Here is a 57040-nt window from a genome sequence, read left to right as displayed (position 1 = left end):
GGATGCACGAGACGGGCTCGAGCCTGTGGCGGCGGACACCCCCGCCGAGTCCGTCCAGGCGCCCGTGTCGGGTGGTGTCCTGGCCCGGGTCCGCGCCCTGTCCGGCGCCCGGCGCGGGCGGCTCGGTCTCGCGCTGCTGCTCGGAAGTCTCGCACTCGGCAGTGCCGTCGGGCTCATGGCCACCTCCGGGTGGCTGATCTCGCGGGCCTCGCAGCAGCCGCCCGTGCTGTATCTGATGGTGGCCGTGACGGCGACGCGAGCCTTCGGGATCGGGCGGGCCGTCTTCCGGTACGCCGAGCGGCTCGTGTCGCACGATGCCGTCCTGCGGATGCTGGCCGACACCAGGGTCGCCGTGTACCGGCGGCTGGAGCGGCTGGCGCCCACCGGGCTGCGCGGGACCCGGCGTGGCGATCTGCTCTCGCGGCTGGTCGCCGATGTGGACGCGCTGCAGGACTACTGGCTGCGGTGGCTGCTGCCGGCCGGTGCGGCCGTCGCCGTCTGCGCCGGTTCGGTCGGCTTCACGGCCTGGCTGCTGCCCGAGGCCGGTGCCGTGCTCGCGGCCGGACTGCTGGCGGCGGGGGCGGGCGTGCCGCTGGTCACCGGTGCCGTGGCCCGGCGCGCCGAGCGCAGGCTGGCCCCGGCCCGGGGGCTGCTCGCCACGCGGGTGACCGATCTGCTCACCGGCACCGCGGAACTGACCGTCGCCGGTGCCCTGCCCGCGCGGACCGCTGCGGCACGGCGGGCCGACGGAAGCCTCACCCGGATCGCCTCGCGCGCGGCCACCGCCACCGCCCTCGGTGATGGGCTCACCGCGCTGGTCTCCGGCCTGACCGTCACGGCCGCCGCCCTCGTCGGCGCCCAGGCGGTCGCCGCCGGGCGGCTGGACGGCGTGACGATGGCCGTGGTCGTCCTCACCCCGCTGGCCGCCTTCGAAGCCGTCCTCGGACTGCCGCTCGCCGTGCAGTACCGGCAGCGGGTGCGCAAGAGCGCCGAGCGCGTGTACGAGGTCCTCGACGCCCCCGAGCCGGTCCGGGAGCCGGAGCGGCCCCGGCAGGCGCCCGCGTCGCCGTTCCCGCTCGTCGTCAGGGGACTGGCCGCCCGCCACGCCGGGCAGGACCGGCAGGCGCTGACCGGGCTCGACCTGACCGTGGAGCAGGGCCGCCGTATCGCGGTGGTCGGCCCCTCCGGGTCCGGCAAGACGACGCTGGCCCAGGTGCTGCTGCGGTTCCTCGACCCGGAGGCGGGCTCGTACACCCTGGCCGGTGTGGACGCGTCCGCCCTGGACGGCGACGACGTCCGACGGCTCGTCGGGCTGTGTGCGCAGGACGCGCACCTCTTCGACAGCTCGGTGCGGGAGAACCTGCTGCTGGCCAAGAAGGACGCCACCGAGGACGAGCTGCGTGACGCGCTCGGGCGGGCCCGGCTGCTGGAGTGGGCCGACAGCCTGCCCGACGGACTGGACACGCTGGTCGGTGAGCACGGGGCGCGGCTGTCCGGCGGACAGCGGCAGCGGCTGGCGCTGGCCCGTGCGCTGCTCGCCGACTTCCCCGTCCTGGTGCTCGACGAGCCCGCCGAGCACCTCGACCTGCCGACCGCCGACGCGCTCACCGCGGACCTGCTGGCCGCCACCGAGGGCCGTACGACGCTGCTCATCACCCACCGGCTGGCGGGACTCGAGGCGGTGGACGAGGTGCTCGTGCTGGACGAGGGGCGTGTGGTGCAGCGTGGACCGTACGCGGAACTGGCCGTGGTGGACGGGCCGCTGCGGGACATGGCGGAGCGGGAGGCGGAGTCGGAGGCGCTGGTGGGAGCGACCCGGCCGAGCGCTCTCGGATGACGGCGCGTCAGCGCCGAGTGGACGGACACCTGTTCGGCCGAACCGCTGGTCCATTGGTGGCGAGAGTTCCCCCAGCCGCACGACGTGAACAGGCCCTCGGCCCCGGTGCGGGCCACGATCGCTGGCATGCGCCTTTCCCGCCGCCATCCCCTGCTCGTCGCGGTGCTGCTGTGCGCGCTCGCCGTGCTCGCGGCCCGGCCGGCCGACGTCGAGGAGGACGGCTCGCACGGCTCAGGCTCCGGCATCAGCGCGCAGGTGGCGCGGCTGTACGAGGACGCGGCCGTGGCGACGCGGCGCTACGAGGCGGGCTGGCGGGAGGCCGAGGTGCAGCGTGCGCGGGCCCAGCGGCTGGAGAAACTCCTCGACCGGCAACGCCGGGAGATCGCCGTCCTGCGTGAGGACATGGGCCGCATCGCCAGCGCGCAGTACCGCAGCGGCGGCGGGCTGCCGATCGCCGCGCAGATCATCCTCGCCGACACCCCGGACGATCTGATGCGCGGTCAGCACGCCTTTTCCCAGGCGCAGCTCGCCCTCAACAACACCATCGCCAAGAACCGCCGCGCCGAGGCCCGGCTCGCGGCGGACGAGGCGAAGGCCGCGGCGCAGTGGCAGGCGCTGGAGCAGCGCAACGCCGAGCTCGCCGAGGTGAAGCGGGGCATCGAGGAGAAGCTGGAACAGGCGCGGCAGCAGCTCCAGGGGCAGGCGGACGCCTCGGTCGCGGCGGGCGCCTGCCGGGGTGCCGTCCGCCTCGACCAGCCGAAGACGCGCTTCGCGAACCCGTGGGTCGCGCCGGTGGAGACGTACGTGCTGTCCGCGTCCTTCGGCAGCGGCGGCGCGCGGTGGGCGAACCGGCACACCGGGCAGGACTTCGCGGTGCCGATCGGCACGCCGGTGCGGGCCGTCGGACACGGGCGGGTGGTGAAGGTGGCGTGCGGGGGCCCCTTCGGCATCGAGATCGTGCTCCAGCACGCGGGCGGCTACTACACGCAGTACGCCCACCTGGCGGCCGTCGCCGTCGACCAGGGGGAGCAGGTCGCCCCCGGGCAGTGGATCGGCCAGTCGGGCACCACCGGCAACTCGACCGGCCCGCACCTGCACTTCGAGGTGCGGGTCACCCCTCAGACGGGCTCGGCGGTGGATCCGGTGGCGTGGCTGACGCAGCGCGGGGTGCCGATCGGGTAGGGCGCGCGGGGCTCCACCAGCGGCTACCGCCGCTCCGCCACCAGCTGCTCGATCACGACCGCCACCCCGTCCTCGTTGTTGGCGACCGTCTGCCCCGACGCCGCGGCGATCACATCCGGGTGCGCGTTGCCCATCGCGTACGAGCGGCCCGCCCAGGTGAGCATCTCGACGTCGTTCGGCATGTCCCCGAAGGCGACGACCTCCTCGTGCGAGATGCCCCGCTCGGCACAGCACAGGGCGAGTGTGCTCGCCTTGGAGACGCCGGGGCCGCTGATCTCCAGCAGGGCGCTGGGGCTGGAGCGGGTGACGCCGGCCCGGTCGCCGATGGCCAGCCGGGCCAGGGTGAGGAAGGCGTCGGGGTCGAGCTCGGGGTGGTAGGCGAGGATCTTGAGGACCGGCTGGGTGGCGGCGGGACCGTCCTTCGCCAGCAGCTCCTCGGCGGGCGCGAGGTCGTCGGGGATCTCCATGTGCAGCTTCGGGTACGCCGGCTCCTGGTAGAAGCCGTACGTCTGCTCGACCGCGTACACCGTGCCCGGCGCCGCCTCACGCAGCAGCCGTACCGCGTCCAGCGCGTTCTCCCGCGCGAGCTCACGCACCTTCACGAACTGGTGGGCGCCGGGGCCGCCGTGCAGGTCGACCACGGCCGCTCCGTTGCCGCAGATCGCCAGGCCGTGGCCGTGGACGTGGTCGCTGACGACGTCCATCCAGCGGGCCGGTCGGCCGGTGACGAAGAAGACCTCGATGCCCGCCTCCTCGGCGGCGGCCAGCGCGGCGACCGTACGCGGGGACACCGACTTGTCGTCGCGCAGCAGGGTGCCGTCGAGGTCGGTGGCGATCAGCCGCGGCGGAAGCGTGGCGGCCGGGGTCTGGGGCTGTCGGGTCGCTGAGGTCACCCGGCCATTGTCCCGCACATGCCCGCACGGCCGTGCGTGAGTCCGCACACCTGAGTGCGCGCCGCTCCCACCAGGGCCGCTGCCACCAGGGCCGCTGCCACCAGGGCCGCTGCAGACAGGGCCGCTCTCACCAAGGTCGCTCTCACCAGCGGCAGGCGCGGGCCCCGCGCTCAGCCCAGCTGCGCCGGAGCCTCCATGGCGATCTGCTCGAAAACCTTATGGTCCGCCGCGAAGTCCGAGTCGGGAATGGGCCAGTGGATCACGATCTCGGTGAAGCCCAGCTCCTGATGCCGTCCCGCGAAGTCGACGAACGCGTCCAGGGACTCCAGCGGCCGGCCACGGTCCGGTGTGAAGCCGGTGAGCAGGACCCGGTCGAGCTCGGTGACGTCCCGGCCGGCCGCGGCGCACGCGTCGGCCAGTTTCTCGGCCTGTCCGCGGATGGCCTGAACCGACTGTTCGGGTGTGCCGTTCTCATACAGCTTGGGGTCGCCGGTCGTCACCCAGGCCTGCCCGTACCGCGCGGCGAGCCGCAGCCCGCGCGGTCCGGTCGCCGCCACCGCGAACGGCAGCCGGGGCCGCTGCACACAGCCCGGGATGTTGCGGGCCTCGTGCGCCGAGTAGAAGTCGCCCTCGTACGACACCGCGTCCTCGGTGAGCAGCCGGTGGAGCAGCGGAACGAACTCGGCGAAGCGGTCGGCCCGCTCGCGTGGCGTCCACGGCTCCTGGCCGAGCGCCGTGGCGTCGAAGCCGGTTCCGCCCGCACCGATGCCGAGCGTGACGCGCCCGCCGGAGATGTCGTCGAGGGAGATCAGCTCCTTGGCGAGGGTCACCGGGTGCCGGAAGTTCGGCGAGGTCACCAGGGTGCCCAGCCGCAGCCGGCCGGTGACGGCCGCGGCGGCGGTCAGCGTCGGCACGGCACCGAACCACGGGCCGTCCCGGAAGCTGCGCCAGGACAGGTGGTCGTAGGTGTAGGCGGTGTGGAAGCCGAGCTGCTCGGCACGCGTCCAGGCCGAACGGCCGCCCTCGTGCCAGCGGCGGTACGGAAGGATCACGGTGCTCAGGCGCAGACTCATGCCGCCGAGCCTATGCGTCCCGGCACGTTTCACGTGAAACGGTCACCGTACGGGAGCGGTCCATACCAGCGATCATGCAAGGTCAGTGGCTGCCGGGAAAGCGCAGATACTCTGGTGGTACGGCCTTGGTCAGCCACACCCCGTTCGCGCTCACATGGAAGACGTGCCCGTCGCGGTGCATGGCGCCCGCGTCCACCGCCAGGACGACGGGCCGGCCGCGTTGGGCGCCGACGCGGGTCGCCGTTTCACGGTCGGGCGAGAGATGCACGTCGTGCCGGTTCATGGGCCGGAGCCCCTCGGCACGGATCGCGTCCAGGCTGCGGGCCACGGTGCCGTGGTAGAGGTACGGCGGCGGGGTCGCGGGCGGCAGGCCGAGCTCGACCTGGATGCTGTGGCCCTGGCTGGCGCGGATCCGGGTGCCCTCGATCGCGAAGCGCTGCTTGTCGTTCGCGGCCACCACGTGGTCGAGCTCCTCGCGGGTGAACGGGAAGCCGTGGGCGGCCGCGGCGGCCATCAGGACGTCGATCTCGACCCAGCCGCCTTCGTCGAGCGTGAGCCCGATGCGTTCGGGGCGGTGGCGCAGATGCTTCGAGAGGTACTTCGACACCTTCACGGTGCGTCTCTCGTCCATGTCGGCACCGCTCCGTTCGTTTTCGGTCATGCCACCAGCGTGCCGGGAGAGATGTGAATCACGCGATTGATTTAGCTCCAGAGGTTTGATCCACAACCAACTGTAGTTATCCACAGGCTATTTGGTTATCCTGTGGACAACTATCCCGACAACTGCTCTGCACAGCATCGCCGTTGGGTCACAACGGCGGATCGATCCGGGCCAGGGCCCGCAACGCCCCCGGCATCAACCGCGACAGCACATGCGCACCTCGGGCCTCCGGAGTCACGGCCACCACCGCCTCGTTGCGCACCACCGCCCGCAGGATCGCGTCGGCGACCTTCTCCGGCGGGTAGTTGCGCAGCCCGTACAGGCGGGCCGTGCGCTTCTGGCGGCGGCGTTCCTCCGCCGTGTCCACGCCCGCGAAGTGCGCCGTGGACGTGATGTTGGTGTTGACGAAGCCGGGGCAGATCGCCGTCACGCCGATCCCCTGCCCGGCCAGCTCCGCGCGCAGGCACTCGCTCAGCATGAGCACGGCCGCCTTGGAGGTGCTGTAGGCGGGCAGCGCCCTGGACGGCTGGTACGCCGCCGCCGACGCGACGTTGACGATGTGGCCGCCCTGGCCCCGCTCGGCCATGCGCCGCCCGAAGAGCCGGCAGCCGTGGATCACGCCCCACAGGTTGACGTCGAGGATCTTCTTCCAGTCCTCCGGAGTGGTGTCGAAGAAGGAGCCGGACAGACCGATCCCCGCGTTGTTCACCAGGACGTCCACGACGCCGTACTCGGTGGCGACCTTCTCGGCGAGCTTCTCCATGGCCTGCTCGTCGGAGACGTCGACCGTCTCCGGCCAGGCCGCGGGCGCGCCGATCAGGCGGGACAGCTCGGCGGTGCGGGCCGCGGCCTCGGCGTCCCGGTCGACGGCCACCACGCGTGCGCCCGCCTCGGCGAAGGCGAGCGCCGTCGCCCGCCCGATGCCGCTGCCCGCGCCGGTGACCAGGGCGAGCTGCCCGCCGAACCGGTCGGCGTACGTGCCGGACGCCTGCACTTGAGGCGTGCCGCCCTCCACCGATGTCACGAACTGAGTGATCCAGGCCGCCAGCTGGTCGGGCCGGGTGCGCGGGACCCAGTGCCCGGCCGGGAGCGTCCGGCGGGTCAGCCGGGGAGCCCACCGCTCCAGTTCGTCGTAGAGCCGCTCCGACAGAAACGGGTCCCCTATAGGCGTGATGAGCTGCACGGGCGCGTGCGCGTACGCGCCCGTGCGGGGGCGTCGCAGCCGGGCCCGTATGTTGTCCCGGTACAGCCACGCCCCGTGCGCCGCGTCCGCCGGCAGGGACGAGGTCGGGTAGTCGCCGCCGGGGACCTTCTCGACGCGCCGCAGGATTTTCGGCCAGCGCTTGCCGAGCGGGCCCCGCCAGGCCAGTTCGGGCAGCACGGGCGTGTGCAGCAGGTAGACGTACCAGGACTTGGCGCCCTGGCCGAGGAGCTGGCCGACCCGGCGCGGGGTGGGCCGCTTCAGGCGCCGGTCGATCCAGTGGCCGAGGTGGTCCAGGGACGGCCCGGACATCGACGTGAAGGAGGCGATCCGCCCCTCGGTGCGCCGGACGGTGACGAACTCCCAGGCCTGCACCGAGCCCCAGTCGTGCCCCACCAGGTGTACCGGCCGGTGAGGGCTGACCGCGTCCGCGACGGCCAGGAAGTCGTCCGTCAGCTTCTCCAGCGTGAACCCGCCCCGCAGCGGCCGCGGCGCAGTCGACCGGCCGTGACCGCGGACGTCGTACGCCACCACGTGGAAGCGGTCGGCCAGCCGGGCCGCGACCTCGGACCAGACTTCCTTGCTGTCCGGATAGCCGTGCACCAGGATCACCGTCGGCCGGTCCGGGTCTCCCGACTCGGCGACGCACAGCTCGACCCCACCGGTCCGCACCCGGCGCTCCCGCGCACCCCTCGGCAACGTCATGTCTCCTCCGCCCAGCGCCGCACTCTCCCCTGTCCGAACGTACGTGCGCGGGGGGACGTGCGCCCCTCGTGCCCGGCGACAGCCACGCCGCGCCCGCCTCCGCGCACTCGTGGGCGAGGCGTTGCGCCCGAATCTGGCACTTGTTAGAGAGGTCGTCAATAGGGTGGAGCGCAAGCGGACGGATCAAGGGAGCTGAGGCAAGCAAGCCGGATCAAGCCGCATGAAGCTGGATCCAGCCACGTAACTCTCAAGCACCAGATCCCCTACGGGCCCGTACGTCTCGAGTCGGACGCCGAGACAGCTCTGCGGGCTGACGACGGACGTGGCCCGCGTCACTACCTTCGAAACGTGACTGTGATCGCGACCGAAAGCCTGAGCAAGCGGTTCCCCAGGGTGACCGCGCTTGACCGGCTCTCCGTGGACGTCGGGCCCGGTGTGACCGGGCTCGTCGGAGCCAACGGCGCCGGCAAGTCCACACTGATCAAGATTTTGCTGGGTCTGTCCCCGGCCACCGAGGGCCGCGCCGAAGTGCTCGGACTCGACGTCGCCACCAAGGGCGCCGCCATCCGCGAGCGCGTCGGCTACATGCCGGAGCACGACTGCCTGCCGCCCGACGTCTCGGCCACCGAGTTCGTCGTCCACATGGCGCGCATGTCGGGCCTGCCGCCGACGGCCGCGCGCGAGCGCACCGCGGACACGCTGCGCCACGTCGGCCTGTACGAGGAGCGCTACCGCCCCATCGGCGGCTACTCGACCGGCATGAAGCAGCGCGTGAAACTCGCGCAGGCCCTCGTCCACGACCCGCAGCTGGTCTTCCTGGACGAGCCGACCAACGGCCTCGACCCGGTCGGCCGCGACGAGATGCTCGCCCTGATCCGCCGCATCCACACCGACTTCGGCATCTCGGTCCTGGTCACCTCGCACCTGCTGGGCGAGCTGGAGCGCACCTGCGACCACGTCGTCGTCATCGACGGCGGCAAGCTCCTGCGCGCCAGCTCCACCACGGACTTCACGCAGATCACTACGACCCTCGCCATCGAGGTCACCGACACCGACGAGCACCCGGACGGCGCCCGCGCGGTGCGCGACGCGCTGCACGCGCGCGGGGTGACCGTCGAGGAGGGCAGCGGGCTGCCGGGCTCCGGCCATGTCCTGCTGCTCACCGCGCACGGCGAGGAGACGTACGACCTGGTCCGGGACGTGATCGCCGACCTCGGTCTCGGCCTGGTGCGCATGGAGCAGCGCCGGCACCACATCTCGGAGGTCTTCAAGACCGGTGAACACAGCAGTGACGAGCAGCGGAAGGAGGCGGTCGGCCATGGCAGTTGAGCACCCCGTAGCACCGTCGCCGGGTGACCAGACCCGCATCCACAACATCGGCTACCGCAGCTACGACGGTCCGCGCCTGGGCCGCGCCTACGCCCGCCGCTCCCTCTACTCGCAGTCCCTGCGCGGCGCCTACGGCCTCGGCCGCTCGGTGAAGTCCAAGGTCCTGCCGATGCTGCTGTTCGTGGTGATGTGCGTGCCCGCGGCCATCATGGTCGCCGTCGCGGTCGCCACCAAGGCGAAGGACCTGCCGCTCGACTACACGCGCTACGCGATCGTCATGCAGGCCGTCATCAGCCTGTACGTCGCCTCGCAGGCACCCCAGTCCGTCTCGCGCGACCTGCGCTTCAAGACCGTGCCGCTGTACTTCTCGCGGCCCATCGAGACCGCCGACTACGTCCGCGCCAAGTACGCGGCGCTGGCCTCGGCGATGTTCATCCTCACCGCCGCCCCGCTGCTGGTGCTCTACGTCGGCGCGCTGCTGGCCAAGCTCGACTTCACCGACCAGACCAAGGGATTCGCACAGGGACTCGTCTCCGTGGCACTGCTCTCGCTGCTGTTCGCCGGCATCGGCCTGGTCATCGCCTCGGTCACCCCGCGCCGCGGCTTCGGCATCGCGGCCGTGATCGCCGTACTGACCATCACCTACGGCGCGGTCTCCACTCTCCAGGCCATCGCGGACGTGCAGGGCAACGCCGACGCCGTCCCGTGGATCGGCCTGTTCTCGCCGATCACCCTCATCGACGGCGTGCAGTCCGCTTTCCTGGGCGCGAACTCGGCGTTCCCCGGCGGGATCGGACCCTCGACGGGGGAGGGCGCCGTCTACGTCGTCGTCTGCCTCGGCCTGATCGCCGCCGCCTACGGCCTCCTGATGCGCCGCTACAAGAAGGTGGGACTGTGACCACGCTCTCCCTCGACCACGTCTCCCGCTGGTTCGGCAACGTGGTCGCCGTCAACGACATCACCATGACCATCGGCCCCGGCGTCACCGGCCTGCTCGGCCCCAACGGCGCCGGAAAGTCCACCCTCATCAACATGATGGGCGGCTTCCTCGCCCCTTCCACCGGCACCGTCACCCTCGACGGACAGCAGGTGTGGCGCAACGAGGCCATCTACCAGCACATCGGCATCGTCCCCGAGCGGGAGGCGATGTACGACTTCCTCACCGGCCGCGAGTTCGTCCTCGCCAACGCCGAGCTGCACGGCCTGGGTGCGAAGGCCGCCCAGAAGGCGCTCGCCACGGTCGAGATGGAGTACGCGCAGGACCGCAAGATCGCCACGTACTCCAAGGGCATGCGGCAGCGCGTGAAGATGGCCTCCGCCCTGGTCCACGACCCGTCCCTGCTCCTGCTCGACGAGCCGTTCAACGGCATGGACCCGCGCCAGCGCATGCAGCTCATGGACCTGCTGCGGCGCATGGGCGACGAGGGCCGCACGGTGCTGTTCTCGTCCCACATCCTCGAAGAGGTCGAGCAACTCGCCTGGCACATCGAGGTCGTCGTCGCCGGCCGGCACGCGGCCAGCGGCGACTTCCGCAAGATCCGCCGCCTGATGACCGACCGGCCGCATCGCTACCTCGTGCGCTCCAGCGACGACCGCTCCCTCGCGGCCGCGCTGATCGCTGACCCGTCGACGTCCGGCATCGAAGTCGACCTCGCGGAGGGCGCGCTGCGCATCCAGGCCGTCGACTTCGGCCGCTTCACGGCCCTGCTGCCGAGGGTCGCGCGCGACCACGGCATCCGGCTGCTCACGGTCTCGCCGTCCGACGAGTCCCTCGAGTCCGTCTTCTCGTATCTGGTCGCGGCGTAGGAGGCCCTGATGTACGACCCCACAGTCGCCCGGCTCACCTACCGGGCCCTGCTCGGCCGCCGACGGGCCCTCATCCTGGGCGCGTTGCCGCTGTTGATGATCCTGATCGCCGTGATCGTGCGCGGCCTTGTCGGCGCCGACGACCAGACCGCGGCCGACGTGCTCGGCGGGTTCGCGCTCGCCACCATGGTGCCGATCATCGGCGTCATCGCCGGAACCGGCGCGATCGGGCCGGAGATCGACGACGGTTCGGTGGTGTACCTGCTGTCCAAGCCGATCAAACGGCCGACCATCATCTTCACCAAGCTGATCGTCGCCATCGCCGTGACCATGGTCTTCTCGGCCGTGCCCACGCTGATCGCCGGCTTCGTCCTGAACGGTAACGGCCAGCAGATCGCCGTCGCCTACACGGTGGCCGCGCTGGTGGCCTCCATCGCGTACGCGGCGCTCTTCCTGCTGCTCGGCACGGTGTCCCGGCACGCGGTCGTGTTCGGGCTCGTCTACGCGCTGGTCTGGGAGGCCCTGTTCGGCTCCCTGGTGCCGGGCGCGCGCACCCTGAGCGTCCAGCAGTGGTCGCTGGCCGTGGCCCACAAGGTCGCCGACGGCGGGAACCTGGTGACCTCGGACGTGGGGCTGCCGACCGCGACGGTGCTGCTGGTGGCGGTCACCGTGCTCGCCACCTGGTACGCCGGGCAGAAGCTGCGGTCGCTGACGCTCGCCGGGGAGGAGTGACGGGTGATTCGTGACAGGTCCGGGACCTTGACAGGGGCTTGATCCCTGCTTGGGCACACTGGGCGAAGTGGCGCACGGGGGACGTACGGCGAGGAGGAACGGGGATGGCAGGCGAGACACCTCAGCACGACGATCGCGGGCAGTCCGAGGACGACGTCTGGAGCGACGTCGTCCTGGACGAGGACTTCATACGCTCCGCCGAGACCTCCGAGCCGTCCGCCCGCGCCCGGATGCTGGCCGCCCGCTGGCGCCGCGAGGAGCCCGAGCCGCAGCCGTGGCGTTCCGACGAACCACCCGCGGGCTGGTTCTTCAGCAAGGCACGCCGACGCAGGTGGCGCCGCCGCTGAGCCGGTCCTTGGGGGACGCAAGTCGGCCTCCGGTCGCCGTCGGCCGGTCCTCGGGCGGTCCCCGGCCGCTGGGCCAGTCCTCGGGTGACACCAACCGGTCCTCCGTCGCCGTCGCCGGCGGCCGGTCCTCGGCCGCTGTCAGTCTGCCGGTCTCCGGCCGCCGTCAGCCGGTCCTCGGTCGCTGTCAGCCGGTCTTAGGTCACCGTCGGCCGGTCTCAGCTCGCTGCCAGGCCGGTCTCCGGGCGCCTTCAGCCGATCCTCGCCCGCCGCCGAACTGCTCCCCGCCCGCCGCCGATCCGCTCCCCGCCCACCGATTAATTCAGTGGCGCCCAACCCGCCGTCCCGGCAGAGTGGTTGTGTTCACGCCGCCGGACGGTGAGTCCGGCGCCACGTTCTGGGAGAGGAGCCGGACGATGTCCATGCACGGCAGTACGTCCAGCTCCCGACAGGGCAGCCCGCGGCGGGCTCCGGAGTAGTCGCTACCCCTCCGTCGAGCCCGCCCCGCACGGGAAGCTGCCCGGGGCGGCCGCTTCGAGCACGCGAATCCCACGTCGCGTGGGCCGCCCACCCGGAGGATTGGCCGAGTGGTAAGGCACCGGCTTGCTAAGCCGTGGTCGGGGTCACCCCCGCGCACGTTCGATCCGTGCATCCTCCGCCGAAACCGAGCCGAACGGCTCAGCCCAGCAACCGCTCCAGCACCACCGCGATCCCGTCCTCCTCGTTCGAGGACGTCACCTCGTCGGCCACCGCCTTCAACTCCTCGTGGGCGTTGGCCATCGCCACCCCGTAGGACGCCCAGGCGAACATCGGGACGTCGTTGGGCATGTCGCCGAAGGCGATCGTGTCGGCGGCCTTCACCCGGAGACGTCGGGCCGCCAGCGACAGGCCCGTCGCCTTGGACAGGCCGAGGGGGAGGAGCTCGACGATGCCCTCGCCCGCCATGGTGACGGTGACGAAACCGCCGGCGGTGCGTGTGGCCACCTCGCACAGCTCGTCGTCCGTGAGGGTCGGGTGCTGGATGTACAGCTTGTTCAGGGGCGCGGTCCACAGGTCCGACGCGTCCGTGAAGGGCGTCGCGGGGAGCGCGCCCTGCACCTCGTAGCCCGGCCCGACCAGCACCTCGCCGTTCAGGCCGTCTCGGCTCGCCGCCAGGTACAGCGGGCCGGTCTCCGCCTCGATCTTGGCCAGGGCCAGACCGGCCAGCTGCCGGTCCAGCGTCACCGTCGTCAGCAGGCGGTGCGCCCCGGCGTCGTACACCTGGGCGCCCTGGCCGCAGACCGCGAGACCGTCGTAGCCGAGGTCGTCGAGGATGTGCCGGGCCCAGGGCACCGCGCGGCCGGTGACGACGATGTGCGCGGCGCCCACCGCGGTGGCCGCGGCGAGCGCGTCACGGGTGCGCCGCGTGACCGACTCGTCGGAGCGCAGGAGCGTTCCGTCGAGGTCGGTGGCGATCAACTTGTACGGAAAGCCGGTGCTCACCTGGCGACCGGTTCCAGGATCTCCCGGCCGCCCAGGTACGGACGCAGCACCTCGGGCACGCGCACGGAGCCGTCGGCCTGCTGGTGGTTCTCCAGGATCGCCACGATCGTGCGCGGTACGGCGCACAGCGTGCCGTTGAGCGTGGCCAGCGGCCGCACCTGCTTGCCCTCGCGGACGCGGATCGACAGGCGTCGGGACTGGAACTCGGTGCAGTCCGAGGTCGAGGTCAGCTCGCGGTACTTGCCCTGGGTCGGGATCCACGCCTCGCAGTCGAACTTGCGGGAGGCCGAGGAGCCCAGGTCACCCGAGGCGACGTCGATCACGCGGAACGGCAGCTCCAGCGAGGTCAGCCACTGCTTCTCCCACTCCAGCAGACGCCGGTGCTCCTCCTGCGACTCCTCCGGAGTGACGTAGGAGAACATCTCGACCTTGTCGAACTGGTGCACGCGGAAGATGCCCCGCGTGTCCTTGCCGTGTGAGCCGGCCTCGCGGCGGAAGCACGGCGAGAAGCCCGCGTAGCGCAGCGGCAGGCGGTCGGCGTCCAGGATCTCGTCCATGTGGTACGCCGCCAGCGGCACCTCGGACGTGCCGACCAGGTACAGGTCGTCCTTGTCGAGGTGGTAGACGTCCTGGGCGGCCTGGCCGAGGAAGCCGGTGCCCGCCATCGACTGGGGGCGCACCAGCGCCGGGGTCAGCATCGGCGTGAAGCCGGCCGCCGTCGCCTGGGCCATCGCGGCGTTCACGAGCGCGAGCTCCAGAAGCGCGCCCACGCCCGTCAGGAAGTAGAAGCGCGAGCCGGAGACCTTCGCGCCGCGCTCGACGTCGATGGCCCCGAGGAGCTGGCCGAGCTCCAGGTGGTCCCTGGGCTCGAAGCCCTCGGCGGCGAAGTCGCGGATGTCGCCGTGCGTCTCCAGCGTGACGAAGTCCTCCTCGCCGCCCACGGGCACGTCCGGGTGGACGAGGTTGCCGAGCTGGAGCAGCAGCTCCTGGGTCTCGGCGGCGGCCGCGTCGCGCTCCGCGTCGGCCGCCTTGACGTCGGCCGCGAGCTGGCTCGCCTTCTTCAGCAGCTCGGCCTTCTCGTCCCCGGTCGCCTTGGGGATCAGCTTGCCGAGGCCCTTCTGCTCGGCGCGCAGCTCGTCGAAGCGGACGCCGGACGACCTGCGCCGCTCGTCGGCAGACAGGAGGGCGTCGACGAGCGCGACGTCCTCTCCACGGGCGCGCTGCGACGCACGCACACGGTCGGGGTCCTCACGGAGCAGGCGAAGGTCAATCACGCGGTCAAGGCTACCGGTGAAGGATGACGACCCACGACTCACATTTCCGGGGTACGGCCTACGTTCCGCTATGGGGGAATTGCCCCGTGTGCGCGTGTCTGTTCCCAGGTGTCAACAAAAGGTGTCTCACTCCCTGGAACGGGTCAGCCGGAAGGCGCTCCATTGACTCGATTTCCTTGTGGAGAACGGGACTTGGCCTCTGCTTGTCCACAGGGATCCACACCCTCCGAAGAGTTATCCACAGGCTGTGTGGAAGATCTGTGGACTTCGGAATTGATCACTCCGGAACGGGGGATCAGCCCCATGAATTCCCGGAGTAAACCCGCCCTATCCTCACTTTCGAGTGGAAAGCGGTCACCCCAAAGAGTTGCGCAAGGGAAAACAGTGGACGAAGGATGACCTGTGTGCCGGTGGACGGGGCGAGGGCCTGTAGGGCGATTTGTCGACTGAGTCATGCTCCGGTGTCGACTTGTCCCCAGGTCGAGAAGCCCACCTGTGGATAACTCCTGTGGATAACGAAGATATGCAGGTAGGACTGACGGGAACCCGGCGGTCCGGCCGGATCAGAACCGGCCGTCCTGGCAGCGCGCCACCCAGTCCGCCGCCGCGGCGAACTCGTCGTCCGAGGTGCCCGGCAGCGGAGGCTGCACGTCCCCCGGCTTCACGTCCGCGCGCGGATACGAGCCGAGGAACCGCACCTGCAGGCAGATCCGCTTGAGCCCCGTCAGGGCCTCGGCCACCCGGCGGTCGGAGATGTGGCCCTCGGCGTCGATGCAGAAGCAGTAGTTGCCGATGCCCGCTCCGGTGGGCCGGGACTGCAGCAGCATCAGGTTGATGCCCCGGGTGGCGAACTCGCCCAGCAGATCGCGCAGCCCGCCGGGGTGGTCGTCGCGCTGCCACAGCACGACGGACGTCTTGTCCGCGCCGGTCGGCGCCGCGGGCCGGGCGGGCCGGCCGACCAGGACGAACCGGGTCTGGGCGTTCTCCGCGTCGTGGATCCCGGTCTCCAGGGGCACAAGCCCGTACCGGGCGGCGGCGAACTCGCCGGCGAAGGCGGCGTCGTACCGGCCCTCCTGCACGAGGCGGGCGCCGTCCGCGTTCGAGGCGGCCGACTCCCAGATCACGTCCGGGAGATTCCTCTTCAGCCAGTTGCGCACCTGCGGCTGGGCGGCCGGGTGGGCGGTGACCGTCTTGATGTCCGACAGCTTGGTGCCGGGGCGGACCAGCAGCGCGAAGGTGATCGACAGCAGCACCTCGCGGTAGATCATCAACGGCTCGCCGGCGACCAGCTCGTCGAGGGTGGTGGTGATACCGCCCTCGACGGAGTTCTCGATCGGCACGAACGCGGCCTCGGCCTCACCGGCCCGCACGGCGTCGAGCGCGGACTGCACGGACACGTACGGGATCAGCTCCCGGGTCGCCGTCTCGGGAAGCGTGCGCAGGGCGACTTCCGTGAAGGTGCCCTCAGGGCCGAGATACGCATAGCTCGCTGGCATGACCTCACCCTAATGGGCCCGCTGATACGGCATCCCCCACAAGCCACTCATGGGTGACCCCCTTATCCCTCCAGCAACTTCTGCCCCACGTACTCCCCTTCCGCCGCTCCACCCGGCACCGCGAACAGCCCGCTCGCCTCGTGCCGGATGAACGGCGACAGGGCGTCGCCGCGGTCCAGCTTGCGCTGCACCGGCACGAAGCCGCGCAGCGGATCGGCCTGCCAGCAGATGAACAGCAGTCCCGCGTCGGGCACCCCGTCCGCGTCGATGCCGTCGTGGTACGAGAACGGGCGCCGCAGCATCGCCGCGCCACCGTTCTGGTCCGGGCGCGTGATGCGCGCGTGGGCGTTGATCGGGACGACCAGGTTGCCCTTCGCGTCGGTCTTCTCCAGGTCCATCTCGGTCGTCTCGGTGCCCCCGGACAGCGGCGCCCCGTCGGACTTGCGGCGCCCGATGACGTCCTCCTGCTGCTTGACCGACAGCTTCTCCCAGTCGTCCAGCAGCATGCGGATACGGCGTACGACGGCGTAGGAGCCGTTCGCCATCCACGCCGGCTCGCCGTTCTCCGGGATGAAGACGCGCTCGTCGAAGTCCGGCTCGGACGGCTTCGGGTTGCGCGTGCCGTCGATCTGGCCCATCAGGTTGCGGGCGGTCATGGGGTGGGCGGTGGCCCCCGGCGAGCGGTTGAAGCCGTTCATCTGCCAGCGGACCCGGGCGGCCGAGCCCGCGTCCTTCTGGATGGCGCGCAGGGCGTGGAAGGCGACGAGGGCGTCATTGGCGCCGACCTGCACCCACAGGTCACCGTTGCTGCGCGCCTTGTCGAGATGGTCGGAGGAGAAGTCGGGCAGCGGGTCCAGGGCGACCGGGCGCTGCTTCTCCAGGCCGGTTTTGCCGAAGAAGCTGTGCCCGAAGCCGAAGGTGAGCGTCAGTGTGGACGGTCCGGCGTCGCGGGCCACGTCCGTGTCGTCGTGCGGCGCCGGCTCGCCCGCCATCAGCCGCAGGGCCGTCTCCGACCAGCGGCGCATGAGGGCCGCCGCCTCCTTGCGGCCGGCGCCCGGCGCCAGGTCGAAGGCGATCAGGTGGCCACGGGCCTGGAGGCCGTCGGTGATGCCGGGCTGATGTTTCCCGTGAAACATCGCCCGGCCGGCGCCCAGCGAGGTGAGCGGAGTGGCCTCGGCGGGCCGAGCGGCGTACCCCACGGCCCCGCCCGCCGCTCCGAGCACGAGCCCGGTGGCACCGGCGGTGCCGAGCAGCCGCCGCCTCGACAGGCCGAGGGAGGCCGGTTCGGAGACGGCCCCTTCGGAAACGGCCCCTTCGGAAACCGCACCCCCAAGGGTCTCGTCGGGAGTACGGGCCTCCGGAATGGACTGGTCAGCCATGGTGTGGTTCAGCCGATCTGCGCGTTCTTGGAGACGGTCACCTGGTCGATGTCGGAGGTCCGCACGGTCACGTCGACCTTCCAGTCGCCCGCCATGGGGATCTGCACTCCGTTCGCCGACCAGTGTCCGGTGGTGATGTGGTCGGGGACGACGGGCAGCGGCCCGATGTCCTTGGCCTTGAGAGTGAAGGCGACCTTCACCTCGGGGATGTCGAAGGCGCGGCCGTTGGGCCGCTCCACGTAGACGTGCATCTCGTTGGCGCCCACCCGCGCGGGGTCGAGGTCGATGGTGACGACGCCCTTGCCGTCCTCACCGCCGGTGTCGAACGGCATGTTCAGTGTCACCGCGCCCGACGACGAGGCGTCGGCGTAGGAGGACGAGACGGCGGCCCTGGCCTCCTCCTCCGTACGCCCCGGCTCGGTCTGCGTCAGCACGGTGGTGACGGCGAGCAGGACGACGGCGACGCCCGCCTCGGCGAGCACCGAGCGGCGCAGCCCGAAGCGGTTGGGATCGGCGTCCCGGGCCCGCTTCTGCCGGGCGGCCTGAATCGCGGCCCGCTGCCGGGCGAGCTGTGCGGCACGCGCCGGGTCGGGCTCCTCGGCGGCGGTCCCTTCCGCGTCGGCCCCCTCCGCGTCGGCCGATCCGCCGTCGCTGGATCCGTCCTGGTCGCCGTCGCCCGCCCGGGCTTGGCCGTCGGCCGCCAGGGCTTCGCCGTCGGCTCCCTGGCCCTCCCCGGCGGCGGTCCTGGCGCCGACGCGCTCCTTCTCCCGCTCGGCGTGCACCGGAACCGTCTCCGCCAGCCGCCCCGTCCACCGCCGCGAGATCCAGGCGATCCCGACCAGCACCACGACCAGCGCGATCTTGGCGAGCAGCAGCTGCCCGTACCGGGTGTCGGTGAACGCCGACCAGGAGCCGAGCTGCCGCCAGGACTGATAGGTCCCGGTCGCGACCAGCGTCAGCACACTGCCGAAGGCGACACGCGAGAAACGGCGTACGGCCGCCGCCTCCACCGGTGTGTCCGTGGGTGCCCGGAACAGCGCCACGAGCAGGGCGGTCAGCCCGCCGAGCCAGGCGGCGACGGCCAGCAGGTGGACGACGTCGACCGGCATGGCGATGCCCGCCTGGAGTCCCGTCGAGGCGTGCTCGGACATCGCCCAGCTCGCGGCGAGCCCGGCCGCCACGACACTCCCGCCGACCGCGAGCCCGAAGATCAGGTCCCGCTTCTCCTCGGCCTCCTCCCGCTTGTCGTACGCGCCGAAGAGCACGGCGATGAACAGTGCCGCCGCAGCGAGCAGCAGCAGCCGGGACACCAGCGCCGCGCCGGTCTTGGTCTGCAGCACCTGCCCGAGCAGGGTCAGGTCGAAGACGTCGCCGGCCTTCCCGGAGCCGGTGTAGGAGCCCCGCAGGAGCAGCAGCCCGAGGGTGGACGCGGTGAGCGCGACCCACCCGGAGACCACGAGCCGCTGCACCGCCCGTACGCCGGAGCCGCGCGGCCAGCAGGCCAGCACGAAGGCGGCCCCGCCGGCCATCACGATGAACCCGGCGTACGACACGTACCGGCCGAAGCCGTACAGCCAGCCGACCACCCCGCCGCCGGCGCCCTGCTCGGAGACCGCGACGGAGGTCTTGGAGGGGGCGCCGACGGAGAAGGTGTAGGCCCCGGCGACGGGGTGGCTGTCCGCCGACACCACCTGGTAGGTCACGGTGTACGTGCCGTCGGGCAGGCCGCTGTGGAGCTTCACGGCGTACGTGGTGCCGCTGACGTTGGACGGCTTGCCGGTGTCGACCCGCTTGCCCTTGGGGTCGAGCACGCGCAGCGCGCCGTCGGACATCGCGACCTGCTCGGAGAAGGTGAGCGAGACCTGGGTGGGGGCCTTGTCGACCACCGCCCCCTGCTGCGGGTCGCTGCCGGTCAGCGCGGCGTGCGCGGAGGCCGGGCCGGCCCCGGCGAGCAGCGCGCCGGTGACCGCCAGGAACAGCAGCACCAGGATGCGGACGCGGGGAGCGATGGTCTGCGTCACAGGGGTCCCTCCCTCAGTGCCCGGTCGTCGGGGTGTACGTCGCCGGCTTCACCGGCATCCGGACCGTGACGGGGTCGGAGTGGGCGAAGCGGAGTTCGACGAAGACCGTCTGGCCCTCCTTCGGCTGCCGCTTCAGCTTCTCGAACATCAGGTGGTTGCCGCCGCTCTTCAGCACGAGCCGGCCATGGGCGGGGATCTGAAGGCGGTCGACCTCCTGCATCGCCGAGCCGACCGTCTCGTGCACGGTGACCTGCCCGGCGACATCGCTCGTCACCGAGGTCAGCTCGTCCGCCGAACCGCCCTTGTTCGTGATGGTCAGGAAACCGGCGGCCATCTCGTCGGAGACCGGCTGCGGCATGTAGGCGGAGCCGACGGACAGGTCCGCCTTTCCGCCGCCGGAGCCGGAGCCCGACGCGGAATCGGAGTCCGAGCCGCCGCAGCCCGCCAGGGCCAGTGCCCCGGCTATGACGACGGCCGCCGGGGCGAGCCGCCTCACGGGTTCGCTCCCTTCACCAGCTTGGGAAGGTCCTTGGTGTAGTCCTGGACGGTGGCGTCCTCGCCGTAGAGCACGTAACCGCCGTCGGTCTTCGGGGAGAAGGCGATGACCTGGGTGCCGTGCTCGGAGATCAGCTTGCCGTGCTTGTCCTTCTTCGTCGGCTCGATGGAGATGCCGAGGGTGCGGGCGCCGGCCTGGATGGTCGGGAAGTCGCCGGTCAGGCCGACGAACTCGGGGTCGATGCCCTTGAGCCACTTGCCGAGCTCGGCCGGGGTGTCGCGCTTGGGGTCGGTGGTGACGAACACCACGCGCAGCTTGTCCTGCTCGGCCTTGGGCAGCTGCTTCTTGGCCACGGCGATGTTGTTCATCGTCAGCGGGCAGACGTCGGGGCAGTGGGTGTAGCCGAAGTAGATCAGCGTGGGCCTGCCCGCGGTCTCCTCGCGGAGGTCGTACTTCTTGCCCTGCGTGTCGGTGAGGACGAGGTCCGGCTTCTCGAACGGCTTGTCGAGGACGGTGGCGGCCTTGTCCGACGCGGCCTCCTCGGAGACCGCGGCGACGGGCTTGTTGCTGTCGTCGCCGCTGCCGCAGGCGGTCAGGGTCAGGGAGGCGGCGGCGAGCAGTGCGGCCGCGGCGAAGGTCTTGTTGCGCATAGGAAAATGTCCCAGATGTGAGTGCTCCGGCGCGCACCGGGGTGGACGGGATGCGTGGCTCCCGGCGCGCGCCGTGAAGGGAAGCGGGCCTCAGGCGTTGGTGCGCCGGCGACCGGCGAGCACGCCGTACGCCACGCCCGCGGCGCCGATCACGATGCCGACGACGCCCAGGACGCGGGCGGTGGTGTCGGTGTCGTCGGTGCCGGAGGAGGCGGCGGAGGTGCTGGCGGAGGCGTTCTCGGTCGACTTGGCGCTGTCGGAGGGCTCGTCGCTCGGCAGGCCATGGTGTCCGTCCTCGGCGGCGGACAGTTCCAGCACCGGCGCCGGGTTGTCCGGCTCGGCCTGCCCCTCCTGCGGCACCTCGATCCAGCGGACGACCTCCTTGTTGGAGTACGTCTGCAGGGCCTTGAAGACGAGCTGGTCGGTGTTTTCGGGCAGCTGGCCGATGGAGACCGGGAACTTCTCGAAGTAGCCGGGCTCGATGCCCTTGCCGTCGGCGGTCCAGGTGACCTTGGTGACGGCCTCGGTGATCTTCTCGCCGTGCATCTCGATCGGCTTGTCCAGCGTGGACTTGGTGACCTTGATCTCCCAGCCGGGCATCGGCTCCGGCATGACCGAGGCGAGCGGGTGGTCGGTGGGGAAGCTGACCTCGAGCTTGGTGGTCGAGGCGTTGTCCCGCTCGTTGGGGACCTTGAAGTCGACGACCGCGTAGCCGCCCTTCGCGGCCGTGCCCTCGGGCTGCACGGTGACGTGCGCGAAGGCGGGGGCGGACAGGGCGAGGACGGCGGCGCCGGCGACAGCACCGGCGGCGGCGATACGGGAAGCCTTCATGGCAGGAGCACTCCGCTTCGAGTGTGGTGTCGGTGAGGAAGAGGGGTACGCGCGCGTGGGGGTGCCGTCGGCCGGACGGCTCCCGGAACCCGTGGACGGCGTCCAGGGCGAAGGAAAACTCCGGAGACTCCGGGCCAACGACGCCGGCCAGGCCCAGGACGCCACCGAGACCATGAGGCCGGCGAGGCGACAGGCGAGCGGGCGACGCACGCACGCGAGAACGGACGCACACGCGCGTGCCGCCGGCGACGCTCCCTCCCCGGGTGAAGCCAAGTGGTGGTCGCGTCGCGTCAGGCGGCCAGGGCGAATGCGCCGACGGCCGGCGGGCCGCGTCTGATCACCGTGTGCTGGAGTGCGGTGGTGCGGGGCTGCGGCGGTGCGAGCAGGGTGGTGCGCGGCGGGCACGGCCGCGCCTCCGGAGCGCCCGGGAGCCCGGCACGCAGGGCGCGTACCAGCGCGAGCGCCGCGCGCAGCGATCGTACGAGCGCCCCCTCGGCGACTCCGTGCGCCGACTGTGCGGACAGCTCGGTGAGCCGTAGCAGGGCGAGGTCGCCCCGGCGCAGCAGCCAGCCGGCGACGAGCGCCGCGAGGACGTGACCGAGCAGCATCGGCAGGGACGGCAGCAGCGACGCGGAGGAGCCCGCGGCGGTGGACATGGCGTCCGCCGGGTGGTGCGTGTGGGCGCCCGTGGCCGGGTAGAGCCGCGCCTCGGTGAGGATCTTCTGGGCCTGGGCGGGGCTGATCGCCGCCGCCGTCGTGCCGCACAGGAGCCGCGCGGCCTGCTGGACCAGCGCGGCGTCGGACAGCGAGGCCGCCGAGCCCGTGCCCCCCGTCGAGCCCGGCGCAGTGCCGTGCTGCCCCAGCCCGAACAGCGTGTGCAGCACGGTCTGGCCGACCGCGAGCAGGGCCGCGATCCCCGGCAGCGAGCGCTCACGCCCGGCGAGCGGCGCCGCGACCACGACCGTCCCGAGGAGTCCCGCGCCCAGTGTCCACAGCGGAATCGCGGCGCAGGAGGCGAGCGCGTGACCGGCCGCGGCCAGCACGACGCAGACCGCGGCGAACACCGCGGCCCGCAGGATCCGGAGCTCTGTTCCGGAGCGCGCCGTGCGCGGGTGGGGGGCAGACATGGCGGGCTCATCATCGCACTGGCCGCGTCGGCGCCGTACGCCAGGTCCGCAAGATGCCGTACGACCGGAAGGTCACCCTCTGGCCCGAGCCGCCACCACATCCACCGATCAGCACCCCCCCACACCAATCAACACCCCCGCCCATGCCGATCAACGCCCCCACATACGCCGATCAACGCCCCACATACACCGATCAAGCCGAACGCGCATCCGCCGTATGGGCGGCATCACGTCAACTTCGCGCTTACGCGGCGCAACCGGGGGCAATACGTAACGGTATGTCGAGCCGCGGCCAGGAGGCTGGAGCATGAGCATCTGGTGGTCACTCCATCTGCGGCGGGAAGCTGCGAGCGTGCCGCTCGCCCGACGCCTGCTGCTCGGCACGATGGAGACCGCGGGCGTCGATCCCGACATCTCCTACGACCTCTCCGTCGCCCTCAGCGAGGCCTGCGCCAACGCCGTGGAGCACGGCGGGGGCACCGCCCAGGGCGGCTGTTCGGAGGCCTACCGGGTGACCGCGTACCTGGACGGCGAGAAGTGCCGCATCGAGGTCACCGACGCGGGCCCCGGCTTCCCCGCCGGGGCCTCCGGCCGTTCCTCCCGCCCGCCGGCCCGGCCCGCGCCCTCCGACGCGGAGCACGGCCGCGGCCTGTGCCTCATCCAGGAGCTCGCCGACCACGTCCACATCGGCAACAAGCCGGGGCGGGGCGGGGCGGTGGTGAGCTTCGACAAGATCCTCAAGTGGCGGAAGGACGCGCCGCTGATCGCGGTGTAGGGGCGGACCTGCTGCCGGAAGCGGTCAGCACGCCCGCGCGCAGCGCCTGAAAGGGGCCTCAAGCCCCCTCCAGCACCTTCCCCAGCACCTCCAACGCCTCGGGATACACCCGCTCCCGAGGCGTCCCGTACCCCACGACCAGCCCCTGCGGACGCCCCTCGGCCGGCGGGGCCTGCCAGTGATCGCCCAAGCAGCCGACCGCGAGTCCCTCCGCCTCCGCCCGGGCCAGTACCGCCGCCTCGTCGTCGACCTCCACCAGCGCGTGCAGCCCGGCCGCGATCCCCCGGACGCCGCGCCGCGATCCGAGCCGGTCCAGGAGCTGGTCCCGGCGTCTGCGGTAGCGCAGGCGGCACGCGCGCACGTGGCGGTCGTACGCGTGGCTCTCGATGAGCTCGGCGAGCGCCAACTGGCCGATGGACTCGGTCTGGTGGTCGCTGTGCAGTTTGGCGTCGGCGACCTCGTCGACGAGGTGCGGCGGCAGCACCATCCAGCCGAGCCGCAACGCGGGCCCCAGCGTCTTGGAGGCGGTGCCCAGGTAGGCGACCTGCCCCGGCGCCATGCCCTGCAGCGCGCCGACGGGCTGCCGGTCGTAGCGGAACTCCCCGTCGTAGTCGTCCTCGACGATCAGCCCGCCACGCGCGCGTGCCCAGTCGGTGAGCGCCCGCCGCCGCTCCGGGTGCAGGGTCACCCCGGTCGGGTACTGGTGGGCGGGCGTGACGACGACAGCCGCCGCGTCCCCCAAGTCCTCGGCACACGCGCCCCGTTCGTCGACCCGTACGGGCACCATCGTCCCGCCGTTGCGCCGCACCACCTCCCGGTGGAACGGCAGCCCCGGATCCTCCATGGCGACCTCGGCGCCCTCCAGCACGCGCGTGAGGAGCGCCAGTCCCTGCACGTAGCCGGAGGTGATCACGATCCGCTCCGGCGGCGCGATCACCCCGCGCGCCCGGCCCAGATAGCCCGACAGCGCGGTGCGCAGCTCGATCCGGCCGCGCGGATCGCCGTAGTCGTACGCCAGCAAGGGCGCCTTCGCTATGGCCCGGCGCAGCGCCCGCAGCCAGGCCGCCGCCGGGAACGCCCCGACGTCGGGGCTGCCGGGCCGCAGGTCGAAGCGCGGCACGCGCGCGTGTGCCGCCCTGCCCGGCGGTTCCGTGTCGAGGGAGGGCAGCTCGGCGACCCGGGTGCCCGAACCCTGCCGTGCCGTCAGATAGCCCTCCGCGACCAGCTGGTCGTAGGCCGCCTTGGCGGTGCCTCGCGAGATGCCGAGCTCGGCCGCGAGCCGCCGGGTCGCCGGCAACCGCGTCCCGGGCGCCAGCCGCCCGTCCCGCACGGCGTCCCTGAGGGCCCGCTCCAGCCCTGCTCTTCGGCCCTCCGCAGCGTCCGGTTCCAGATGCAGGTCCACTCCGAGAGTGGACCAGAAGTCGTCCACGAAACCCTCCCCCTGGGCGCACGCACGGCGCATCAAAAACCCAGGGGACGCTGTCGTGGTCCCCTGGACACACCAAGGGCCGGGTACCCCGTGCGGTACCCGGCCATCCCTCGTGGGTCACACCGTCGGACCGTCAGCTCTTGAGAGCCGCCATCCACGCCTCGACCTCGTCGGAGCGGCGCGGCAGGGCCGCCGACAGGTTCCGGTTGCCGTCCTCGGTGACCAGGATGTCGTCCTCGATGCGGACGCCGATCCCGCGGTACTCCTCCGGCACGGTCAGGTCGTCGGCCTGGAAGTACAGGCCCGGCTCGACCGTGAGCACCATGCCCGGCTCCAGGACACCGTCCACGTACGTCTCGGTCCGCGCGGCCGCGCAGTCGTGGACGTCCATGCCGAGCATGTGCCCGGTGCCGTGCAGCGTCCAGCGGCGCTGCAGGCCCAGCTCCAGCACCCGCTCCACCGGCCCCTCGACCAGGCCCCACTCGACCAGCTTCTCCGCCAGCACGCGCTGCGCGGCGTCGTGGAAGTCCCGGTACTTGGCGCCCGGCTGCACGGCCGCGATCCCGGCCTCCTGGGCCTCGTACACGGCGTCGTAGATCTTCTTCTGGAGCTCGCTGAAGCGGCCGTTGATCGGCAGCGTGCGCGTGACGTCGGCGGTGTAGTACGTGTGCGTCTCCACGCCCGCGTCGAGCAGCAGCAGCTCGCCCGGCCGCACGGGCCCGTCGTTGCGCACCCAGTGCAGCGTGCAGGCGTGCGGGCCGGCGGCGGCGATGGTGCCGTAGCCGACGTCGTTGCCCTCCACGCGCGCGCGGAGGAAGAACGTGCCCTCGATGTAGCGCTCGCTGGTGGCCTCCGCCTTGTCCAGGACTCGGACGACGTCCTCGAAGCCGCGGACCGTGGAGTCGACGGCCTTCTGCAGCTCGCCGATCTCGAAGTCGTCCTTGACCAGCCGCATCTCGGAGAGGAAGACGCGCAGCTCCTCGTCGCGCTCGGCGGTGACCTTGTCGGTCAGCGCGGCCTCGATACCGGCGTCGTGACCGCGTACGGCCCGCACCGGGCCGGTCGCCTCACGGAGCTTGCCGGCGAGCTCGCGCACGTCGGAGGCGGGGATGCCGTACAGCTTCTCGGCCTCGGTGAGGGAGTGGCGGCGGCCGACCCACAGCTCGCCGTGGCCGTCCAGCCAGAACTCGCCGTTCTCGCGGTTGGAGCGCGGCAGCAGGTAGATCGTCGCCTCATGGCCCTCACCCTTCGGTTCCAGGACCAGGACGCCGTCCTCGGTCTGGTTGCCGGTGAGGTACGCGTACTCGACCGACGCCCGGAAGGGATAGTCGGTGTCGTTCGAGCGCGTCTTCAGATTGCCCGCGGGGATGACCAGACGCTCGCCCGGGAAGCGCGCCGACAGCGCGGCACGGCGGGCGGCGGTCTCGGCGGCCTGGGGGATCGGCTCCAGGTCACGCAGCTCGGTGTCCGCCCAGCCGGACTTCATGTTCTCGGCCAGTTCGTCGGACACGCCGGGGTACAGTCCGTTCTTCCGCTGCTTGATCGGCTCTTCGCTCTCTTCCGGGGTCGCCGGCGTGAGCTCCTCCGCCACGGTCATCCTCCTCGATACGGCGCTGGACCCCCTCCACTGTACGGCCGTACGTAAGGGGGTCCGGGGCGGTGACGAGGTGCGTTACTCGAACCGCGCCGCCAGCAGTACGACGTCCTCCTCGCTGTCGGCGGCGTCCAGGCCGTCCGGCAGTACGGCCCGCAGGACGTGGTCGGCGATCGCGCCGGGGTCGCCGCGCAGCGCCCTGGGTACGCCGGCCGCCGCCGCGTGCAGCCGGGCGAAGGCGCGGTCGGTGGGGTCGCCGGTGCGGTGCAGCAGCCCGTCGGTGTACAGCAGAACCGTCTCTCCGGGCTCCGCGTGCACCTCCACGCTCGGCGCCTCCCAGCAGGCGAGCATGCCCAGGGGCGCGGAGACCGAGGTCTCCACGAACTCCGTGCGCCGCGGGCCGATCAGCAGCGGCGGGCTGTGGCCGGCGCCGGCCAGCGTGATCTTGCGGGCCGCCGGCTCGCAGTAGCCGAACAGGGCGGTGGCCGAGCGGGCGGGCTCGGTCAGCCTGAGCAGCAGTTCCAGGTCGGACAGGACGGCGACCGGGTCCTCGCCCTCCATCACCGCGTACGCCCGCAGGGACGCCCGCAGCCGTCCCATCGCGGTGACCGCGCTGGGCCCCGACCCGGTGACGGATCCGACGGCGAGACCGAGGGCCGCCTCCGGCAGGGGCAGCGCGTCGTACCAGTCGCCGCCGCCGCGCGGGCCGGTGCGGTGCCGGGCGGCCAGCTGGACGCCGAAGATGCGCGGCAGGCGCGAGGGGAGCAGTTCCTCGGACATGGTGGCCAGGCACGCGCGCGTGCGCTCGACTTCGACGAGCCGGGCGAGGTGCTCGGTGGCGTAGCGGGCGTACAGGCCGACGAGGTGGCGACGGCGCTCGTCCGGCTCGGCGGGCTCGTCGTAGAGCCATACGGCGGCACCCAGGCGGCCGGCGGACTCGGTGGACAGGGGGAGGGCGTAGCTGGCGGCGTAGCCGAGCCGGGCGGCGACCTCACGGTGCCGGGGGTCGAGGCCCTCCTCGGCGAACAGGTCGGGCTGAGTGATCTCCCTGTCACCGCCGGGCAGACCGTCGAGGATGCGCCCGTAGGACAGGGACCCGCGCGGCACGGTCTCGATGTGGCCGAGGTCGGCGCGGGTCAGGCCCAGGCCGATGGTGGTGTCCGGGCCGAGGCCGTCGGCGGGTCCCAGGACGACGAGACCGCGCCGGGCGCCCACCAGGGCGGATCCGGCGCACAGCAGTTCTTCGAGCGCCTCGGTGAGCGCGCCCGTGCGGGCTAGGCGTTCGGTGAGTTCGTGGAGGGTCGTGAGATCCGAGACCCAGCCGGCGAGACGGTCCTGGAGTACTGCGGCCGGTGCGTTCAGGGGGTTTGGTGGGGCAGCCGGGGAGGTACCCGCCGCGACGGGCGCGACAGTGTGTGCGGGGGCCGGAACCGTTGAATCGATTCCAGCCACTTTCGGAAGGTGCGGGGCGTTCATGGTGTCCGGCTTTCCGACCGGTGCGTACTGCTCAAAAGCATCGCAAACCCCCATGTCATTCTGCGCCGCTAGCAGTGTCTCCACATGTACACGCACTCGTGAGGAGATGTCCAGCATTGTCCTGCTGGGATTCCTGGTGTCCGTGAGACTTGAGGGAAGTACTCGTCAACCCCTTGCGGAAATGCAAAGTTGGCTTAAAACTGCCGCAGGGGACGGCTTATTGCGGTCGACTGGGCTTGCTCGACGGAGCGTCACAGCGGTCGTGATGGGTACGTACTCGGTGAAGGCCAGGGGTGGTGAGGAACCACCCGGAACCTGGTGACGGACCCGGGCGTCTTAGCCACCGACGGCCGTGCCCCATCCTCCCGTGGTGGAGGCGGAGAGAAATACGCGCGACAGCAAACGCCAGACTTCGCCACCCCACGCCAGCCCATGCTTTTGATAGACGCGGTATGGGCGCAGCGGCCGCGGATGCAGCCAGTGCTCGACCCATAGGGGATCCCCGTGCCTCCGGCTGGGGTGTGATGCGCCAACAGGTACGCACAGTGCAGTGATCGACACATGTTGTGATGTGGACCACGGTGTTGCCAGGCGTGCAACGGAAAGGAACGAGCGCTCATGCGCGAGATCCTCGGAAGGCGACGCAGGCTCTTGTCCCAGCGGAAGGACGGGGGTTCTGAGTTGATCAGCGCGGCCCTGACCTTCGCGACGGAATGGCAGTGGCCCGTACTCCCGGGCGTGGCGGCGGACCCGCAGGGCAGGTCCCGCTGCGGCTGCCCCGACCCGGAGTGCACGGTGCCGGGCGCGCATCCCTTCGACCCCGGCCTGCTCGCGGCCACCACCGACGCGCGCATGGTGCGCTGGTGGTGGACCAACCGGCCCGGCGCGCCGATCATCCTGGCCACCGGCGGCAAGGCGCCCTGCGCGGTGTCCCTGCCCGCGCTGCCGGCCGCCCGCGCCCTCGACGCGCTCGACCGCCGCGGCATGCGGCTCGGCCCGGTCGTCGCCTCGCCCACCCGCTGGTCGATCCTCGTCAAGCCGTACTCCATGGAGCAGCTGGGCGAGCTGCTGTACGCCAAGGACTTCGTGCCCGGCTCCCTCCGCTTCCACGGCGAGGGCGGCTATCTGGCACTGCCCCCCTCGGAGACCGGTCACGGCGAGGTCCGCTGGGAGCGCGCACCGCTGCCCGGCTCGGCCTCGCCGTGGGTGCCCGACGTGGAGGCCGTCGTGGACGCCGTGGTCGAGGCCCTCACTCGCACGGGTGTGAGCGCGCCCGAGTTCTGAGGGTGTCGGGCGCGCACCAGCCCGGCGCCCGCCCCGGGGCGTTATCTTCCGGGGCCATGCCGCGTCATGCCGGGGGCCGAGCCCGGGACCCCCGAAGAGTCCGTCTGCTCGCCCTCGCGAGCGTCGTGATGACGTGCGCGGTCGCCCTGCCCCTGGCCGTGGCGTCCGCGGGTTCCGTGTCGTCCGGGCGGTCGGGGCCTTCCGCACGCGACGAGGCCGGCGCCGTACGTGCGTCCGCGCCCGGTCCCGTACGCAAGTCCGCGCCGGGTTCCGCCCGTGATGCGGTACGGAACTCCCCGCGCGGCGACGACAAGGCGCCCTCCGCCGCACCCGGGAGCTCCCCGCTGCCGCTCGGCCTCGGCCTGTCCACCGCCGTGCGCTGCGGGCCCTACCTCTCCTCCCCCGACGGCATCGAGGCGCAGACCTGTGTGCTGACGCAGGGCGCGGACACCTGGGCGCGGACCTACTACCGCAACGCGACCGGCGACGCGCTGGACGCCGTTCTCAGTCTCATGGGACCTGGTGGCCGGAGCGTGCGGATCCACTGTGCGGTGGGCGCCGAGGACGAGCCGGGGACGTGCGAGACGCCCCGGGAGCGCGGCCGGGGAAGACTTGCGGACCACACCGCGGTCGCGGAGTTCGCGGAGCGGGCCGGACGCGGGCCGCTGCTGCTGCGTTCCGGGAGCAACTCACCGGCGGAAGCAGGCAGTTGACGCGCTGCTGCGGTGCGTGAGCGTCGGCGCGGACGGAAAGACCCGGTTGCTGGCGACGGGGGATGCACCAGCAACCGGGCTACTCGAACGGTAACAAGAGATCGGCGGTTCGCAAATTCCGTCTCGAGCTTTCCGGTCACCGATCGGCTTGTCCGTATGGGGAGTTGCGAGGGCGGTCACCCGTCGGGGACGCCCGGCTGCGGCTGACCGGGCGGTCAGCCGCAACCGGGGGTACGCCGTGCGTCAGCTGAGCGTGACCTGGCGGTTGGTCAGGCCACCGCGTGCGCGGCGCTCGTCGGCCGTGAGCGGAGCGTCCGTGGCCAGGGCCTCGGCGAGGCGCTCGGCGAACTCGGCGGCCGGCTTCTCCACGTCCTGCGCGCCGACCCCGCTCGGCAGGTCCCACACCGGCACGGTGAGCCCGTGGGCGCGGAAGGAACCCACGAGACGGGTGCCCTCGCCGAGGCTGGAGCGGCCCGCCGCGTGCAGCCGCGCGAGGGCGTCCAGAAGCTGCTCCTCGGGGTGCGGCATGACCCAGCGCAGGTGGTTCTTCTCCGGTGTCCGGCACCAGTACGCGGCGTCGACGCCCTGGAGCCGGACGGTCGGGATCGCCGCGGCGTTGGCCCGCTCCAGGGAGGCGGTCACCTCCGCGGTGGCGTTCTCCGGGTCCGGGACCCAGAACTCGAAGCCGCTGTGCACAACTGGCTCGAACGCGCCTTCCGGGTCGATCAGGTCCTGCAGCCGCGGACCGTCGGCCGGGGCGCGGCGGCCCTGCACCGGTGTGCCGGGCTGTGCTTCCAGGGCGCGCTGCAGGGTGTCGGCGAGGTCGCGACTGATGTCGCCCGAGGAGGTGTCGTTCTGCAGGCCGAGCAGCACCGAGCCGTCCTCGCGGCGCAGGGCGGGCCAGGCCATCGGCAGGACCGTGGCCAGCGTGACCGACGGGACGCCCTCGGGCAGGCCGCCCTTCAGCGTCAGCGCGACCGTGGCCGCCGGCACCAGTTCGCGCAGCGCCACCCAGTCGCACTCGCCCGGCAGGCCCTCGAAGGGGCGGTGCACCAGCTCGGTCACCGCGTGCGCGGCGGCCCGGCCGTGGCAGGCCTTGTAGCGGCGGCCGCTGCCGCAGGGGCAGGGCTCGCGGGCGCCGACAACCGGAACGTTCCCATCAGCGCCTGCGGCGCGGGCCCCGTCACTGGTCTGCGGGCGCTTGGCCTTCGTCTGAGGTCGCTTCTTGGCCATCGTGGGTGTCTCCCGGTTACGGCTCGTCTCGTACGGGCGGGAGCCTAGCCGTTCGCGCCGGGAGCGACGGGATGCTGTGGACAGCGTGCCGACCTGTGGACAACGTACGACCGACCCTGTGGTCGGCGTACGACAACGTCCGGTCGTCCCGAGGTGGTCGTCCCGCGCTGGTCGTGCCGCCGGGTCAGTCCACGTCCTCGAACGCGTCCGCGAAGTCCAGCCCGGGTATCTCGGACACCGCCGGGGCCGTGACGCGTGTCGCGAAGTCGTCGCGGCGGTGTCCGGCGTCCGGGTCGTGCACGTCGTCGTGGACGACCACCCACACGGTGACCTCGCCCCGGACGTCGTCCCGTACGCCCCAGTCGTCGGCCAGGGCGGTGATGATGTTCAGCCCACGGCCGCCGTGTGCGGTGACCGAGGGCGTGGCCGGAGCAGGGCGGGTGGGTCCACCTCCGTCGGTGACCTCGACGAGGAGCCGGCCGCTCGGGTCCACGCGCCATGCGGCACGGACGTCGCCGTCCCCGGCCAGGGCGTCGCCCAGAGGCCGGCCGTGCTTGCACGCATTGCTCAAGAGTTCGGAAAGGATCAGTACGGCGTCGTCGATGACCGATTCCGCCACGCCACCCCTGCGCAACTGTTGACGCATGCGGTGTCGTGCTTCCCTCACGCCCGCAGGGCCATGAGGTACGGCCATGCTCGACGACGTGGGCACCTCCTGTGCCACCACCAACGCCACCCCCGAGACCTCCTTTGCCCCACGCCACGGTGTGGATGCCCCATTGGCCTGTACCGGAAACCGGCCAATCCATGTCCGGAGACGCATTCGCAACGATCGAATACGGACCGAACGCGCCGGAGCACTCCCTGTAATCGTGTGGCTGGATTTCGTCGGTGTGGCCGAGACGCGAGGATGGCGCGGGGGCGTCACGAGGGTCAAGAGTCTTGCGGGAACTGTGGGGCAAAAGTGGTCGGTGTGATGATCACCGGGCGAGCTGGTCGATCACGGGCCGAGCGGGTCGTTCAACGGCCGACCCGAGCAGGTCGTTCACTGGCCGGCCGGGCCCGTTCAGCGGCCGGGCGGGTTCGTTCAACGGCCGAGCTGGTCGAGCACCGCGCGCGGGCGGTTGGTGATGATGGCGTCGACGCCCAGGCCGACGCAGAGTTCCACGTCCGCGGGCTCGTTCACCGTCCAGACGTGCACCTGGTGCCCGGCCTCCTTCAGGCGTTCGACGTAGGAGGGGTGGCCCCGCACGATCCGGATCGAGGGGCCCGCGATCCTGACGCCCGCGGGCAGCCGCCCGTCGCGCAGGCGGGGCGAGACGAACTGCATCAGGTAGACCGTCGGCAGCGTCGGCGAGGCGGCACGCACGCGGTGCAGCGAACGCGCCGAGAAGCTCATCACGCGCACCGGGGACTCCTCGGGCGAGGCCGGGGTGTCGAGCCCGAACCGCTTCAGCAGGACCAGTAGCCGCTCCTCGACCTGGCCCGCCCAGCGGGTGGGGTGCTTGGTCTCGATGGCCAGTTCCACCCGGCGTCCGGCGTCGGCGACGAGTTCGAGGAGCCGCTCGAGGGTGAGGACAGAGGTCGCCTCCCGGTCCTCCGGGCGGTGTTCCCAGTCGGGGTCCTCGGTCCGCCCCTTCCACGAGGCGTGCGCCTTCCAGGAGCCGAAGTCCAGGGCGGCGAGGTCGGCGAGCTCCAGCGCCGAGACCGCGCCGCGGCCGTTGGACGTACGGTTGACTCGGCGGTCGTGGACGCACACCAGATGTCCGTCGGCCGTCAGGCGCACATCGCATTCGAGGGCGTCGGCACCGTCCTCGATCGCCTTCTTGTACGCGGCCAGGGTGTGCTCCGGGGCGTCCTCGGAGGCCCCGCGGTGGGCGACGACTTGAATCTGGTGCTGCCGTGCGTGGGTCACCGCGTCATGGTGCCACCACGCGCGGGTAGACGTCCGGTCGGACGGACCCGTTGGATTCGGCGGTCCGTACGGAGGCACTGGGATTGCATCCTTTTTGACGATAATGCCCTATATAAAGAATGGCCCCGGACCCACAGCCACCGCTTATGGTGCCCTGACGGCCGGTGGGAAAAGCTGAAGGCATACAAAAGGACATGCGCAGCTGCATCGCGCCGGACGTCGACCAACGTGACGAGCGTGACGATTGCGACCGAGTGCGATTGAGAACAACAGCCGTGGATCGAGGAGACAAGCTGTGAGCACCGAGAACGAGGGCACCGCGGTACCCCCGGCCCCCTCCGCACCCCCCGTGCCGGTGGATGCTCCCGCTGCTCAGCCGTCCCAGGAGCGCATGGCTCCGGACGGGGGCACGGCCACGCCTCCGGTCCCCCCGGCTCCGTCGAGCGCACCCGGCGCCCACGCGCAGGGGTCCCCGGGCCAGCCGGGCCACGGCTCCGCACCCGGGCCGATGCCCGGTGGCCACGGTTCGGCACCCGACCCCTCCTGGCCTCCGCCCCCACCGCCGGCCACCCCGTCGTACGGCGACGGCGGTGCCGGTTCCGGCGCGGGCGGCTGGGGGTCCTCGTACCAGCCGCCGGCACCGAAGTCCGGCCGAGGCCGTGGCGGTCTCGTCGCCGCGGTCCTGGTGGCCGCGCTGGCCGCGGGCGGCCTGGGCGGCGGCCTCGGCTACACGCTGGCCAAGAACAACGACACCACCGGCTCCACGACGGTCTCCGCCTCCACCAGCGGCGGCGACGTCAAGCGCGACCCGGGCACGGTCGCGGCCGTGGCCGCCAGGGCGCTGCCGAGCACGGTGACCATCGAGGCCGAGAGCGACAGCGGTGAGGGCGGCACCGGCACCGGCTTCGTCTTCGACACGCAGGGCCACATCGTCACCAACAACCACGTGGTGGCGGGTGCCGTCGACGGCGGCAAGCTCACCGCGACCTTCCCGAGCGGCAAGAAGTACGACGCCGAGGTCGTCGGCCACGCGCAGGGCTACGACGTCGCGGTCATCAAGCTCAAGGACGCCCCCTCGGACCTGAAGCCGCTCACCCTGGGCGACTCCGACAAGGTCGCCGTCGGCGACTCCACGATCGCCATCGGCGCCCCCTTCGGCCTGTCCAACACGGTGACGACGGGCATCATCAGCGCGAAGAACCGCCCGGTGGCCTCCAGCGACGGCACCGGCAGCCAGGCCTCGTACATGAGCGCCCTGCAGACCGACGCCTCGATCAACCCGGGCAACTCCGGCGGCCCGCTGCTCGACGCGCAGGGCAATGTCATCGGCATCAACTCCGCGATCCAGTCCACCGGCAACGGAGGCTTCGGCACCGGCCAGTCCGGCTCCATCGGCCTGGGCTTCGCCATCCCGATCAACCAGGCGAAGTACGTCGCCCAGCAGCTGATCAAGACCGGCAAGCCGGTGTATGCCAAGATCGGCGCGTCCGTCTCCCTGGAGGACAGCTCGAACGGCGCGCAGATCACCGACCAGGGCGCCGGCGGCTCGGAGGCGGTCGAGCCGGGCGGCCCCGCCGACAAGGCCGGCCTCAGGCCCGGCGACGTCATCACCAAGCTCGACGACCGGGTGATCGACTCCGGCCCGACCCTGATCGGCGAGATCTGGACCCACAAGCCCGGCGACAAGGTGACGATCACCTACGAGCGCGGCGGCAAGGAGCACACGGTCGAAGTCACCCTGGGCTCCCGCGTCGGCGACAACTGACCCGCACACGCGCGTGCCGACCCGTTACCCTTGTCCCCGCGCCGCCGATCACGGCCGGCGCGGGGAGGTGTGCCCGAGCGGCCGAAGGGAACGGTCTTGAAAACCGTCGTGGCAGCGATGTCACCGTGGGTTCAAATCCCACCGCCTCCGCGCTGAGAGCAGCGAGAACGGATGGCCCCTGACCTGGGTGTTGGTCGGGGGCCGTTCTCATTTCCGGCTACGGCTACCGGATGTCGGCTGTCTCGTCGACGACGTCGTACGCCCACCGCGACGACGTCGTACGCCAACCGCGCCCCGCATGCGCGCGGGCGGTCCGGGCCGCACGCTGGTGCCATGGCCAGTGCGCAGCCGATCGTGATCTACCCGCCCGCCGAGGACGGCGGGCGGCGGGTCCGCGTGGACGGCAGGTTCCGGGGGATCGCCTACGGGCTGCTGGACATCGTCGAGTTCCTGCGCCTCGCGGGCCTGGAGGACGCCGATGACGACTGGGTGCGGCAGTCCGGGCTGATCGAGTGGCGGGGTGGCGGTCCCGATGTGTGGGAGCACTGACGCGAGCGGTCCGTGAGGAGGGGAGGGGGCGGCGGCGCGCGGAGCAGTCGGGCTCCGCGCGCCGCGGTGAGGGTTCAGCAGCGGAGTTCTCAACAGAAGCCCACTTAAGGGAAGTTGGCCGGGCAGGCGTGGTGCTTCCCACGGCCCACCCTGGCGAACGGTGGCGATTGGTCGTTTGCGGGCCGTTCGCTCTGGCGCGCCGGGTACGTTGACGGGAGTTCGGCTCCGTCATGCCAAGACGCCTCTGCTCGTCCCGGGCAGGGGTCCGACTGGTCGGCCGGTTCGACCCGGTCGGAGTGACGAGAGACAGGAGCTGAATCGATGGTGGACCCAAGAAGAGCGGCCGCCGCCGACGCCAGCGCAGAGACTGGATCGAACTGGCGGTCGTGACTCTCGGTGCGGTCACTGCCATCGCGGGGTGTGTCGAGCGGTTCATGCGGTGACCGGGGCATGAGCCGTGGGCGCTCCGGCCGGTGTGGACGGGCATACGTGAGCCCGGCCGCGACGTAGTCGGCCGGGCTCACATGGCCCCGCGCGCGAGGCCTGACTCCGGGTAGCGCCGGAGTCGGGTTCTCGTGGTTCGCGCGGGGGTCTCTGGGTCGCCCCTGGCTGCAGTGCCGCCTCGCTGTCGTGGCGACAGGCACCACCGTGGCGTTGTCCCGATACTAGCGTCGCCCTGGCTGCACGCGACGGCCGTGGATCACGTTTCCGCAGGTCAGCGAGTGGCGCAAAGGCATGGCGCCGGGTGGCGAACGATCTGGCGAATTTCCGGGGGTCCCATCCCTACAGGTCAGGGCGTTGCGGCGTGGCGAGAAAGTGCGGCGGAGGGGTAGCGAAGGGTGGCGAAGTGAGCAGCATGTCCCGAGGTGTGCCTCATCTGGGGCTTCTTGGCACGTCCATGGCGGCGGCTGGCTCGCGAGTGCGTCGCTCGTCCGTGGGTGGCGGTGGTCAGTGGGTGGCGGTCGTACCGAAGAACTCGCGGATGTCCTCGACGAGCAGGTCCGGGGCCTCCATCGCGAGGAAGTGGCCGCCGCGGTCGAGTTCGGTCCACCGTACGACGTTGTGGTCGCGTTCGGCCCAGCGGCGGATGGTGACGTCGTGGGTGGAGAGGAGGACGGCGGTCGGGACCGTGCCGCGCCCGCCGGTCGGCCTGTCGTCCTGCCTGTCGTCCGGCCAGTTGTCCGGACCTTCGTTCTGAGCGTTGTCCACGTCGGTGCCGGGGGCCCAGGCATCGGTTCCCGCCTCGGCCCAGGCGTTCGCCGAGATCTCCTCGTAGTAGATCTGGGCGGCTGAGGCGGCCGTGGCGGTGTGCCAGTACAGGGAGACCTCGGTGAGGATGCGGTCGCGGTCGACGGCGGCCTCGGGGAGGCCGTCCTCCGGGGTGGTGAGTTCCTTGAACTTCTCGACGATCCAGGCCAGCTGGCCGACGGGGGAGTCGGTGAGGGCGTAGGCCACCGTCTGGGGGCGCTTGGAGTTGCACTGGAGGTAGCCGTCGTTGAAGTTCTGCATCCGGTGCCAGCGGCGCTGTTCGGCCTCGGTCAGGTCGTCCGTCTCGCCTTCCGCGCCGACCGGGAAGGTGATCATCGCGTTGACGTGGATGCCGATGACGTGGTCGGAGGCCTGCCTGCCGATTTCGGGGGCGACCCAGGAGCCGGTGTCGTAGCCCTGGACGCCGTAGCGGTCGTAGCCGAGGTGGGACATCAGGCGGAGGAGGAGCGTCGCCATCTTCGCCGCGTTCATGCCCGGGCCGGCCAGCGGGGTGGAGAAGCCGAAGCCCGGGAGGGAGGGGATGACCAGGTGGAAGGCGGGCGCCCCGGCGGCTCCGTGGGCGCGCGGGTCGGACAGGGGGCCGATGACGTCGAGGAAGTCGGCGACCGAGCCCGGCCAGCCGTGCAGCAGCATCAGCGGGGTGGCGTCGGGTTCGGGGGAGCGTACGTGCAGGAAATGCAGGGGCTGGCCGTCGATGGTGGTCCGGTACTGGGGGAGCGCGTTGAGCGTCGCCTCGTGGGCGCGCCAGTCGTACGTGGTGCGCCAGTACTCGGCCAGGTCCTTGAGGTAGGCCGACGGGACGCCGCGGCTCCAGCCGACGCCGGGCAGGTCGGCCGGCCAGCGGGTGGCGGCCAGGCGGGCGTGCAGGTCGTCGAGCTCGGTCTGCGGGATGTCGATGCGGAAGGGGTGGATGTCGGGGCTCGTCGTCTCCATGAAGGGGACGTTAGGGAGCGCTTGGGTCAGGATCGTTCCTAAGGGTTCGGCACTCTGGGGGCATGGTGGAGACCTCCGGGCGGCTGCTGAGGCTGCTGTCCCTGTTGCAGACCCGTCGCGAGCGGTCCGGGGCCGAGCTCGCCGAGCATCTCGGGGTCAGCCGGCGGACCGTGCGCCGTGATGTGGAGCGGTTGCGGGAGCTGGGTTACCCGGTGCACGCCACGCAGGGCACCGCCGGGTACCGGCTCGGCGCCGGGGCCACGCTGCCGCCGCTGCTGCTGGAGGACGACGAGGCCGTCGCCGTCGTGGTCGGGCTGCGTACGGCGGCGGGCGGTTCGGTCGCCGGGATCGAGGAGTCCTCGCTGCGGGCGCTGGCCAAGCTGGAGCAGGTGCTGCCGTCCCGGCTGCGGTATCGGGTGAACACGCTGCACAGGGCCACCGTGCGGGCCGGTACGGCCCCGGCTCCCCGGGTGGCCGCCGACACCCTGATGGCCATCGCCGAGGCGTGCCGCCGGTGCGAGCGGCTGCGCTTCGAGTACACCAGTGCCCGTCACCGGAGTGGCGTGCGTGAGGTGGAGCCGCACAGCCTGGTCAGCTTCGGCCGCCACTGGTACCTGGTCGCCTGGCGCACCTTCCGCGTCGACCGGCTCACCCCGCGCAGCCCGACCGGTCCGCGGTTCACGCCCCGCCCACTCCCCCACGGCGACGTGGCCACCTACCTGGCCCACCAGCTGTCGTGGCGGGCCTGGCCCTTCCAGGCCACCGTCACCCTGCACGAGCCCGCCGCGGCGGTCGCCGACCGGATCTGGCCCGGCATGGGCGTCCTCGAACCCGTTGACGACCACAGCTGCCTGCTGCACCTCGGCGCCGAGAACGCCCGCGGCCTCGCCTGGATGATCACCTCGGTCGACACGGGCTTCACCCTCACCGAGGGCCCACCCGGACTCGCCGAGGCACTGCGGGCCCAGGCCGTGCGCTGCCTTGAGGCGTTGGGACCTCAATGACCGCGACCCCATGGTCTGGGCCCTCAGCGATCAGTGACGACCGGCCCGGCACCCGCTCCTCGCGACGTGGCCCGCAGCAGGCGCAGTCGGCCGGTCTCGGTGGCGTTCTTCGTGAGTTCGGTGTTCACCCAGCCGATCATGTGGCCGACGGCGTGCTCCGGGTCGTTCGGCCACGGGAACGGGGCCGTGGCGTCCAGGCACACCTGTCAGCCGCCACCGACCTGCTCACAGCTCGTCATCCCTGGCCAGACCCGCCCAGTCGATGTCCCGCAGCGCCGGTTCCGCGTCGCAGCCCGACGGTACGTGCGGGGTCGGCTGGAACCAGATGACGGTGAGGCGGGACCGGTACAGGACCGGGTCATGGGCGGGGTCGAGGGCCGTGGAGTGGAAGGTGCCGACGCAGGCCACGGCGGGCAGGACCTCCACAGGGCCGAAGGCGCCCGCGTACTGGTCGGGGTACTCGCGCGCGGGCGGGACGAGGTGCACCGGGCCGGCCGGGAAGGCGCGCTCGGCGGTCCGCAGCAGGGAGTTGATCTTCATGTCGTTGAGGGGCTTGCAGGGGTAGCCCTCCAGCATTCCGCCGTACGTCGACGTGAGCCGCAGGTCGCAGAGGTCGATCGAGCGGCCGGAGGCGAGGACGACGCGGCTGAGTGACATGGTCGGCACTCTAGAGCGGTGGTGCATGGGGGTCTTTCGGTTTTCGGGGGCGGTGTCTGCCCTGCTGGTGCGTGTTCGCGCCCTGCTGGTGCGTGTTCGCGCCGTGCTCGTGCGTGTTTCCCGCCCCGGTGGTGCGGGTTCTCGCCCCGCTGGTGCGTGTGTTCCCGCCCTTCCTCGCGGAGGTTCCTACGGGGCTCGCCCGTGCTGATCACCACCCCTCACGGCCGGTGCCCCGTCATCCGAGCCGCCGACGCGATCGTCGCGCGTGCCTCGCGTTCGGTCAGGCCGGTGTTGAGCGCCGCGTCGACCAGGGACTCCACGAGGGCGGGGCCGATGCCGTCCTCGTAGGCGCGGCAAGCCGCCCAGAAAAGACGGGTGTTGCGCTGGCCCTCGTGCGCCGCGAGGACGAACTGGACGAGGCCCTGACCGTGCCCGCCCGTCGACGCGGGGGTGGGGTGGTGCGCGCGGGGCGGCGGGAGGAGGAGCCGCAGGAGGGCCGACGGGCAGGCGGCGGGGGCCAGGTGCGCGGTGCCCGGGGCGGCGGCGTACACACCCTGGTCCGTACGGGAGCCGGGACCGACGAGGTAGCCGCCGGCGCCGCGGATGTCGATGCCGGGTGCGAGGCGGCCGGCTGAGTTCGGGACCACGATGTCGGGTGGGCCGCTCAGCCACAGGTGGCGGCCGCCGGACGGGGTCAGGACGACCACCGTGGGAGGAATGGTGAACAGGTGACGCAGGGCCAGTTCGCGCAGCGCGGCCGAGGAGTCCGTGCCCGTCTTCACATCCAGGTCGATGCCGATCAGGTGGTGCGGGGGCAGGCCGCAGGCGATGCCGTAGCCGGTCGCCCAGGGCGCGGCGGAGAACAGTTCGCGGATGCGGGCCGGGTCGGTGGAGGCGTCGTAGACCCCGTGGCCGAAGCGGCCGCACTCGCCGTGGCAGGGGCTGGGGTCCGGGTCGTCGCGGTGCGGGGAGCGCAGGGCCGGGAGTTTCGTCCGGGACAGGGGGATGACGGCCAGCCCGCGTTCGGCGGCTGACAGAGCGTGTGCGAGGGCCAGCGTCGTGGCCTGCCGGTCGGTGGTGGCCATGCCTCCATGTTCGTACGTACGTTCGAAAAAAGGAAGGGGGGTCGGGTGTGATGTGCCGGAGCGGGGTGCGGGGCGGGATGTTCGCCGAACGCTTCACCTCTTGTGGCGCTTGGATGGGAACTGACCGCACTGTCCTGATCTGTGACTGACGTGACCCAAAGGGGTTTATCGACTTATTGTCACGCTTGAGGGCGAATAATGGCTTTCGGGTGGTTCGCCGGGAATTGGTGGGCAACTCTGATCTTGCGACGTCGTGCACAGCGCACAGCGCCGGGGTGATCGGCCAACTCCCCGGAAGGCAGCCGTACTTCACGCACTCACGGCCATAAGCCGGTGCGTACTTGGTTCTGGAGGAACAAACATGGCAAGCATCCGTACCGCCCGCCTCATCGCCGCCGTCTCCGCCCTTCCGCTCGCAGCTGCCCTCTTCACCGGTGCCGCGACGGCGGACAGCGGTGCGATCGCGGACAACGGATCGAGCGCGGCCGTGACGAACCCCGTGGCCGGTGTCGTCGGCAGCGGTGTCGGCGGCGACAACTTCGGCAACTCGGCCACCACGCAGCAGCAGGCCGTCGGCTCCGGTGCCTCGAACCAGAGCAACACCGCCCAGGTCAACGGCTCCGCGTTCACGGCCGTCAACCAGGGCAGCGACAACGTGGCCGTCAGCTTCGCGCCGATGTGGTGGTGAGCCGAGGGGGCCGGTGCGCCGGCACCGGCCCCCTCGACTCCTGTATGGGTGTGCTTCGTGGGGTGACAACGTCTGCGCGGCGGTGCTTCGGCGCCGTCGCGCAGACGTTTTTGTCGGTGGGGGTGCGTGGACGTTTCGCGGCCGGGGCTGGGGCTGGGGATCGGGCTGTTGGGGCGGGGCTGGGCCGGGACTGCTGGGGTTGGGGCTACGGCTGGGTCAGGACTGCTGGGGTTGGGGCTGCGGTTTCGGCTGCGTGCGGTCGTGTGGCGAGCGGTGACCTTGACACCCCACCCTATCTGACGGACAGTCAGAAACTCTCGTGGGGACTGTGGGAACCGGATCGGTGGTCGCGGTGTACCAGAAATGTCAGCACGATGCGGCGCGGGACGACGAGGGGGACGCGTGAGTGGCGAACCGGAGGTGAGCGAGGAGCTCGGGGTGCGGCTGAAGGCCTACGAGGGACGGGCGGCCACGGTCGCCGGAGTGGGCAGGGATCCCGTCAACGAGCCCATGATCCGGCACTGGTGCGAGGCGATGGGAGACACCAATCCGGCGTACGCGGGCCCGGACGCCGTCGCCCCGCCCACCATGCTCCAGGCGTGGACCATGGGCGGCCTGTCCGGCCACCGGGGACGCACGCAGACGTTCGACGAACTGCTCGGCCTGCTGGACGAGGCGGGCTGCACCTCGGTGGTCGCCACCGACTGCGAGCAGGAGTATCTGCGGCCGCTCCGCCCCGGCGACGAGATCACCTTCGACTCGGTCATCGAGTCCGTGTCGGACCGCAAGACGACCAAGCTGGGTACGGGGTACTTCGTCACCACGCGCACCGACATCCGGGTCGGTGACACCCTCGCCGGCACCCACCGCTTCCGCATCCTCAAGTACGCCCCCTCCGCCGCACGGCGACAGGGCCGGCCGAAGGAGCGCCGCCCCCGCCCCGTCGTCAACCGGGACAACGCCGGCTTCTGGGAGGGCGTGGCCCGGCACCGACTGCTGATCCAGCGGTGCGCCGAATGCGGCACCCCGCGCTTCCCCTGGCTGCCGGGCTGCGCCACCTGCGGCTGCCCGGAGTGGGACACGATCGAGTCGAGCGGCGAGGGCACGGTCTACTCCTACGTCGTGATGCACCACCCGCCCTTCCCGGCTTTCGACCCTCCCTACGCCGTGGCCCTGATCGAACTCGCGGAGGGCGTGCGGATCGTCAGCAACGTGGTCGGGGTGCCGTACGACAAGGTGCGCGTCGGGATGCCGGTACGGCTCCAATTCCAGCGGTACGACGAGGAGTTGGTGCTGCCGGTGTTCCAGGGGGTGAGCACATGAACCGCGGCGACGAACCGACCCCTCCCGTACGGCACGCCGGTGGCGAACCGCCCACTCCCGCACTGAGGGCAGGCGCCCGCCTCCCACCTCTGGACATCCCGATCACCCGCACCCTGATCGTGGCGGGAGCGATCGCGTCCCGGGACTTCCAGGACGTGCACCACGACGCCGAGCTGGCCCGGCAGAAGGGCTCCCCCGACATCTTCATGAACATCCTCACGACCAACGGCCTGGTCGGCCGCTACATCACGGACCACTTCGGCCCGCGGGCCGTGCTGCGCAAGGTGGCCATTCGGCTGGGCGCGCCCAACTACCCCGGCGACACCATGGTGGTGACGGGCACGGTCGAAGAGGTCGACGGGGACACGGCGACGGTCCGGGTCGTCGGCACGAACGGCATCGGCAGGCATGTGACCGGCACGGTGACGGTCACGGTTCCGGCGGAGGGCCCAGCAGGGACAGGAAGCCCGCCAGGGACAGGAGACACAGGACAACCGGGACCCCCAGCACGGCCAGAAGCCCCAGCACAGCGAGTAGACGCAGCACGGCCAGGAGCCCCCACCACGGCCAGCAGCCCCAGCACAGCCAGGAGACGCAACACAGTCAGGAGCCCCAGCACAGCCAGGAGCCGCACCATGAGCCCGCGCACGCGCAACGCGCTCGGCGGACCGTGCCGTGACCTGGCGGCGATCGCCGGTATCGGAGCCACGGAGTTCTCCAAGAACTCGGGACGCAGCGAGCTGCGACTGGCCGTGGAGGCGGTGCGGGCCGCGCTGGACGACGCGGGGCTTTCACCGGCCGACGTGGACGGGATGGTCACGTTCACCATGGACACCAGCCCGGAGATCACCGTCGCCCAGGCGGCCGGGATGGGCGAGCTGTCCTTCTTCTCCCGTGTCCACTACGGGGGCGGGGCTGCCTGCGCCACCGTTCAGCAGGCGGCCCTGGCGATCGCCGCGGGCGTGGCGGACGTGGTCGTCTGCTATCGGGCGTTCAACGAGCGGTCGGGCCGCCGCTTCGGCTCGGGAGTGCGGCAGCGGGAACCCTCGGCCGAGGGCGTGGCGCTCGGCTGGGCACTGCCGTTCGGGCTGCTGACTCCGGCCTCGTGGGCGGCGATGGCGGCCCAGCGCTACCTGCACGCGTACGGGCTGACACCGGAGGTGTTCGGGCACGTGGCCGTGGTCGACCGCAGGTACGCGGCGACCAACCCGGCGGCGTACTTCCACGGCAGACCCATCACGCTCGCCGACCACGCCGCCTCCCGCTGGATCGTCGAGCCGCTGCGGCTGCTGGACTGCTGCCAGGAGACGGACGGCGGACAGGCGCTCGTCGTCACGTCCGTGGAGCGGGCCCGCGACCTGCCGCACCCGCCGGCCGTCGTCGCGGCGGCAGCCCAGGGCGCGGGACGCGCACAGGAGCAGATGACCAGCTTCTACCGCGACGACCTCACCGGCCTGCCCGAGAGCCGCGTGGTGGCCCGGCAGCTGTGGCGGACGGCGGCGCTCGGACCGCAGGACATCGACGTGGGGATCCTGTACGACCATTTCACCCCGTTCGTGCTGATGCAGCTGGAGGAGTTCGGCTTCTGCGCGCCCGGCGAGGCGGCGGACTTCGTGGCCGAGGAGCGCCTGCCGCTCAACACGCACGGGGGACAGCTCGGGGAGGCGTACCTGCACGGGATGAACGGCATAGCGGAGGCGGTCCGGCAGGTGAGGGGCACTGCGGTGAACCAGATACCGGGGGCGGAGCGGGTCCTGGTGACGGCGGGCACGGGCGTACCGACGTCGGGCCTGGTGCTCTCCACCGACGGCTGACCCCCTAACCCAGGGTGAACCAGTGGGTGGGGAGGGCCCAGGCCACACCCTCCGCGCAGCGGCCTCTCGCGGGTGAACCCCCAGGGGCCCTCCGTACAGCGGCCTCTCGGGGGTGAACCCCCAGGGGGGAACCCGCAGTACGTCTCCCTGTCTCGTCCACCTTCAGGAGGTGCGGCCGGCCCTGCCCCTACAACCTGAGGGGGACTCGTCTTCGGCACCTGCGGCCGATCCGCGACCGGCACCCCCGCTCATAGCGTTGAGCCATGACCACACCCGTCTGCACCAGTGCTTCGAAAGCCGCTGCTCCAGCGCCGCAGACCCTTCCGTACCCGTCGTTCACGTCGTACGTGAGGGCCCGCCAGCCGGTGCTGCTGCGTACCGCCCGGTCGCTGACCGGCAACCCGTGCGACGCGGAGGACCTGCTGCAGACCGCGCTCACCAAGACGTATGTCGCCTGGGAGCGTATCGAGGACCACCGTGCGCTCGACGGCTATGTGCGCCGGGCGCTGCTGAACACGCGGACGTCGCAGTGGCGCAAGCGCAAGGTCGACGAGTTCGCGACCGACGAGCTCCCGGAGCCGGAGCCCGTCGCCGGTCACGACGACGACCCGGCGGAGCGGCAGGCGCTGCACGACGCGATGTGGCGGGCGATCATGCGGCTGCCCGCCCGGCAGCGGGCGATGGTCGTTCTGAGGTACTACGAGGACCTCAGCGAGGCCCAGACCGCCGAGGTGCTCGGCGTCTCGGTCGGCACGGTGAAGTCGGCCGTGTCGCGGGCCCTGGGCAAGCTGCGGGACGATCCTGAGCTGGGGCTTGTTCGGTAGTGAGCCGAAGCGTCGCGTAACGTCACCTGATCGATCACCCGGGAGTAGTGACATACCGCACGGTATGTGCGCAGAATCAGCGCACCCCCTACCGCCACGTAGGCAATGTCGCCATCCGGGAGGACGCCGTGCTGAGCACCATGCAGGACGTACCGTTGTTGATCTCGAGGATCCTGACCCATGGGTCGACGATCCACGGGACATCGCAGGTGACCACCTGGACCGGCGAGGGCGAGCCGCACCGCCGTTCCTACGCCGAGATCGGCGCCCGCGCGGCCCAGCTGGCGCACGCGCTCCGCGAGGACCTGGCAGTCGCCGACGACGAGCGTGTGGCGACGCTGGCCTGGAACAACGCGGAGCATGTGGAGGCGTACTTCGCGATCCCCTCCATGGGCGCGGTCCTGCACACCCTCAACCTCCGTCTCCCGGCCGAGCAGCTGGCCTGGATCGTCAACCACGCCGCCGACCGGGTGATCATCGCCAACGGTTCGCTGCTTCCCCTGCTCGCCCCGCTGCTGCCGCACCTGAAGACGGTCGAGCACGTGGTCGTCACCGGCCCCGGGGACCGTTCCCTACTCGCGGACGCGACGGCGCAGGTGCACGAGTACGAGGACCTGATCGCCGGAAAGCCGACGGCATACGACTGGCCGCAGCTGGACGAGCGCCAGGCCGCCGCCATGTGCTACACCTCCGGCACCACCGGCGACCCCAAGGGCGTGGTCTACAGCCACCGTTCGATCTACCTGCACTCCATGCAGGTCAACATGGCCCAGTCCATGGGCCTGACCGACGAGGACACCTCGCTGATCGTGGTCCCGCAGTTCCACGTCAACGCCTGGGGTCTGCCGCACGCCACCTTCATGACCGGCGTCAACATGCTGATGCCGGACCGTTTCCTCCAGCCGGCCCCCCTCGCCGAGATGATCGAGAGCGAGAAGCCGACGCACGCGGCCGCCGTCCCCACCATCTGGCAGGGCCTGCTCGCCGAGCTGACCGCCAAGCCCCGGGACGTCGCCTCCCTCACCCAGGTCACCATCGGCGGCTCCGCCTGTCCGCCCTCCCTCATGGAGGCGTTCGACAAGCTGGGCATGCGCGTCTGCCACGCCTGGGGCATGACGGAGACCTCCCCGCTCGGCACGGTGGCCCGTCCCCCGGCTCACGCGGTCGGCACGGAGGAGGAGTTCGCCTACCGCCTCACCCAGGGCCGCTTCCCGGCCGGCGTCGAGGCCCGCCTCACCGGCCCGGGCGGCGAGCGCCTCCCCTGGGACGGCAAGTCCGCGGGTGAGCTGGAGGTCCGCGGCCCGTGGATCGCCGGCGCCTACTACAACGGCCCCGACGCCGAACCGCTGCGCCCCGCCGACAAGTTCAGCGAGGACGGCTGGCTGAAGACGGGCGACGTGGGGACGATCTCCCCCGACGGCTACCTCACGCTCACCGACCGCGCCAAGGACGTCATCAAGTCCGGCGGCGAGTGGATCTCGTCGGTCGAGCTCGAGAACGCCCTGATGGCCCACCCGGAGGTCGCCGAGGCGGCGGTCGTCGCCGTCCCCGACGAGAAGTGGGGCGAGCGCCCGCTGGCCACGGTCGTCCTCAAGGAGGGCGCCACCGCCGACTTCGAGACCCTGCGCGCCTTCCTCGCCGACGAGGGCAGGATCGCCAAGTGGCAGCTCCCGGAGCGCTGGTCGGTCATCGAGTCCGTCCCCAAGACCAGCGTGGGCAAGTTCGACAAGAAGGTGCTGCGCAGGCAGTACGCGGAGGGGGAGCTGGGCGTCACCGAGCTCTGACGTAACCGGGCTCCGGCGCCACCGAGCCCCAGCCCGTCCGGGCTTCGGCGTCATCGAGCCCCGGCCCGTCCGGGCTTCGGCGTCATCGAGCCCCAGCGCAACCGCGCTCCGGCGTCATCGAGCCCCGGCCCATCCGGGCTCCGGCGTCATCGAGCCCCAGCGCAACCGCGCTCCGACGTCACCGAGCTCCAACCTCACCCAGCCTCCAAGGCGCCACTGGGGCGTCACCGCCGTACGGCCGTGGCGCCCCACCCCACCATCAGCCACACCCCCGCCACCACGCACACCCCACCCCAGCCGAAGTGGCTGAAGCCGTATCCCGCGAGGGCCGAGGCGGCGGCGCCGCCCGCGAAGCCGCTCACCACGTACGCGGTGTTGGCGGTGGCCGGGGTTGAGGTGGTGGTCAGGGCCAGGGTCTGGTTGGCGACATGTGAGGCGACGAGGGCCGCGTGGATCGTGATCGCGGCGACGAACAGGGCCCCGATCACCTGACCGCCCAGCCAGAACAGCGGCACGGAGAAGGCGGCGAACAGATACGCCGAGCGCACGACCGTGGCGGCGCCGAACCGGTCGACCAGGCCGCCGGCCAGCGGGGCCACCGCGCTCGCCGTGAGACCGAACAGGCCGAACAGCCCGGCGGTCGCGGTGGACAGGCCGTAGGCCGGTCCCGTCAGCAGCAGGGCGAGCGAGGTCCACAGGGCGCTCCACGCCCCGAACATCCCCGCCTGCCGCAGGCACGCGCGCCACAGGTCGGGCGAACGGCGGACGAGGCCGGGCAGGGTGGCGAGGGCCGAGAAGACAGAGCCGTCCCGCCGCCGCTGCTCCGACGGCAGGACGAACGCGGTCGCCAGGCCCAGGACGGCCGTCAGCACGGCCGCGCCCACGAACACCCACCGCCACCCGAAGGCCTGCCCGGCCAGGCCGCCGAGCACGCGGGCCGCGACGATGCCCGTGAACAGCCCGGCGATGACGGCCGCGACATGGCGGGCGCGGCGGTCGGCGGGGGCGCGTTCAGCGACCAGCGGGACCAGCAACTGGGGGACGACGGTCGCGGCCGAGGCGACGAACACGGCCGCCGCGAGCACGGTCGCCCCGGGCGCCGCCGCGCTCGCGGCCAGCGCGACCGTGGTGACCAGTGTGAGGACGGCGACCAGGCGGCGCCGGTTCGCGCTGTCGCCGAGCGGGGCGAAGAAGAGCAGACCGACCGCGTAGCCGAGCTGCGCGACCGAGGCGATCCAGGCCACGGCCGAGGGCGCCGAACCGAAGTCGCGGGCCATCAGGGACAGCAGCGGGGCGGCGAGGTAGATGTTGGCGGCCGTGACCGCGCTGCAGACGGCGAGGAGGGTGAGGAAGAGGGCGGGTGCGGGGGTGCGGCCGGGCGCTCGGCCGCGGCTCCGGCGGTGGGTGGTGGCTGGCGTCGGCGGGGTTGTCGCTGAGGGCATGAGCCGGGGGACTCCTTCGACTCCTTCGAGCCTGCTCTAACAACTAACTGGTTGGTTGGCTGACGGTGGAACAGTCTGCGCCGCCCATCCCTTCCCGTCAACCAAACAGTTGGTTACTTGCCGCGCTACTCTGTCCCCCATGGGAGCAAGGGACCCCGAGGCCACCAAGGCCCGGATCTTCGAGGCGGCGGTCGCCGAGTTCGCCCGGCACGGCATCGCCGGCGCCCGCATCGACCGCATCGCGGCCGAGGCCAAGGCCAACAAGCAGCTCATCTACGCGTACTTCGGCAACAAGGCGGAGCTGTTCGCCCGGGTCCTGGAGAAGGCCATGCTCGACGTGGCCGTCGCCGTCCCCGTCGACCCGGACGACATCGAGGGCTGGATCGACCGCGTCATGGACTACCACGCCGCGCACCCCGAGGTGCTGCGCCTGCTGTTCTGGGAGGGCCTGGAGTACGGCAGCACCGTCGAGCTGCCCGACGAGAGCGAACGCCAGGAGCACTACCGCCGCAAGATCGCCGCCCTGCGCGACGGCCAGGACCGCGGCGTGATCACCGACGCGATCCCGGCCCGCGACCTGCTCTTCCTGCTCATCGCGCTGGCCAACTGGGCCGCCGTGGTCCCGCAGATGCGGCGCATAGTGGTGGGGGCCGAGGACGCCGACCAGGAACGCCTGCGCGCCTCGGTCAGGGAGGCGGCGCGCAGGCTGATCACGCCCTGAGGGCCTTGAGCCTCTGGCCCTTCCCTGGCCCTTCAACCCCTGGCCCTTGAGGCCCCCTGGCCCGTCAATTGGTCCCGATGCGGGCCAGCAGATCCACGATCCGTGTCTGCACCTCGCTGCTGGTGGACCGCTCCGCGAGGAACAGCACCGTCTCGCCCGAGGCCAGCCGCGGCAGGTCGGCCTGGTCGACGGCGGCGGTGTAGACGACGAGCGGGGTGCGGTTGAGCTGACCGTTCGCACGCAGCCAGTCGACGATCCCGGCCCGGCGCCGGTGCACCTGCATCAGATCCATCACGACCAGGTTCGGCCGGAACTGCCCCGCCAGCGTCACCGCGTCGGCATCACTCGCGGCCCGCGCCACCTGCATCCCGCGCCGCTCCAGCGTCGCGGTCAGCGCCAGCGCGATCTCCGCGTGCTCCTCGATGAGCAGCACACGCGGCGGGTGCTGCTCACTGTCCCGCGGCGCCAGCGCCTTCAGCAGTACGGCGGGATCGGCGCCGTACGCCGCGTCCCTCGATGCCTGCCCGAGCCCGGCTGTCACCAGCACCGGCACCTCGGCGGCCACGGCGGCCTGCCGCAGCGCCTGAAGAGCCGTACGCGTGATCGGCCCGGTCAGCGGGTCCACGAACAACGCGGCGGGGAAGGCCGCGATCTGCGCGTCGACCTCCTCACGCGAGTGCACGATCACGGGCCGGTAGCCGCGGTCGCTCAGCGCCTGCTGGGTGCTGACGTCCGGCGCGGGCCACACCAGCAGCCGGCGCGGGTTGTCCAGCGGCTCCGGCGGCAGCTCGTCGTCCATCGGCTGCGGGCGCGGCGGGTCGGCCACCTCGACGGCTCCACCGGGACCGTCCAGCGGCTCGGGCCCCTCGGCGGCGTTCTCGTCCGGCGCGCCTATGGCGTACGACCGTCCGGCGCCCTCGGTCGGCTGCGCGAGCCGCGACTGGCCCGCCGACGAGTGCTGCGGCTGCGGCTGGGCGGGCGGCTGCTCGGCCGGCGGATGCGGACGCGCGCCCTGCTCCGGCCGCGGCGCCTGCTCCTGGCGCGTGGCCGGGTCGGGCGGCGTACCGAGCTTGCGACGTCGGCCCGAACCGCCCGGCGCGTGCGGGGGAGGCGTGGCCGTGGCCGGGGGCTGCTGGACCTGGGCCGCCTGCCGGTTGAACGGTACGCCCTGCCCCAGCGTCCGCACGCTGATGGCCCGCCCCTGCGTCGAGTTCGGGTCGACCGGCGCCGAGGCCTCGGCAGGCAGCGGCTGAGCCACCCGCTGCGCCTGCGCAGCACCTTCGGGCGGCAGGGGCTGCGGCGGAACCGGGGCGGTGGCGCCGTTCGGCGGTACGGGAGCGGCGGCCGCGTTCGGCGGTACGGGCGTACCGGTGCCGGAGGTGTCGGCGGCTGCGGGCCACGGCTGCGGGGCCGGGGAGCCCTGCGCGGAGGTGCCTTGCGCGGGGGTGCCTTGCGGCGGGGTGCCCTGGCCGGGAGCCACCTCCGGGGGAAGCGGCTGGTCGGCGGCGGGCTGTCCCGGTGCCGCGCCCGGGTGCGCGGGGCTGCCTTCGGGCGCGACGGCACCCTGACCGGCAGGTGCCTGACCCGGTGCCCCCTGCTGCGGCAGCGGCTGACCGCCGGCGACGGCCTGCTGGGCAGGCACCCCGACATGCCCGGACACGTGCTGCGCCGGGGCGGGCTGTGCCTGGGGCTGAGCCTGTGCCGGTGGCTGGTGCTGGAGGTGCGGCTGGGGCTGGGGGACCTGCCCGGGGGCAGTCGCCTGCACACCGTGACCGGGCGCGCTGTGGATAGGCACAGCGGCTCCCTGCGGGGGCACGGCAGCACTCTGAGCCGGCACACCCACGCCCTGCGGAGGCACGACGACGCCATGCGGGGGTACGCCGACACCCTGCGGCGGGACAGCCGCACCGTGCGGCGGAACAGCGTTGCCCTGCGGAGGCACGGCAGCGCCCTGCGGAGGAACCGGGGCACCTTGAGGAGGAACGGGAGCGCCCTGCGGAGGAACAGGTACACCTTGGGGAGGAACAGGTGCACCCTGCGGAGGAACAGGTGCCCCCTGTGCCGGCACCGAAGCACCCTGCTGCGGCACCCCATTGCCCTGCGCGGGCACCGCCCCGCCCTGCGGAGCCGGGGCCAAGCCCGCCTGGACCGGCGCCTGGCCCGGCGCCGCGTGAGCCGACGCAGCCTGCCCGCCACCGGCCTCCTGAGCGGGCACACCCTGCGCCGCAGCAGCGGCCTGGGCGGGAACGCCCTGCGCCCCCTGCGCCTGCACCCCTTGAGCAGGGGTACCGGCCGCCTCAGCCGACTGGGCGGCGGCCCGTCGGCGGCGGCCCGTCGGCGCGCTCGTGGGATGCGGCTGCGGCGGGGTGTGGTCGCCGGACTGGTCGTGCGGTACGGCGTCATGCCGGCCGTCGTCGATCAGGGCGTCACCGGAGGCGGCCGGACCGGGAACCGGCACGGGCACCGGCCCAGGCCCCTGCACATGCCCTGGGGCGGCTGCCTCGTGCCCCTGACCCTGTGCCGGTACGGAACCCTGCTCACCCGCGCCGCCGTCGGACGCCGGGTGTGCCGGATGCGCCGGGTCACCCTGCCCCGCGGGCGTCGCCGTACTCACCTGATCCGGGGCCTGGTCCGCCTCGGCCGGCGGCAGGGCGAACACCGTGCGAGGCGCTGCCTCCTGCGCCGCGGCCCGCTCGTTCGCGGCGGCCAGGGCACGCCGACGGCGCCCGGTCGGCTGCGGCTGAGGCTGTGCCTGCGGGAGCTGCTGAGCCTGAGGAGCCCCGGCCTCGCCGGACGGTGCGGGCAGCGCCGGCGGCAACGCGTGCTGTTCGCCGGAGTCACGCCGGGCACGCCGCCCGGACGGCGCCGGCACGCCCTGCGGCGGAACGGTCCCGCCCAGCCCCGTCCCCGAGGCAGCGGTCCCCGCGGCATGCTCGGCGGCCGTGACGACCGCGCCCTCGGCGACACCCTGCACGGCACTCCCGACGGCACCCGCGGCACCCGGCACACCCGCGCCGGCACCCTCCGCCGGCCGCCCACGCCGCCGCCCGGTCCCCCCGGACACGGCCGCGCCCTCGCCGGACGCCCGGGCGGGAACCGGCGCCGGTTCCCCGGCCGCCCGCCGCCTGCGCCGCCCGGTGGGCGCCGCGACCGCCACCTCCGCACCGGAGCCACCAGATACCCCGGAACCACCAGCCCCTTCCGCGCCCTCGGCACCCGAGTCCCCGCCCGGAACCTCACCCGGGACCCCGCTCTCCAGGAACGCATCGACGGACGCCCGGCGCGCCCGGCGCCGTCCCCCGCCCAAGGTCTGCTCGGCAGTGGCGGCAGCAACCTCCTCGGCCCCCGGTGCCGGCGCCTCGGCCGCAACGGCCCCCGCCCCACCCCCGAGCGGCACTTCGAGCACGTACGCATTGCCGCTCATGCCCGGCACTTCGTGCGTCTGCAGCACGCCGCCATGAGCCCGCACGATTCCGCGCACGATCGGCTCGTGCACCGGGTCTCCCCCGGCGTACGGCCCGCGCACCTCGATCCGTACGACCTCACCGCGCTGCGCCGCCGCGACCACGACGGTGTTGTCCATGTACCCGCCCGCCGACACGGGCGCGTTGCCGGTCGCGTCGACGCCCGCCACGTCCGCGACGAGATGCGCGAGGGCGGTCGCGAGCAGCCGCGGATCGACCTCGGCCTCGATGGGCGGCGCGTGCACGGCGAACTGCACCCGCCCCGGCCCGATCAGCTCCACGGCCCCGTCGACACCGGAGGCGACGACGGCGTCGAGCATCACCTTCGTACGGGAGATCTCCTCGCTCCCGGCGTCGAGCCGCTGATACCCCAGCACATTGTCGATCAGCGTCGTGATCCGCGAATAACCCGCCGACAGGTGATGCAGGACCTGGTTGGCCTCGGGCCACAGCTGCCCGGCGTCGTCAGCGGCCAGCGTCGACAGCTCGCGCCGCAGCTCCTCCAGCGGCCCGCGCAGCGACCTCCCCAGCAGGGTCAGCAGCTGCTCGTGCCGGGCGGCGAGGGCCTCGTACCGGTCCTTCTCCCGCTCCCCGAGAGCGGCGTACCGCTCCTCGCCCGCCGCGAGCTCCTCGGCGTGCTTCTCGCGCAGCTCCTCCAGCTCGGTGACGTGCTGCTGGCGCAGGGCGGTGAGCTCGGAGGCGTGCTCCTCGGAGAGCCGCTCCAGCTCCTCCGCGTGCCGCTTCTCCGCCTCCTCCTTCTCCTGCACGACGGCGTCGTACGACCGCCGGTCGGTGAAGGTCATCACCGCGCCGACGAGCTGGTCGCCGTCGCGCACGGGCGCGGTCGTCAGGTCGACCGGCACCTTCTCGCCGCTCTTGGCGAACAGCACCTGCCCGCGCACCCGGTGCTTGCGCCCGGAGCGCAGGGTGTCGGCGAGCGGCGACTCCTCGTACGGGAACGGCGACCCGTCGGCACGCGAGTGCAGCACGAGCGTGTGCAGCTCGCGCCCACCCAGCTCACCGGCCCGGTAACCCAGTATCTGGGCGGCCGCCGGATTGACGAGCACGATCCGCCCATCCGTGTCGGTCCCGACCACACCCTCGGACGCGGCCCGCAGGATCATCTCGGTCTGCCGCTGCGACCGCGCCAGCTCGGCCTCGGTGTCGACGGTCCCGGACAGGTCGCGCACGACGAGCATGAGCAACTCGTCGCCGGCGTAGCTGTAACCGTCGTAGGCCTGCTGCGCGTTCTCGAGATTCGCGCTCGTGACCTCGACCGGGAACTCGCTCCCGTCGGTCCGCCGCGCGATCATCCGGGTCGGCTTGGTCCGCGCCCGCGGATCAATGTGGTCCGGCCGCCGCATGGACCCGGGAATGAGCTTGGAGTCGAACTGCGGCAGCAGATCGAGCAGTCCCCGCCCCACCAGAGCCGTGCCCGGTGTCTCGAAGGCCTCGAGGGCGATGGTGTTGGCGTTGACGACGGTCCCGTTGGCATTGACCAGCACCAACGCGTCGGGAAGCGCGTCCAGTATGGCTGCGAGGCGAGCAGCGCCTCGGGATGGCCTGCTGCTCACGAGACGCTTCCTCCCTGTTACCGCACCTTGCCGACCGCTCGGGCCATCTTGCCAACCGGCCCGCAGCGTGTCACGCGAGGGAGTCTAAGGGCTGGGGTTGCGCTCGCGACGCCGGATGGGAGGGAGGTCGCACGACGAAGTGACGCGGAAGTGACGACCGTGCGGCGGGGAACACGTGATCACCGGGCCACGGCCCACGGCCCGCCCGCCGCCTGCCTGCACCGACGTCGCCGGACCTTCGCGGGACCTTTACGCTCCCTGTCTCCGAGCTCCTCCTTTCGGACATTCTCATCGGACGTTTTTGCGGACCTACAGGCTTACGGGCGCCTACGCCCGCCCCGCGGGCCCTGCGTCCCCCACATCGGGCAGGAGCGGCACGAGCCGGTCCCAGCGCGCGATCTGGCATCCGTCGCCCCGCTCGTACCTCGCGTCGACGGGCCGTCCGGCCCACGTCCCCGTGACATGGGCGGTGGCCGCCCCGCCGTACTGCATGGTGCAGACACTGCCCTCGGGCACGGGTGCGAAGGGGTCCTTCCCCCACCGCGTGTTCTGCTCGACGGCGGCGCACGCACCGCCCGGGTCCGGGTGGCTGCCGCTCCCGGGGTGGCAGTACACCTCGTACGTCCCATCCACCCCACCGCCCGCGTTCCGAACGGTCACAGTGAGGTGATCCCGGCCCCGAGCCTCCTCAGGGACCGGCGGTGGCACGAGGGCGCTGCCGGCGGCGGGCTGGGCGTACGCGGCCGGAGGCGCGGCGGACAGCGAGGTGACGGCGGCGACGGAGGCGGCGGCACCGACGACGAGCCGCCGCAGCACCGGGTGGGCGGTGGGCCGGGGGGTGTCCCGGCGAGTGACCTGCAACATGACCTGACTAACGCGGCAGCCCCACGGATGTTGCGCCCGTACGTCACGCCCGTATGTCGGGCCCGCACGCCAGTCCTGTACGTTCGCCCGCCTCCGACCGGCTCCGTCCGCCGGAGAAGGGCTTTGCCCTGCGGCCTTCCGGCCTAGTACCGTGGGGGGCGATTGGTGACACCGCGCTCGACTGTGTCATCATCGGCACGCACCACCCACTCGCGCTCGCGCGGGAGGCCGTGCCTGGAGGCGTCGCCTAGTCCGGTCTATGGCGCCGCACTGCTAATGCGGTTTGGGCCTTAAAGCCCATCGAGGGTTCAAATCCCTCCGCCTCCGCACCCGATGACGAAGCCCCGGCCCACCCGGCCGGGGCTTCGTCGTCACCCGGGCCGACGTCCCGCCCGCAGAGCTGTTTCCGCAGGTCACAAGGGGTGCGGCAAACGGATTTCACATGGCGGCGGCAGTCATGTAATGTTCTTCCTGTCGCCGCGAGCGGGCCGGAAGGGCCGGGAGCGGGGACAGAAAACAGAACAAGCACTCGTAGCTTAACGGATAGAGCATCTGACTACGGATCAGAAGGTTGCAGGTTCGAATCCTGCCGAGTGCGCACAGATCAGAGGCCCCGGAGAGATCCGGGGCCTCTTGCGTTTCAGGGGTGTCCAGGGACGATCGCGCCGCCGGTCTGTTCCGTGTCGGTGCACCACGCCGGTCGTGTCGCCCGGCGTGGTGCCGCCGTCCGCTGGGGTCAGTCGGGCCTGCAGTGTTCCTCCAGGTATGCCGCCGCCAGCGTGCTCGCGCGGGCGAACCAGTCGTGGAGGACGGCGATTTCCTCGGGGGAGTAGTCGGCGAACAGGGCGGTGAGGCGGGCGTAGTAGGGCTCGTAGACCTCGCGGATGCGGGCCACCGCGGCCGGTTCGGCGGCGACGCGGACGCGGCGGCGGTCGGTCGGGTCGGGGCGGCGGGCGATGTAGCCGGCGCGTTCCAGGCGGTTGAGGATGCCGGTCACCGCGCCGGTCGTGACGTGAGCGCGTGTCGCCAGGTCGCCCGCCGTGAGCAGGTTCTCACCGGCTTCGATGACGAAGGCGAAGCAGGTGAGGTCGGTGACGTTCAGGCCCACCTGCTGGGCGATCTCGTGCTGGCCGACGAGGTGGGTCGCGATGAGGTGGTCCATGGCCGAGAGCGCCTGCTCGGGGGTGGCGGGCGGGCGCGGCTTGGCTTGCATGTTCTGCGGTTCCCTTAGTTCGTGAGAATTTTCTTAGCTAAATTGCTTGCGAGGTGAGGGATCTCGCCGGACGTCGGCGTGGGGAGGCGGGCACGTGAGCGCACATCAGTATGACCACGGGCACACGGTCGCGGGGTGGACCGGTTTCGGGATCGCGTCCGTGGGGGTGGCGTTGCTGGGGGCGGGGGTGTGTCTGGTCTCCGTTCCGCTGTTGGCCGCAGGGGCTGCTGTCGGAGTGGTGAGTCTGCTGGTCACCTGGATGCTGCACCTTGCCGGGTGGGGAAGCCGCCGGGGCGGCGGCCCAGGGAGCAGTGGGGGTGGCGGGTGCGGGATGCGGGTGCGCGGGGCGGGCACCCCGGGTGTCTGGGGTGCCGGCTGGCGGGGCGCGGGCCGGGGCGGGAGCGGCGGCGTACGGCCGAGGTGGCCGGGCCCGTGTCCGTGCCCGTTCCTGCGGCGGGTGAGCCGGCGCCGGCCGCTGCCGCCGACTCCGTGGGCTGAACCGAGCCCCTGTCCGCCGGCCCGACCATCGCTGACCCCTGATGTCAGTGCCAGGTCCTACTCTCGGCAGAGATGGCACAGGCGTGGAAGTGCTCGGGGCTGCGGTGGTCGGCGGACGGTCCCGTGCTGGTGTGGGACGGCGGGCGGCGCAGTGCGCTGACCTGGGGGAAACGGGTGGCCTTCGGGGTCGTGGAAGGGGGCGTGCGGACGTGTGTGGGGGCACGGGGGCATCCGTGTCCGGTGCGGGCGGGCGTGCCGGGGCGGAGTACGGGGGCGCGGTGCGAGGAGTGTGCGCGACTGGAGAGGGCGCACTCCGTGGCCGCCGACACGATCGCGGACGATCCACGGCCGTACCACGTGTATCTCGCGTGGTTCGGGCCCGGCATGGTCAAGGTCGGGATCACGGCGGTCGAGCGGGGCTCGGCTCGGCTGCTGGAGCAGGGGGCGGTCTGCTTCAGCTGGCTGGGGGCCGGGCCGTTGATGGCCGCGCGGCGGACCGAGGAGCTGTTGCGCGCCGCGCTGCGGGTGCCCGACCGGATTCCGTACGCCGAGAAGCGGGCCGTGCGGTCCGCGCTGCCCCGGGAGCAGGCCGAGCGGGCGGCGGAGATCGCGGAGTTGCATGCGCGGGCGG

The 57040-nt window shown here is 72.1% G+C and carries 46 protein-coding genes, 4 tRNA genes and 2 pseudogenes (2 of these 52 cut by a window edge); 26 read left to right on the top strand and 26 right to left on the bottom strand.

The features are described from left to right. On the top strand, nt 1-1837 hold the 3' portion of the coding sequence (cydD, locus tag ACYVMZ_RS24105; RefSeq protein ID WP_461082962.1) for a thiol reductant ABC exporter subunit CydD. It extends 1700 nt beyond the left edge of the window; 1837 of the gene's 3537 nt are visible here — the last part of the coding sequence; the start codon falls outside the window, past its left edge; it ends in the stop codon at nt 1835-1837. A gap of 126 nt (nt 1838-1963) precedes the next feature. Beyond that, nucleotides 1964-3019 carry a M23 family metallopeptidase gene (locus ACYVMZ_RS24100; protein ID WP_461082960.1) on the top strand — a complete coding sequence of 352 codons (1056 nt, stop codon included), beginning with the start codon at nt 1964-1966 and terminating at the stop codon, nt 3017-3019. Between the two features lie 23 nt (nt 3020-3042). Here ACYVMZ_RS24100 and ACYVMZ_RS24095 read toward each other — a convergent pair whose 3' ends face one another. The 4 genes from ACYVMZ_RS24095 to ACYVMZ_RS24080 form a co-directional block, all read right to left on the bottom strand. Continuing rightward, complete coding sequence (locus ACYVMZ_RS24095) at nt 3043-3912, bottom strand: Cof-type HAD-IIB family hydrolase (protein WP_461082958.1); 870 nt, start codon at nt 3910-3912, stop codon at nt 3043-3045. A 170-nt stretch (nt 3913-4082) separates the two neighbouring features. After that, nucleotides 4083-4985, bottom strand: a complete 903-nt coding sequence (locus tag ACYVMZ_RS24090) for an LLM class flavin-dependent oxidoreductase (protein WP_461082956.1) — start codon at nt 4983-4985, stop codon at nt 4083-4085. 82 nt (nt 4986-5067) lie between these two features. After that, the gene (locus ACYVMZ_RS24085) at nt 5068-5616 is read right to left on the bottom strand and encodes an RNA 2'-phosphotransferase (RefSeq protein WP_461083008.1); all 549 of its coding nucleotides are present in this window, start codon (nt 5614-5616) and stop codon (nt 5068-5070) included. A gap of 178 nt (nt 5617-5794) precedes the next feature. Further along, a complete protein-coding gene (locus ACYVMZ_RS24080; RefSeq protein WP_461082954.1) occupies nt 5795-7552 on the bottom strand; it encodes an SDR family oxidoreductase in 1758 nt (585 codons plus the stop codon). Between the two features lie 354 nt (nt 7553-7906). Here ACYVMZ_RS24080 and ACYVMZ_RS24075 point away from each other — a divergent pair, with 354 nt between their 5' ends. From ACYVMZ_RS24075 to ACYVMZ_RS24050, 6 genes are all read left to right on the top strand, one after another. Continuing rightward, nucleotides 7907-8881 carry an ABC transporter ATP-binding protein gene (locus ACYVMZ_RS24075; protein WP_461083006.1) on the top strand — a complete coding sequence of 325 codons (975 nt, stop codon included), beginning with the start codon at nt 7907-7909 and terminating at the stop codon, nt 8879-8881. Further along, nucleotides 8871-9779 (top strand): ABC transporter permease, encoded by a 909-nt coding sequence (locus ACYVMZ_RS24070; protein ID WP_461082952.1) that lies wholly within the window; start codon nt 8871-8873, stop codon nt 9777-9779. The genes ACYVMZ_RS24075 and ACYVMZ_RS24070 overlap by 11 nt, the downstream gene beginning before the upstream one ends. Further along, a complete protein-coding gene (locus ACYVMZ_RS24065; protein WP_461082950.1) occupies nt 9776-10687 on the top strand; it encodes an ABC transporter ATP-binding protein in 912 nt (303 codons plus the stop codon). Before ACYVMZ_RS24070 ends, ACYVMZ_RS24065 begins: the two co-directional genes overlap by 4 nt. Before the next feature lie 9 nt (nt 10688-10696). Further along, a complete protein-coding gene (locus ACYVMZ_RS24060) occupies nt 10697-11419 on the top strand; it encodes an ABC transporter permease (protein ID WP_461082948.1) in 723 nt (240 codons plus the stop codon). A 104-nt stretch (nt 11420-11523) separates the two neighbouring features. Beyond that, nucleotides 11524-11766 carry an SGM_3592 family protein gene (locus ACYVMZ_RS24055; RefSeq protein ID WP_461082946.1) on the top strand — a complete coding sequence of 81 codons (243 nt, stop codon included), beginning with the start codon at nt 11524-11526 and terminating at the stop codon, nt 11764-11766. A 570-nt stretch (nt 11767-12336) separates the two neighbouring features. Further along, nucleotides 12337-12421: transfer RNA gene (locus ACYVMZ_RS24050), tRNA-Ser, on the top strand. A 20-nt stretch (nt 12422-12441) separates the two neighbouring features. Here ACYVMZ_RS24050 and ACYVMZ_RS24045 read toward each other — a convergent pair. The 9 genes from ACYVMZ_RS24045 to ACYVMZ_RS24005 form a co-directional block, all read right to left on the bottom strand. Then, nucleotides 12442-13245, bottom strand: coding sequence for an HAD family hydrolase (locus ACYVMZ_RS24045; protein WP_461082944.1), 804 nt, complete (start codon nt 13243-13245; stop codon nt 12442-12444). Continuing rightward, on the bottom strand, nt 13242-14519 hold the full coding sequence (gene serS / locus ACYVMZ_RS24040) for a serine--tRNA ligase (RefSeq protein WP_461082942.1): 1278 nt from the start codon (nt 14517-14519) through the stop codon (nt 13242-13244). Before serS ends, ACYVMZ_RS24045 begins: the two co-directional genes overlap by 4 nt. Nucleotides 14520-15082: 563 nt before the next feature. Continuing rightward, nucleotides 15083-16015 (bottom strand): prephenate dehydratase, encoded by a 933-nt coding sequence (pheA, locus tag ACYVMZ_RS24035; RefSeq protein ID WP_461082940.1) that lies wholly within the window; start codon nt 16013-16015, stop codon nt 15083-15085. 62 nt (nt 16016-16077) lie between these two features. Further along, on the bottom strand, nt 16078-17394 hold the full coding sequence (gene efeB / locus ACYVMZ_RS24030) for an iron uptake transporter deferrochelatase/peroxidase subunit (protein ID WP_461082938.1): 1317 nt from the start codon (nt 17392-17394) through the stop codon (nt 16078-16080). Nucleotides 17395-17402: 8 nt separating this feature from the next. Beyond that, nucleotides 17403-19415 carry a copper resistance CopC/CopD family protein gene (locus ACYVMZ_RS24025; protein WP_461082936.1) on the bottom strand — a complete coding sequence of 671 codons (2013 nt, stop codon included), beginning with the start codon at nt 19413-19415 and terminating at the stop codon, nt 17403-17405. Nucleotides 19416-19428: 13 nt separating this feature from the next. Beyond that, nucleotides 19429-19911, bottom strand: a complete 483-nt coding sequence (locus ACYVMZ_RS24020; protein WP_461082934.1) for a copper chaperone PCu(A)C — start codon at nt 19909-19911, stop codon at nt 19429-19431. Further along, on the bottom strand, nt 19908-20561 hold the full coding sequence (locus ACYVMZ_RS24015; protein ID WP_461082932.1) for an SCO family protein: 654 nt from the start codon (nt 20559-20561) through the stop codon (nt 19908-19910). Before ACYVMZ_RS24015 ends, ACYVMZ_RS24020 begins: the two co-directional genes overlap by 4 nt. Before the next feature lie 90 nt (nt 20562-20651). After that, complete coding sequence (locus ACYVMZ_RS24010; protein ID WP_461082930.1) at nt 20652-21392, bottom strand: YcnI family copper-binding membrane protein; 741 nt, start codon at nt 21390-21392, stop codon at nt 20652-20654. A 290-nt stretch (nt 21393-21682) separates the two neighbouring features. Beyond that, on the bottom strand, nt 21683-22519 hold the full coding sequence (locus tag ACYVMZ_RS24005; RefSeq protein ID WP_461082928.1) for a hypothetical protein: 837 nt from the start codon (nt 22517-22519) through the stop codon (nt 21683-21685). A 307-nt stretch (nt 22520-22826) separates the two neighbouring features. Between ACYVMZ_RS24005 and ACYVMZ_RS24000 the strand changes: the two genes are divergently transcribed. Beyond that, on the top strand, nt 22827-23294 hold the full coding sequence (locus tag ACYVMZ_RS24000) for an ATP-binding protein (RefSeq protein WP_461082926.1): 468 nt from the start codon (nt 22827-22829) through the stop codon (nt 23292-23294). 58 nt (nt 23295-23352) lie between these two features. Here the strand turns inward: ACYVMZ_RS24000 and pdxR are convergent, their stop codons facing one another. The 3 genes from pdxR to ACYVMZ_RS23985 form a co-directional block, all read right to left on the bottom strand. Further along, a complete protein-coding gene (gene pdxR, locus ACYVMZ_RS23995; RefSeq protein WP_461082924.1) occupies nt 23353-24723 on the bottom strand; it encodes a MocR-like pyridoxine biosynthesis transcription factor PdxR in 1371 nt (456 codons plus the stop codon). Between the two features lie 133 nt (nt 24724-24856). Beyond that, on the bottom strand, nt 24857-26320 hold the full coding sequence (locus ACYVMZ_RS23990; RefSeq protein ID WP_461082922.1) for an aminopeptidase P family protein: 1464 nt from the start codon (nt 26318-26320) through the stop codon (nt 24857-24859). A 75-nt stretch (nt 26321-26395) separates the two neighbouring features. After that, on the bottom strand, nt 26396-27910 hold the full coding sequence (locus ACYVMZ_RS23985) for a PP2C family protein-serine/threonine phosphatase (protein ID WP_461082920.1): 1515 nt from the start codon (nt 27908-27910) through the stop codon (nt 26396-26398). Between the two features lie 501 nt (nt 27911-28411). Here ACYVMZ_RS23985 and ACYVMZ_RS23980 point away from each other — a divergent pair. Next, on the top strand, nt 28412-29077 hold the full coding sequence (locus tag ACYVMZ_RS23980; RefSeq protein ID WP_461082918.1) for a bifunctional DNA primase/polymerase: 666 nt from the start codon (nt 28412-28414) through the stop codon (nt 29075-29077). Between the two features lie 56 nt (nt 29078-29133). Beyond that, entirely contained in the window at nt 29134-29790 is a 657-nt protein-coding gene (locus ACYVMZ_RS23975; RefSeq protein ID WP_461082916.1) for a hypothetical protein, read from the top strand. A 243-nt stretch (nt 29791-30033) separates the two neighbouring features. On the opposite strand, the gene ACYVMZ_RS23970 is transcribed toward ACYVMZ_RS23975, so the two are convergent. From ACYVMZ_RS23970 to ACYVMZ_RS23960, 3 genes are all read right to left on the bottom strand, one after another. After that, nucleotides 30034-31023 carry a DUF5926 family protein gene (locus ACYVMZ_RS23970; RefSeq protein ID WP_461082914.1) on the bottom strand — a complete coding sequence of 330 codons (990 nt, stop codon included), beginning with the start codon at nt 31021-31023 and terminating at the stop codon, nt 30034-30036. Nucleotides 31024-31207: 184 nt separating this feature from the next. Then, a complete protein-coding gene (locus ACYVMZ_RS23965) occupies nt 31208-31846 on the bottom strand; it encodes an ATP-binding protein (protein ID WP_461082912.1) in 639 nt (212 codons plus the stop codon). 264 nt (nt 31847-32110) lie between these two features. Beyond that, entirely contained in the window at nt 32111-32938 is an 828-nt protein-coding gene (locus ACYVMZ_RS23960) for a glycerophosphodiester phosphodiesterase (RefSeq protein ID WP_461082910.1), read from the bottom strand. A gap of 295 nt (nt 32939-33233) precedes the next feature. On the opposite strand from ACYVMZ_RS23960, the gene ACYVMZ_RS23955 reads away from it, so the two are divergent. The 3 genes from ACYVMZ_RS23955 (at nt 33234) to ACYVMZ_RS23945 (ending at nt 35252) form a co-directional block, all read left to right on the top strand. Beyond that, a complete protein-coding gene (locus ACYVMZ_RS23955; protein ID WP_461082908.1) occupies nt 33234-34703 on the top strand; it encodes a S1C family serine protease in 1470 nt (489 codons plus the stop codon). Nucleotides 34704-34766: 63 nt separating this feature from the next. Then, nucleotides 34767-34853: transfer RNA gene (locus ACYVMZ_RS23950), tRNA-Ser, on the top strand. 183 nt (nt 34854-35036) lie between these two features. After that, nucleotides 35037-35252 (top strand): hypothetical protein, encoded by a 216-nt coding sequence (locus tag ACYVMZ_RS23945; RefSeq protein WP_461082906.1) that lies wholly within the window; start codon nt 35037-35039, stop codon nt 35250-35252. A gap of 948 nt (nt 35253-36200) precedes the next feature. Here the strand turns inward: ACYVMZ_RS23945 and ACYVMZ_RS23940 are convergent. Further along, nucleotides 36201-37454, bottom strand: coding sequence for an epoxide hydrolase family protein (locus ACYVMZ_RS23940; RefSeq protein ID WP_461082904.1), 1254 nt, complete (start codon nt 37452-37454; stop codon nt 36201-36203). 62 nt (nt 37455-37516) lie between these two features. Here ACYVMZ_RS23940 and ACYVMZ_RS23935 point away from each other — a divergent pair, with 62 nt between their 5' ends. After that, entirely contained in the window at nt 37517-38458 is a 942-nt protein-coding gene (locus tag ACYVMZ_RS23935; protein ID WP_461082902.1) for a helix-turn-helix transcriptional regulator, read from the top strand. 225 nt (nt 38459-38683) lie between these two features. On the opposite strand, the gene ACYVMZ_RS23930 is transcribed toward ACYVMZ_RS23935, so the two are convergent. Then, nucleotides 38684-39115, bottom strand: coding sequence for a hypothetical protein (locus tag ACYVMZ_RS23930; RefSeq protein ID WP_461082900.1), 432 nt, complete (start codon nt 39113-39115; stop codon nt 38684-38686). A gap of 218 nt (nt 39116-39333) precedes the next feature. Further along, nucleotides 39334-40200, bottom strand: coding sequence for a bifunctional DNA primase/polymerase (locus ACYVMZ_RS23925; RefSeq protein ID WP_461082898.1), 867 nt, complete (start codon nt 40198-40200; stop codon nt 39334-39336). Nucleotides 40201-40561: 361 nt separating this feature from the next. Between ACYVMZ_RS23925 and ACYVMZ_RS23920 the strand changes: the two genes are divergently transcribed. The 6 genes and pseudogenes from ACYVMZ_RS23920 (at nt 40562) to ACYVMZ_RS23895 (ending at nt 46633) form a co-directional block, all read left to right on the top strand. Next, nucleotides 40562-40888, top strand: a complete 327-nt coding sequence (locus ACYVMZ_RS23920) for a hypothetical protein (protein WP_461082896.1) — start codon at nt 40562-40564, stop codon at nt 40886-40888. 363 nt (nt 40889-41251) lie between these two features. Continuing rightward, entirely contained in the window at nt 41252-42211 is a 960-nt protein-coding gene (locus tag ACYVMZ_RS23915; RefSeq protein ID WP_461082894.1) for a bifunctional MaoC family dehydratase N-terminal/OB-fold nucleic acid binding domain-containing protein, read from the top strand. Continuing rightward, nucleotides 42208-42594 (top strand): annotated as a pseudogene (locus tag ACYVMZ_RS23910) (MaoC/PaaZ C-terminal domain-containing protein); the annotation flags it as partial. The gene ACYVMZ_RS23915 and the pseudogene ACYVMZ_RS23910, both read left to right, overlap by 4 nt. A 252-nt stretch (nt 42595-42846) precedes the next feature. Continuing rightward, nucleotides 42847-44025 carry a lipid-transfer protein gene (locus ACYVMZ_RS23905; protein WP_461083004.1) on the top strand — a complete coding sequence of 393 codons (1179 nt, stop codon included), beginning with the start codon at nt 42847-42849 and terminating at the stop codon, nt 44023-44025. A gap of 263 nt (nt 44026-44288) precedes the next feature. Next, nucleotides 44289-44849, top strand: coding sequence for a SigE family RNA polymerase sigma factor (locus tag ACYVMZ_RS23900; RefSeq protein WP_461082892.1), 561 nt, complete (start codon nt 44289-44291; stop codon nt 44847-44849). A 128-nt stretch (nt 44850-44977) separates the two neighbouring features. Then, nucleotides 44978-46633, top strand: a complete 1656-nt coding sequence (locus tag ACYVMZ_RS23895) for a long-chain fatty acid--CoA ligase (RefSeq protein WP_461082890.1) — start codon at nt 44978-44980, stop codon at nt 46631-46633. A 224-nt stretch (nt 46634-46857) separates the two neighbouring features. Here ACYVMZ_RS23895 and ACYVMZ_RS23890 read toward each other — a convergent pair whose 3' ends face one another. Beyond that, complete coding sequence (locus ACYVMZ_RS23890; RefSeq protein ID WP_461082888.1) at nt 46858-48075, bottom strand: MFS transporter; 1218 nt, start codon at nt 48073-48075, stop codon at nt 46858-46860. 139 nt (nt 48076-48214) lie between these two features. Between ACYVMZ_RS23890 and ACYVMZ_RS23885 the strand changes: the two genes are divergently transcribed. Then, complete coding sequence (locus ACYVMZ_RS23885; protein ID WP_461082886.1) at nt 48215-48796, top strand: TetR family transcriptional regulator; 582 nt, start codon at nt 48215-48217, stop codon at nt 48794-48796. Nucleotides 48797-48860: 64 nt separating this feature from the next. Here ACYVMZ_RS23885 and ACYVMZ_RS23880 read toward each other — a convergent pair whose 3' ends face one another. Then, nucleotides 48861-53834 (bottom strand): PAS domain-containing protein, encoded by a 4974-nt coding sequence (locus tag ACYVMZ_RS23880; protein ID WP_461082884.1) that lies wholly within the window; start codon nt 53832-53834, stop codon nt 48861-48863. 327 nt (nt 53835-54161) lie between these two features. Beyond that, nucleotides 54162-54698, bottom strand: a complete 537-nt coding sequence (locus ACYVMZ_RS23875) for an SSI family serine proteinase inhibitor (protein ID WP_461082882.1) — start codon at nt 54696-54698, stop codon at nt 54162-54164. Nucleotides 54699-54934: 236 nt separating this feature from the next. On the opposite strand from ACYVMZ_RS23875, the gene ACYVMZ_RS23870 reads away from it, so the two are divergent. Together ACYVMZ_RS23870 and ACYVMZ_RS23865 are read left to right on the top strand one after the other, a co-directional pair. Beyond that, nucleotides 54935-55025 (top strand) — tRNA-Ser (locus ACYVMZ_RS23870). A 198-nt stretch (nt 55026-55223) separates the two neighbouring features. Next, nucleotides 55224-55296, top strand: a tRNA-Arg gene (locus tag ACYVMZ_RS23865). Between the two features lie 138 nt (nt 55297-55434). Here the strand turns inward: ACYVMZ_RS23865 and ACYVMZ_RS23860 are convergent. Further along, nucleotides 55435-55911, bottom strand: a complete 477-nt coding sequence (locus tag ACYVMZ_RS23860; protein WP_461082880.1) for a MarR family winged helix-turn-helix transcriptional regulator — start codon at nt 55909-55911, stop codon at nt 55435-55437. 94 nt (nt 55912-56005) lie between these two features. On the opposite strand from ACYVMZ_RS23860, the pseudogene ACYVMZ_RS23855 reads away from it, so the two are divergent. Together ACYVMZ_RS23855 and ACYVMZ_RS23850 are read left to right on the top strand one after the other, a co-directional pair. After that, nucleotides 56006-56409 (top strand): annotated as a pseudogene (locus tag ACYVMZ_RS23855) (HGxxPAAW family protein). Nucleotides 56410-56481: 72 nt separating this feature from the next. Continuing rightward, nucleotides 56482-57040, top strand: the 5' portion of a protein-coding gene (locus tag ACYVMZ_RS23850) for a DUF2797 domain-containing protein (protein WP_461082878.1). It continues 323 nt past the right edge of the window; the window shows 559 of its 882 coding nt (coding positions 1-559); its start codon is at nt 56482-56484; its stop codon lies beyond the right edge, outside the window.

The organism is Streptomyces deserti (assembly GCF_054782695.1).
Note: the sequence above shows the minus strand (reverse complement) of the source record. Positions and strands in the feature narration are given on the sequence as shown.

Coding starts and splice junctions, on each gene's coding strand:
- ACYVMZ_RS24100 (WP_461082960.1), top strand. CDS start 1,964: ATGCGCCTTTCCCGCCGCCATCCCCTGCTCGTCGCGGTGCTGCTGTGC.
- ACYVMZ_RS24090 (WP_461082956.1), bottom strand. CDS start 4,985: ATGAGTCTGCGCCTGAGCACCGTGATCCTTCCGTACCGCCGCTGGCAC.
- ACYVMZ_RS24085 (WP_461083008.1), bottom strand. CDS start 5,616: ATGGACGAGAGACGCACCGTGAAGGTGTCGAAGTACCTCTCGAAGCAT.
- ACYVMZ_RS24080 (WP_461082954.1), bottom strand. CDS start 7,552: ATGACGTTGCCGAGGGGTGCGCGGGAGCGCCGGGTGCGGACCGGTGGG.
- ACYVMZ_RS24070 (WP_461082952.1), top strand. CDS start 8,871: ATGGCAGTTGAGCACCCCGTAGCACCGTCGCCGGGTGACCAGACCCGC.
- ACYVMZ_RS24060 (WP_461082948.1), top strand. CDS start 10,697: ATGTACGACCCCACAGTCGCCCGGCTCACCTACCGGGCCCTGCTCGGC.
- ACYVMZ_RS24055 (WP_461082946.1), top strand. CDS start 11,524: ATGGCAGGCGAGACACCTCAGCACGACGATCGCGGGCAGTCCGAGGAC.
- pheA (WP_461082940.1), bottom strand. CDS start 16,015: ATGCCAGCGAGCTATGCGTATCTCGGCCCTGAGGGCACCTTCACGGAA.
- efeB (WP_461082938.1), bottom strand. CDS start 17,394: ATGGCTGACCAGTCCATTCCGGAGGCCCGTACTCCCGACGAGACCCTT.
- ACYVMZ_RS24015 (WP_461082932.1), bottom strand. CDS start 20,561: ATGCGCAACAAGACCTTCGCCGCGGCCGCACTGCTCGCCGCCGCCTCC.
- ACYVMZ_RS24010 (WP_461082930.1), bottom strand. CDS start 21,392: ATGAAGGCTTCCCGTATCGCCGCCGCCGGTGCTGTCGCCGGCGCCGCC.
- ACYVMZ_RS24005 (WP_461082928.1), bottom strand. CDS start 22,519: ATGTCTGCCCCCCACCCGCGCACGGCGCGCTCCGGAACAGAGCTCCGG.
- ACYVMZ_RS24000 (WP_461082926.1), top strand. CDS start 22,827: ATGAGCATCTGGTGGTCACTCCATCTGCGGCGGGAAGCTGCGAGCGTG.
- ACYVMZ_RS23990 (WP_461082922.1), bottom strand. CDS start 26,320: ATGACCGTGGCGGAGGAGCTCACGCCGGCGACCCCGGAAGAGAGCGAA.
- ACYVMZ_RS23985 (WP_461082920.1), bottom strand. CDS start 27,910: ATGCTGGACATCTCCTCACGAGTGCGTGTACATGTGGAGACACTGCTA.
- ACYVMZ_RS23980 (WP_461082918.1), top strand. CDS start 28,412: ATGCGCGAGATCCTCGGAAGGCGACGCAGGCTCTTGTCCCAGCGGAAG.
- ACYVMZ_RS23975 (WP_461082916.1), top strand. CDS start 29,134: ATGCCGCGTCATGCCGGGGGCCGAGCCCGGGACCCCCGAAGAGTCCGT.
- ACYVMZ_RS23970 (WP_461082914.1), bottom strand. CDS start 31,023: ATGGCCAAGAAGCGACCTCAGACGAAGGCCAAGCGCCCGCAGACCAGT.
- ACYVMZ_RS23965 (WP_461082912.1), bottom strand. CDS start 31,846: ATGCGTCTCCGGACATGGATTGGCCGGTTTCCGGTACAGGCCAATGGG.
- ACYVMZ_RS23945 (WP_461082906.1), top strand. CDS start 35,037: ATGGCCAGTGCGCAGCCGATCGTGATCTACCCGCCCGCCGAGGACGGC.
- ACYVMZ_RS23940 (WP_461082904.1), bottom strand. CDS start 37,454: ATGGAGACGACGAGCCCCGACATCCACCCCTTCCGCATCGACATCCCG.
- ACYVMZ_RS23935 (WP_461082902.1), top strand. CDS start 37,517: ATGGTGGAGACCTCCGGGCGGCTGCTGAGGCTGCTGTCCCTGTTGCAG.
- ACYVMZ_RS23930 (WP_461082900.1), bottom strand. CDS start 39,115: ATGTCACTCAGCCGCGTCGTCCTCGCCTCCGGCCGCTCGATCGACCTC.
- ACYVMZ_RS23925 (WP_461082898.1), bottom strand. CDS start 40,200: ATGGCCACCACCGACCGGCAGGCCACGACGCTGGCCCTCGCACACGCT.
- ACYVMZ_RS23920 (WP_461082896.1), top strand. CDS start 40,562: ATGGCAAGCATCCGTACCGCCCGCCTCATCGCCGCCGTCTCCGCCCTT.
- ACYVMZ_RS23915 (WP_461082894.1), top strand. CDS start 41,252: ATGTCAGCACGATGCGGCGCGGGACGACGAGGGGGACGCGTGAGTGGC.
- ACYVMZ_RS23905 (WP_461083004.1), top strand. CDS start 42,847: ATGAGCCCGCGCACGCGCAACGCGCTCGGCGGACCGTGCCGTGACCTG.
- ACYVMZ_RS23900 (WP_461082892.1), top strand. CDS start 44,289: ATGACCACACCCGTCTGCACCAGTGCTTCGAAAGCCGCTGCTCCAGCG.
- ACYVMZ_RS23890 (WP_461082888.1), bottom strand. CDS start 48,075: ATGCCCTCAGCGACAACCCCGCCGACGCCAGCCACCACCCACCGCCGG.
- ACYVMZ_RS23885 (WP_461082886.1), top strand. CDS start 48,215: ATGGGAGCAAGGGACCCCGAGGCCACCAAGGCCCGGATCTTCGAGGCG.
- ACYVMZ_RS23875 (WP_461082882.1), bottom strand. CDS start 54,698: ATGTTGCAGGTCACTCGCCGGGACACCCCCCGGCCCACCGCCCACCCG.
- ACYVMZ_RS23860 (WP_461082880.1), bottom strand. CDS start 55,911: ATGCAAGCCAAGCCGCGCCCGCCCGCCACCCCCGAGCAGGCGCTCTCG.